Origin of the sequence: Synechocystis sp. FACHB-383 (assembly GCF_014698605.1) — a bacterium.
In the GTDB taxonomy this organism is placed as follows: Bacteria; Cyanobacteriota; Cyanobacteriia; order Cyanobacteriales; family Microcystaceae; genus Synechocystis; species Synechocystis salina.
This window is the reverse complement of sequence record NZ_JACJTJ010000032.1, coordinates 57,672-100,447: the sequence shown is the minus strand read 5'-3', so window position 1 is coordinate 100,447 and position 42,776 is coordinate 57,672. Positions and strand designations below refer to the sequence as shown.

Here is a 42,776-nt window from a genome sequence, read left to right as displayed (position 1 = left end):
CGGCACCCAGCGGGTCAGATTGATTTCGCCAGCTTGTATCAAGGCCACAATCATCAAGATGCAGGTCGTTAGGTGACCTTGATGAGCCCAGGGGCTGACTTGACTCAGCCAAGCCTTCAGGCCATGGTAGAGGGGGGTGATTATGCATAGCGTTCCAGGTTTTGAGTGGTATCTAATCCTAGAACGCCACCTCCCCTCTTTTCTACAATCCCCACCTAGACTGCTTTTCACTTCTTTTGTCAGTCAATCAGGCGCAGGATACATTCGGATGTCAGAGAGCAATAGCAATAAAGCTATCCCAGGGTAAGCGCAAGAAAATTGTATCTAAAGTGTGCATTAGCTTTCGGGCGATGCGGACGTGGGTAGAAGCTTCATTTACAAGTACAAACTGATAAAATTGACAGCATACAGGTAATAGACAATAACAATTTTGCTGAATGATCGGCTCCTGACTGAATTGAAAAATCTTTCTAAGGAGAGAATTATCGATCGCCAGCTTATGATCTAACACTTTTGTTGTTATCTTGGCTTCCGGACTGACAAGTGCTTTTCTGCATCATGGTTGACTTGGAAAAAGTCTAATTTTTGTAACTGCAAGAAATCGGTGAGAGCAAGCTCTATGGCCAGCAACCCGCTCAACTCGCTCGAACTCAGCCGCCAGTGGAATAAAACGCTGATGTTCTCCAGTCGCCAAATGAACTGGAATGGCATTTTGGTGGAGCAGTGTCAAAGCCCTGCTTCAGCGTTTGAAATGGAACTCCCTGCTTTAGCCGATCATTGGCTCTACTTTCACACGGGAGATCCTGCCCCTTTAGTTCAAAAACGCGACGATCGCCTGCACGAATCGACCCTCCATCAAAGGGACAGCATTTTGGTTCCAGCTGGACAACCGAGCTATTGGTGTCAAGCACCAGATATGAGTGATATCATTTGTGCTCCGCTGCACATCTGCCTAAAACCGGCATTGATTCAACAGGTTGCTGAAGTCTCTGACATTGATTCAACACGATTCGAGCTTGTGCATGGTTTCGGTCGGCAAGATGTGCAACTTCATCAGATTGGTATGCTGATATTTGCTGAGTTGAGATCGGGCGGGATGATGGGGCAGCTATATATCGAATCACTCACTCAGGCTTTAGTGATTTATTTACTACGACACTATTCGACCCTGGCGAAACCGATTGCATTACCAAACAACCGCTTAACTCATGCCCAGTTGCAGCAGGCAATCGATTACATCCACGCTCATTTAAATCGAGATTTATCCTTGGTTGAACTGGCAAACGTCGTTAATATCAGTCCGACTTACTTTGCGAGCTTGTTTAAGAAAGTAATGGGGATTTCGCCGCATCAGTATGTGATCAAACAGCGAGTGGAACGGGCAGAAGTTATGTTGAAGGGAACAGATTTGGCGATCGCCGACATCGCTCTACAAGTCGGCTTCTCCAGCCAAAGCCATCTGACGCAACAGTTTAAGCGACTCACCGGAGTAACACCGAAACAGGTTCGCTAACACCTTAAGAATCTGACAATTTGCCCTAAGAATCTGAAAGAAATCGAGCATTAGAACTCACTATACTTCGGTTAAATCAAATAAGAACATTTTGCGATGTTCATTAGGAGGTCAATATGCCTTATGTGACTGTTGGTCAGGAAAACTCTGCAACCATTGATATCTATTACGAAGACCTTGGGGCCGGTCAACCCATTGTTCTCATTCATGGATTTCCCCTCAATGGCCATTCCTGGGAAAAGCAGGTCTTGATGCTGCTAAATGCGGGGTATCGAGTAATTACCTACGATCGCCGAGGATTTGGTGCGTCTAGCCAACCCTCGCTGGGCTACGACTACGATACCTTTGCAGCCGATTTGAACACGCTGATGACTAAACTTGACTTGCATAATGCTGTGCTGGTTGGGTTCTCTATGGGAACCGGCGAAGTCACGCGCTATCTTGGCAACTATGGCTCAAAGCGGGTGCAGAAAGCCGTGCTGATGGCTCCAGTGCCGCCCTTCCTGCTGAAGACCGCTGATAATCCCGAAGGCGTTGACCAGAGCGTTTTCGATGGCATTATGAAAGCGATCGTTAAAGACCGTCCCGCTTACTTTTCTGAATTTTTCAGAGAATTTTTTAATGTGGATGTGCTGCTTGGCGAACGCATCAGCAACTATGCCATTCAAGCCTGCTGGAATGTAGCAGCCGGGGCTTCTGCTAAAGGAACTTTGGATTGTGTCCCGTCCTGGCTCACCGATTTCCGCGATGATCTGCCCCGGATTGATATACCTACTCTAATCATTCATGGCGATGCTGATCGCATTTTGCCACTTGAATCCACCGCCGCCAGACTCCCAAAACTGATTAAAAACAGTCAGCTTGAGATTATCCCTGGCGGGCCGCACGCTATCAACTGGACTCACGCTGATCAGATCAATCCCATATTGCTGGACTTTCTTCAGCAGAAATAGTCAGTGATCTGCCGCATTTCTGACTGGTGAAAAATTGTGAATTCAGCCTGTCCACGGTTCCGATCCTGGTGACTGGCTGGCGTAGGCTAAACGTTCAGCACCTGGATCAAAAGAATTAATTGCCACCAAAAAAAGGAACACTATGAATAAGCCCGAGTTTTTTGTCACCCCCGGCTATGGGGAATACATGCTGAGTGAATTGCATTACTCGCAAGCGTTAAAAATTGGCGATCGCGTGGAGACATCAGGTCAAGGTGGTTGGGATGATAATCTGAAAATTCCTGAGTCGCTCGCAGATGAGATTGCCCAGGCATTTCGGAACGTAGAGCGAACCCTAGCAATTGCTGGTGCGGGTTGGGAGCATGTTGTCCATGTCAATTCTTACCATGTTGGTGGTTTGCCCCCAGAGGTGAACGATGTGATGGGCAGGCTATATCGCCATTACATGCCCAACCATGCCCCAATTTGGACACAGGTAGGAGTTGCGGCTCTTGGACTACCAACGATGCGGATTGAAATCCGCGTGACTGCAATTGTTCCATGAGTTTTACAGTCCCGTGGCAGCTTCCCTGAAGACTATTTACCAATCTGCCACCGTCCCCCAGGCAGAACATGCCCTGACGGAGTTTGCCCAGAAATGGGACCAGCGTTACCCTGCCATCAGTCAGCTCTGGTTCCATACTTGGGAGTACATTATCCCGTTTTTTGATTATCCACCGGATATCAGGAGGGTAATTTATACCACTAACGCTATTGAGTCTCTCAATCATTCTTTTCGTAAGGTCATTAAAACCAAGGGAGTTTTCCCTTCCCAAGACTCTCTACTGAAACTTTTATACCTGGCTTTGCAACGTATTTGCCGTAAATGGACTATGCCCATCCAGCATTGGAAGGCGGCTCTTGCTTGTTTTGCTATTGAACACCCTAATTCTTTTCTTTTCTAATTTCCCCTTTACACAAATTTCTTGACACTCCCAGTCACGGTGGTTGCCTCGCGTTTTTTAGCGGCAGCTTGGGTGGCTTGTGCTTCTTGAGGGTCTCATCAAAGTTGCCGGAGGCAATATCCAGTTCGATCTGAGTCGATTTCTGCTGGGCCCCGATGCGATTGACTCGAGAATCAGGCAAGCCAACGGCTATGTAATGGCGTGTGCCTCCATAGGTAAAACATAATCTCAGCCTGCTTTTATCACTTTCTACCTTGACAAGGCTTCTATCTAGGTCGCGGCTCAGCGTCGGGCGTGCCGCTATGGGGAGTTGCATAGCAAGTCATCTTCCCACCAATTTCCTACCACTCAGACGTCCAAAAGTGGCCAACCTCACCCCCCTTATTGACAATATGCTAAGGTCGTCAAAAGGTTGATGCGTCGGCTACAAGGCGCTTCCACATTAGGTTTTAGAAGAATCGGGATGACAGGATTCGAACCTGCGGCCCCTTCGTCCCGAACGAAGTGCGCTACCAAGCTGCGCTACATCCCGCAATTCAGCCTTAAGATCCTAGCATAGGAGATATCCTTTCTGGGCGGTTATTGAACACTTCCCTGTTTAGCCATCCGCCCAATTCTGTTTTTCTTCTGTGGAACCATCCCCGTCGTTAGCGGTTTCTCCATCTCCATCTTCTGGATTTAAAGAATCAGTCGGTTGCTTCGGCAAATCTTCTGGTTCACCGGCGATCGCCTCAGTGACTTCTTCTGATGTGACTTCAGTCTCATCTCCCCCTTGTCCCTGCTGAATTTCAGTTTCGGGATCGGGAACTTCTTCCACCGTTTTCTCAACTACCATTGCCGTTGCTTCAGAAGTCGGAGGGAAAATATCTTCCGTCTCTTCCTCTGCTTCCTCCTGGATTATGTGGTCATCTTGCTCCACCACATCTAGGGGCTGTTCTTGTTCAGCGACATTTCCTGAGTCTGGCACCTCCACTAGGGTGATTTGTTGTTCAATTTGTACCGTTTCCACCACGGCAATTACCTGAGTTTCATCAGTTTCATTATTTTCTTCCTTGTCATCGGCAATCCCGTCGGAATTTTCCAACACGCCATCGGAATTAACCGACGATAAATCTTCTCCCCAATCTTCCCCATCATCCCAGTCATCGCTTTCAACATTGGTGCTCTCAGATTCAGGGTTTAGGGTCTGTTCCACCACTGTTGGGGTTGATTGCTCCGCTTTAGCAGGGGGGCTAGCGGGCTTTTTACGACCAAACAAACGCTGGAAGAGTTTTGATTTCGGTTTTTTCAGCAAAACTTCCTCTGACTGATCGGCGGAAGATTGAACCGTTATTTCTTCCGCCTGATCCGTTATTTCGACAATTTTTTCCACTGCTTCCTCGGCTTTTTCTACCACATCTTCCGCCACAGTCTCAGCAGTTTCATTCAATTCCTCCACTACGGTTTCCGCCGTTTCTATGACACCTTCCACTTCTTCGGAAATATCTGTACTCCCTTGAGCTATAGCTTCGGCAACTTCTTCGGTGATGGGAGACGGGACATTCACCGGGATAGAATCTTCTCCTAACTCTGATGGTTCACCGGTTGCTGGTAAGTCCTGTTTAACCGCTGCCGTCCCCGGTTCAATTTCGGTTTCAGTCTGTTTTCCGTCAGCATCTTTATCCTTTGCTGGAGTTTTGGCTTTGGGTTTACGTTGCAAGCCCCCGGCCAACCAATCCAACAGGGAAAAACTCGGAACTTCCACAATGGATTGTCTGGCGATCGCCGCCCGGAGTCGGAGAGTTTGCCAGGCAAAGGCCAACACCAACACCACCACGGCTGCCTGGCCGAGGAGAATGGCTCCAGTGAAACGTTGAGCACAGTTCCAGAGCACTAGGCCATAGAAAAAGCCTACGCCACTCCAAAGGAAATCGTCTTTGCGATGCAGTTTGGGGGCAAAAAATGCCGAAAAGAAAAAAGCTAGACTGGCCAAAGCCACTGCACCGGATAGCATCAACGCCAACATCGGAAGTTACTCCATCGAGAAGTTCACCTTTCCATTCTGCGTTATCTTGACCTTCCTGTTAAATTATCGTCTTCCCCTGCTCTGTGCCCCTATGTCCTTACCCCCCAATGGCAAGGAGCGGGAACCATAATCGAAGATTCCGCCCCTCTCTGGATTTGTCCATGGGCCGTGATCTGGGATACCAATAAAAACTACAACCCCTATGCCTAGAATTTATTGAGGTTGATGCCGGCTTCTTTGGCCATGGCGTTAATGCCTTTGGATTCTAGAGTTTTAATGGCGGTGGTGGAAAGGCGTAGACGCACAAACCGGTTACCTTCGGGCCACCAAACCCGTTTCCATTGTAAATTCGCCTGTTGTAATTTTTTGGTGCGGCGGTGGGAGTGGGATACAGCAAAACCGTTATTGGCTTTTTTTCCAGTCAGTTGACAGCGACGGGCCATGGCAAATCTCCTTATGATCAGATAAAGTCCGATCTAACACTATATCAGAGGATTATGGTTGGGCGATCGCCAGGGATTAAAGTTGCTAGAATTTGATGCCGCTGGGTTGGTCGGGAGTGGCCACAATGCGATGGCAACCGGAACTGGGTTTGGCCCATTGATATTGATACTCCACTGGATTGCCCCAGCAAATACCCAAAAATAACTCGGTTTGGGTGCAGTCCAACTCTGCCCATTCCCCCTGTTCCCATAGTTCTGTAAAAGATTCCCGTCGCAGGGGTCGGTGATGGTGAGCGATTAGCCAGTAATTTAACTTCTCCGTATGTCGTTGCCAAAATGCCAATATTTCCCTTTTAACAGCCATCAATTTTTCCTTGTCCCCTTCCACCGCTGTTAACTGGTTATGGATTTCGGGAAACTCGATAGATTCCCCCTGGAAATGGCATTGCCGCCATACCAACCCCGAAACGTTATTTTGCCGTTGATATTGGTGGATTTGCTGACGGAAATCTTGATAGGCAAATACTTTCCCCACCTGGTCCAGGTCTATGGCCTTGGCCACAATGGGATTATCCAGGCGATCGCCGGGGGAGAGCAGCAGTCGTTTCCCCTGACAAGTGGCCCGTAGCTCCTGCTCCAAAATTTCTAGCAACTGCTGGGTTGTGTAGGTCATGGGGGGAGAGGGGACGTTAAAAAAACTTAATGGTACGACTTAACGAATCCGTTTAGGCTAATAAACTAGGCATATTTTTATCTTCCTTAACAGCCAACTTTTCATTCAACCCAAGATATACAGGTATTTTTAGCATGAGTGTCAACTTAGCTTCCCAGTTGCGGGAAGGGACGAAAAAATCCCACTCCATGGCGGAGAACGTCGGCTTTGTCAAATGCTTCCTTAAGGGCGTTGTCGAGAAAAATTCCTACCGTAAGCTGGTTGGCAATCTCTACTTTGTCTACAGTGCCATGGAAGAGGAAATGGCAAAATTCAAGGATCACCCCATCCTGAGCCAGATCTACTTCCCTGAATTAAACCGTAAACAAAGTTTAGAACAGGATCTGCAATTCTATTACGGTCCCAATTGGCGGCAGGAAGTAAAAATTTCTTCCGCTGGCCAGGCCTACGTAGACCGAGTGCGGGAAGTAGCCGCCACCGCCCCCGAATTGTTAGTAGCCCATTCCTACACCCGTTATTTAGGCGATCTTTCCGGTGGTCAAATTCTCAAGAAAATTGCCCAAAATGCCATGAATCTCCATGATGGTGGCACTGCTTTCTATGAATTTGCCGACATTGATGACGAAAAGGCTTTTAAAAATACCTATCGTCAAGCCATGAATGATCTGCCCATTGACCAGGCCACAGCGGAACGAATTGTGGCTGAAGCCAATGACGCCTTTGCCATGAACATGAAAATGTTCAACGAACTTGAAGGTAATCTGATCAAGGCGATCGGTATTATGGTCTTCAACAGCCTGACCCGTCGTCGTAGCCAAGGCAGTACGGAAGTAGGGCTCGCCACCTCCGAAAGCTAGATTCTCCTAGCATGACAATTTATCCAGGGAAAACTGGTGATTTTAGGGAACCGAATCAACCTAGAGTTGCCAGTTTTTCTCCGTCTGTTTAGAACCTGTTTGAGAAATCCCCCTAGCCCCTTAATTCTAGGAAAAATCGGACTTGCCCAAAGTCTCCTAACGTTGCCGGGAGCTTCATTAGTTCGATGTCAGGGTCAGGTTCTAGATCTTTCAGACGTACCTTCAGGTATTCGTAAACAAGTTACCCAAGCTCTTCAGCAATTTTCACCATGACCGTTTCTCCCACAACCCAACCCCAAACAACCCATTCCTTGCCACCGGCCGACGCAAAGCAACGGGTCAGCCAATTTATGCAGTCTCTCCAAGACGAAATTTGCCAAGGGCTAGAGGTCTTAGATGGTAAAGGCAAATTTCAGGAAGATAGTTGGCAACGGGAAGAAGGGGGCGGCGGCCGTTCCCGGGTTTTAACGGACGGAGATTTTTTGGAACAGGGAGGAGTTAATTTTTCTGAAGTCTGGGGCAAATCCCTACCCCCTTCGATTTTAAAACAGCGCCCCGAAGCAGAAGGCCATGAATTCTACGCTACGGGAACTTCCATGGTGTTACATCCCAAAAATCCCTACGTTCCCACGGTGCATCTTAATTACCGCTACTTTGAAGCAGGCCCGGTGTGGTGGTTTGGTGGTGGAGCAGATTTGACTCCCTACTATCCCTTTGCGGAGGATGCGGCCCATTTCCATCGCACGCTGAAGAATGCCTGTGACCAGACCCACGGGGAATTTTATCCGGTGTTCAAACGATGGTGTGATGAGTATTTTTACCTGAAACATCGCCAGGAAATGCGGGGCATTGGGGGGATCTTTTTTGACTACCAAGATGGCAATGCTCCCCTCTACCGTGGTCCCGACACCAGTGGCCCAGCAGCCCAATATAGTGAGCAATTGGCCCCCATTGCTCCCCTCGGTTGGGAAGATTTATTTAGCTTTGCTCAACGCTGTGGTCGAGCATTTTTGCCAGCTTACAGCCCTATTGTGGAAAAACGTCACCATACTGAATACGGCGATCGCCAACGGCAGTTCCAGTTATATCGTCGGGGCCGGTATGTGGAATTTAACCTGGTTTATGACCGGGGTACCATTTTCGGTTTGCAAACTAATGGCCGCACGGAATCCATTTTGATGTCCCTGCCCCCCTTGGTACGGTGGCAATATTGCTATAGCCCGGAAGCCGGTAGCCCGGAAGCGGAATTAACGGAAAAATTCTTGGTTCCCCAGGACTGGGTTAATAGCTGAAATCTGCACTAGTTTTTACCGTTTACCTCTGCATTAGGCTGAGAATTAGTCTTGGTCTAATGGAGAGGGGTAATAATAGGAACTAACCATGCTTTCAGGAAGGAGGCTTGTACCATGTTGCTATCCCTAGACCGCATTAGTGTGCTTCCCGGCCAGACGTTGGTTTTAAAGGATGTGGACTGGGACGAATTTGAAGCTTTGCTGGAAGAACTGGGGGAACACCGTGGTTCTCGCATTGCCTACTGTCACAAGCGGTTGGAGGTCATAGCTCCCCTTGTCGAACATGAGATTGCTAAAGCATTAAGCGCCGATCTGATTAAGGTTTTATTGGAAGAATTAGACATTGAATTTTATCCCCTCGGTTCAACAACGTTTAAAAATAAATTTCTCGGCCTAGGTTTAGAGCCAGATAACTGTTTTTACATTGAAAATGAAGCGAAAGTGCGGGGTTTAAAGCGTTGGGATGCCGCCATTCATCCGCCACCGGATTTAGCTCTGGAAGTGGATCTCACCTCCCGCACCCATTTGGATATTTATGCCCAGTTAGGGGTGCCGGAAGTGTGGCGTTTTAAGCACCGACAATTGGAAATTCATTGCCTGGAACAGGGAAAATATCAAGAGCAACAATTTAGCCGAATTTTTCCTAGCTTTCCCCTCAAGGAAATTATTCCTGCCTATCTAAAACGTATTGACGATGAGGGCCGCAACAAAACCATCAAGGCTTTCCGGACTTGGGTAAGGTCCCAGATTGATGCTAAGAATTAGGGGTTGGCGATCGCCGTAAGGAAGTTAATGATTGAGCAAATGTTTTTAGGACAATTTCAGTCCCCCGGGCCGGTGATGTTCCAAGTGGGGAGTTTTGCCCTGCGCTGGTACGGATTTTTGATTGCCAGTGCTGTCATTATCGGCCTGAACCTATGCCAATGGTTGGGGCCAAAAAGGGGGATCAATCCTGATTTATTCAATGATTTAGTTATTTGGCTGGTGGTGGCGGCCATTCCTTCCGCTCGTTTGTATTATGTTTTGTTTGAGTGGCCCCGCTATGCTCAAGATTGGCTGAATATCTTTGCCATTTGGCAAGGAGGCATTGCCATCCATGGTGCCCTCATTGGTGGCAGTTTAGCTTTACTATTATTCAGTCGCCGACATCATCTGTCCTTTTGGAATCTACTCGATGTGCTCACCCCGGCAGTTATTCTTGGCCAGGCGATCGGGCGCTGGGGTAATTTTTTCAACTCGGAAGCGTTTGGTGCCCCCACTAATTTGCCGTGGAAGTTGTATATTCCCTTTGCTAATCGCCCCCCGAATTTAACTAACTATGCCTATTTTCACCCCACCTTCCTATACGAATCCCTCTGGAACTTAGGCGTTTTTGCCATGTTAATAACTTTATTTTTTTATGGTCTGCGACATCCTGAAAAAATCAAAACCGGTACGGTAGCCTGTGCTTATTTAATTGGTTATAGCCTTGGTCGAGTATGGATTGAAGGTCTAAGGCTAGACAGTTTAATGTTTGGTCCATTAAGGGTGGCCCAAGTAGTCAGTCTTGCGTTAGTTTTGCTAGGTTCCATCGGTCTTTTCTGGCTATATGGCCTGGGAAAAAATTTACCAGATTGGTCGGAGCAGAAGCTGGCAAAAAACTAATTTATCTCCCCTGGATAAATCAAATTAATCAAAAAAACTAGGATTAATTTTATGAAAAAAACAATTAATTACTGGGTAGAAAAATTAGCCCTACTGCCCCATCCTGAAGGAGGATTTTATAAGGAAACTTACCGATCGCCAGTCCAAGGCAATTTTCATGGTTTCGATGGGGATAGGAATGTAGTCACAGGCATTTATTTTTTATTGACTAAGGATAATTTCTCCGCTTTCCACAGAATTAAATCCGATGAAATGTGGCACTTCTATGCCGGTGATAGCTTGGAAATTTATTGGTTTTCGCCCCAAGGAGAATTGGCAGTGATCAACCTGGGCTTGGACTTGGAAAAAGGAGAAGCACCCCAAGCCGTAGTTCCCCGGGGTTGTTGGTTTGCCTCCAGGGTCAAACTGGGGGGAGATTATGCCCTGGTAGGTTGCACCGTTGCCCCCGGATTTGATTTTCAGGACTTTGAGTTGGCCAACAGGGAAGATTTGCTAAATACCTATCCCCGATCCGCTGAAATTATTAACCAGCTAACTAGGCAGTAGTTGGGGAGGCTGGGCTTAATTGTTGGCGGGCCCGCTGGAAAAATCCTTGCAATACAGCCCGACGCTGATTTTGCTCAAAGGTTTGTTTGACCACTGCGGTCAGCTTTTGCCAATCCCATTGGGGTTCACTCAGGTCAGGACTTTGACTTTCGAGGAAAGTGATCAAGCTCAAGCCAGCAATGCGGGTCAAGTAAGCGGCGCTCAGTCCTTGCAGGGCACCACCGGCCAAGTAAGTGAGGGGTTGACTTTTTAACAGTGCCCCCAGGGCTTGGGTGGATAGTTCCACCATACCTAGTTTGATCAGAATTGCCCCCATCTCTTTTGCTACAGTTTGGGCCTGGGACAGGGAAATTTTTTGATGATACAGTTCCCCCAGGTCCCAGACCAGTTGACCATTGATGGCGATCGCCGTCAGCAGATCTAGATTGGCCACCGGATTAACCAAGGCCGTGCCGGCGGTTAGCCATTGGGCCTGCTCTACCAAGGGCAGGGCTAGGGTGCGACGATTTTCCCGCCACCGTTCCTCCACTTCTTGGTTAATAGCCTGACATCGACGCCATTGTTGACCCAGAACCAGGGATTCCCATTGCTCTGCGGCCCGTTGTTGAAGTTGGGAGATTAAATTCCCCAGGTCGGGGGGAGGCGTTTCCTGATCATCCTCCCATTGGCCATCGGCTAAATAACGACGAATTTGGATCGCCTGGGGGGCAGCACTAATGGGGATAACCGGGTTGGGATTACCCAATTGATTAACTTGATGCTGCAGTTGGTCCCAGAGGGTTTGACGATCGCCGATCGGGTAAATATCCTGCTTATTAAATAACAATTGCCAATGGTGATGGTGGGTTTGTAAAAACTCCAACACCTGCCACTGGGCGCTGGTCAGATCTCCGGTGGTTAACACCAATATCCAATGGGCATCCGCCATGGACTGGGCTATGGTTTCCGGGGGCGTTTCCGCCGCCACCACCTGCCAATTGAGAATTAGGGGTTTTTCTTCCTCCCCTGGGGTGAGTTGGGAAGGCAATAGGTCCAATAAACTAGTTTTGCCACTGCGTTTTTCCCCCAGGACAATACCGTTCAATGCCTGGGGTTGGGAAGCTGATTGTTGTAGTGCTTGGAGTTCCTGGGCTAAATCTTCCAAGGCCAAATCCGGAGCTTGGGACTGACGACGGGCCAACAACTTTTCCCCATTGGCGATCGCCGTTTGCAAAACTTCTGGAGTTAACGCCGGCCTCTGCTCAGGGGAGACTTGATAACGCCGCCGCCAGCGCCAGATGACCAATCCCAAACCAGATAAAATCCATAATCCCCATTGATCCCACGGTTGTTCGGCACTGTGGGTAGCAGACCAAAGCCCCAGTAGGGCTGATAGGCCAATTCCTCCTACTACGAGAGGCTTTTTCAACACAGTCTTAAACCCCGTTTTTAAACCTGGTTGCCCCATGGCTTCCCTTCCCCTTCAAGCTAATCCAACTAGGCCGAATAACCCAGCAAACTAACCTGGATTTTGGCTGATCCCATCCTACCGGAATCAGGGGAAGAACGGTTGCTTTTGCCACAGACCTTCCCACTCCTCCACGGCGATCGGTGGACTAAATAAATAGCCTTGGCCGTAGTCACATCCTTCCAGGCGGAGAAAGTCCCATTGTGCAGGAGTTTCAATACCTTCCGCAATCACTTCTAGCTCCAAATGATGAGCCATGGCAATAATAGCCCTTACCAAACCGACGGTATTTTGATCGTCAGGCAGTAGTTCGACGAAGCAACGATCAATTTTGAGGGAACTGAAATCGAATTTACGCAGATAGTTTAAAGAGCTATAACCTGTACCAAAATCATCTAAAGAAAGACTGATATTTTCCTCTTTTAAATCACTTAAATTCTTCAATAGATCGCCATTTTCTTCCAGAATTAAATTTTCTGTAATTTCCAACTCTAGCCACTCCGGACGCACCTGATAGCGTTGTAAAAATTCTCGCAAAATACTGACAAAATAGCCATCTTTTAACTGCCGGGGTGAAACATTAACGGACAACCAAAAAAGCTTATCCCCCAGAGGTATATGCCAATGGGCCACCTGGCGACAGGCATTATCCAACAACCATTCCCCCAACTCCACAATTAAACCCAGCTCCTCCGCAATGGGAATGAATTGGTCCGGGGGCACGGCTCCCAGCCGTCCATTTTGCCAACGCATCAAGGCTTCAGCTCCAGCAATTTCCCCCGACTTGAGGTTAACAATGGGCTGATAAAAAATCTTAAACTCCTGACGGGCCAGGCCCTGCCGCAATTCGGACTCCATAACAATCCTCTTTTGGGCCGCCTGATTCATGTGGGGAGTGAAGAAGCGAAACATATTGCGCCCAGCCAATTTGGCCGCATACATGGCCGTGTCGGCATTGCGTAGTAACGTATCTGCCTGGAAGCCGTCGTCGGGAAACACCGTGATGCCAATGCTGCCATGGACAAAAAATTCCATTCCCTGCAAATTAACCGGTTGCCGCATTACCCCCAATAAACGTTGGGCGATCGCCGTTAATCTGCGGCTATGGGCAACTTGGTCGACAATAATTAAAAATTCATCTCCCCCCAAGCGAGCCACTGTATCGGTTTGGCGTAGGGCCCGCTGTAGTCTTTCTGATACCTCTACCAAGAGTTGGTCCCCTGCATTGTGGCCGAGGGTATCATTTACCTTTTTGAAATTGTCCAAATCCAAAAACATTAAGCCGACTAAATGCTTATGGCGCAGGGCAGATTCGATCGCCTGCTGGAGACGATCCTTAGCCAAAATACGGTTAGGCAGTCCAGTTAAATGGTCATAGTGGGCCTGGTGAAAGAGGGCCGCTGCCTGTTGTTTTTCCTTGGTGATATCTTCTTTAACCGCCGCGTAATGGGTAATAATGCCCTGCTGATTGCAAATGGGAGAAATGGAAGCCCTTTCCCAATACAATTCACCATTTTTTCTGCGGTTGTGAAACTCCCCATGCCAAGGGCGACCGGAAGCCAAAGTGCGCCACATTAGTTCATAATCATCTTTGGTTTTATCACCGGATTTTAAAATTCTGGGGTTGCATCCCACCACTTCTTCTGAGCTATAACCAGAAACTTCCTCAAATTTAGGATTTACATAGGTGATATTGCCTTCAACATCGGTAATCACAATGGAAGCTGGACTTTGTTCACAGGCTTGGGAAAGAATTTTTAACTGCTTTTCCGCCTTTCTGCGTTCAGTAATGTCTCGCATCACAAATAGCAAGCAATTTACCTGATTGAATTCTATGGGTTCCCCAGACAGCAACATTGTGCGGATTTGTTGCTGGTAATCACAAACTTCTACCTCCCAGTTATTAAACTTGACCTCACTATCCTGCTGCCACAACAATAAGTCCCGTAGAAATCGCTGCCGCTGTTGTTCATCCACCCAGAAATTAAATTGTTGATGAATCACTCCCACCAGTTCTTGTTTGACTAAACCAAAAAAATCACAAAACTGCTGATTAACATCCATGATGCAACCACTACTGCGACCATAGATAAAAATAGGGTCAGGATTTTGATTAAAAGCCACAGAAAAATTAATTTCTGATTGCATTAATGCGGTTTGAGTTCGTTCATTTTTTTGAATTTGTTCTTCTAGCTGCTGATTCTTTTCTGTCAGAGCTTGATTTGCTTGGTATAGCTTCAGCTGTAGTTGTAAACGAGTTAATATTTCTGCTTGCTGAAATGGTTTATGAATGTAATCCACTGCCCCCAATTCTAAACCTTTGACAATGCTTTCTTGGTCAGTCAAAGCGGAGAGAAAAATAACTGGAATTTTGGCAGTGGTGGGGGTTTCTTTGAGGCGACGACAAACCTCAAAGCCATCCATTCCGGGCATCATAATATCGAGAATAATGATGTCAGGCTGCACCTGAAAAATTTTCTGGATGGCCGTTGCGCCCTCTTCTGCGGTGAATACCCGCCAACCCAAGCTCTCGATAAAACGGCGGAGAACTTTAAGGTTCAAGGGGCTATCGTCAATGGCAAAAACAGTGGTAGTTTGGGGGGAGGACATTGACGTCTCGGGGATAGGCTAAAAATTAATTCTGTTCAATCTGGGGATAATGCCAGTGGAGTGTCCCCTAACCCTAAACAAATTCTAGCAACTACAGTGAAGCTCTATGCTATTCTCCGAGAATATGTAGCCCTAAATTTTCCATTGAATCGATAGTTAAACTGCGCTAGGATTGGCGCTGTAGCTAACTCTAATTAACCGTGTTGGGGTTACCATTTTCCTTTATTAAGTTCCATGGCCGTTGCTTCTCTGCCTTTTTTGCCCCAGCATTTCCCCCACAGCTCTAGCTGTTCCGTCAAAGATTTACCTCCCCAGCAACAAATGGCGATCGCCCAGGCTTTGGCCGAGCCGGAACATGCCCCTAGTCATTGGGTGGCTCCAGAGAGTCAGCAAGAGTTGCAATCCCTATTGGGTGAGTGCCATCAAAACAATTGGCCAATTATTCCCTGTGGCAACCAAAGTAAACTCGCTTGGGGCGGTTTGGCTAAGCCGGTGCAGTTACTGTTGAGCAGTGGTCGTTTGAATAGCATTGTTGACCATGCGGTGGCAGATTTGACCGTGACGGTGGAAGCGGGGGTAAAACTCAAGGATTTGCAGGCTATATTGCAACCCCATCAGCAATTTTTGCCTCTCAATCCCCTCTACCATGACCAAGCAACGGTGGGCGGCATTATGGCCACAGGTTGTGCCGGGCCTTGGCAACAGCGTTACGGTGGAGTGCGGGATTTGGTGCTGGGTTTCTCCTTTGTCCGGTGGGATGGACAACTCGCTAAGGCCGGCGGCAGGGTGGTTAAAAATGTGGCTGGTTATGACCTGATGAAACTTTTCATTGGTTCCTACGGCACGTTGGGCTTTATTTCCCAAATCACGTTTCGTCTTTATCCCCTACCTTCCCATTCCCAAACCGTTTTTTTGACTGGTAATGGGGCCCGGCTGACCGAACTCAGTCAAGCCCTCCGGCGATCGGGACTGGCCCCCACCGCGGCTCTGATCTGTTCCCAGGGTCTAGTGGGAGAATTAAACCTTGGGAAAGAATTGGGTTTACTCATCCGTTTCCAAAACCTCGAGTCGGTGGTGCAAGCCCAGGTCGGTGAGGTGGAAAAACTTGCCCAAGCCCTCACCCTAGAAAGCCAATCCTTTGCACATCAGGAGGAAATTGAACTCTGGCAACGGTGGGAAAATGCCATGGCAGGGCAAAACATTATGGGCCCCATACTCTGTAAGTTTGGCCTCTTGCCCGCTAAAGCGGTGGAGTTTCTGCAACAGTTGCCGGGATTGGGACACGTACAGTTGGGCAATGGCATTGGTTGGGTCCGTTTTAGCCAGCTTGACCGGGAAGAATTACGCCAGCACAGACAAATTTGTCAAAATTATGGGGGTTACCTAACGCTACTAGAAGCACCTCCCGCATACAAAAAACACTGTGACATTTGGGGCCAGAGTGGCCATGGTTTAGCTATGATGGGCCGCCTAAAAAATCAGTTTGACCCCCCCAATCTTTTTAGTCCTGGCCGCTTTGTTGGCGGTTTTTAGCCATTGAAAATTGCAGTTCGATAAAGTTTACTTCATACTTCATTCCCGCAGAAAGGATAGCTCAGACCTTAACTGGCACAACGAAAACCGACTAAAATTTGCCTAGTCCAGGGATGGTACCAATTGCGGAAACTAGCCCTCAAGCCCCAACTGCGGGTAGCCCAACTGCCGCCCCGCATCACCCGATGTTCCCCATCAAAATAGACCTGGGAGTAACCTCGATAGGGATAGGGTTGAAAATTTTCGTAGGGTTCAAAAGTAGAAGCAGTCCATTCCCAGACATTGCCCAACAGGTCATAACAGCCGCCTTGATTACGACCCTGGTCATAATAATTGACAGGGGTAGTTTGCCCATGGTGATTATTAAAGTTACAGCACTCCGAACGGGGCAAGGCTTCTCCCCAGGGATAGGTGCTGGAGTGATGCTCCCCAGACCAACGGGCGGCCCTTTCCCATTCCTGCTCTGTGGGTAAGCGTTTACCAATAAAGTGGGCATAGGCCTCTGCTTCGTAGGCACTGACTCCGTAGACGGGATGATCCTGGGTTTTACTTTCGGGTTGCCAATAAAGCGGTGCTGTAATGTTGGCCGTTGATCGCCATTGCCAACCGGCCTCTGTCCAGTATTTGCTTTGTTGATAACCACCGCCATCGATGAATTGTTTATATTGGGCTTGGGTAACAGGGTATTTATCTAGCCAGAATTGTTCTACTTCGACCCCATGGGCAGGGCGTTCGTTGTCTTGGGCCCAGATTTGTTCGCTACCTTGGCAAAAGGCTCCGGCGGGAATGGCCACCATGGCCGCTTCCAAAGGGGATTTTTGGGAGTCAGTGGAGTAATGAGGTTGATCAACCCCTAGGTCAATGCCGGCTAAATGGCTGAGAAAACTGATGGTTTCGCTATGTTGGACTTCGTGCTGTAGGAGCCACCACCATAACCTTGTTTTGCTCTGATCCCAAGGAGACGGGGCAGATTGCCATACCCGTTCCACAGCCGCTCTCACGTCCCCTAAATATTGCTTAATGGCGTCCCGGTCGGGCAGAGCGCAACGCTGGGCCTTGGGCAAACCATCCGCCCGGAATAGCTTTTGGTAGGCTGGGCCATGGAATCGTTCCCGTTCTGGCTCCGGCAATAGCCACAGGGCTTCAGTAAAAGCGATGTGACCAAAGTGCCAATCAATGGGGCTAAAATCTGGGTGCCATTGGCGATCGCCTAGGGCCGGGGGAATACGATGCAACAGGCGGAGGGTTTCCTGACGACACCGCTCCATTGCTTGCCCAATAGTTTCAATGTTTTCAACCACAGTGCTGAGGGAAAGCCGACTAATCGGCCATGGTTGATGGTTGGTTAATAATTTCTACCCGGGAAGTGAGGAAACGATCCATCCAACTTTCTAGGTAAGCCCGGTTAGCCTCCTGTTCCTGGGGATTATCGGTCTCCAGGGGGTGGGGGGCCAAACCACGGATGGCGGCGGTGGTGACACAAAACATGGATTTTTGGAAAGTTTCACAAATTTGCACCAGTAAATCCCCTTCCTGCCTTAGGGATGCCTGATAAATCTGCCGGAGATAGTCCGGCAAAAAGTGGCGCATATCCTGCATGAGCAAGGTGGGGGGGATGCCGGCTCCACCAACGGGGAGGGGATCGGCATAGAGGGCTCCATAGGTAAATAGGCTTTGGTCCGGGGGAATTTGTCCTGCCTGGGCGTTATAGGAAATGGTGCCAGGGAAGGGAGTACCCCGGAAAAACACTGCCTCCACATAGGGCACAGCGGTTTCCATCAAAAAAGCTAAATTGGCACTGGGGGGCAAAATATCATAACTAGTTCCCCCCAACTCCACCCGATAAACAATGGGACGGGCAGCATCGGCCACTAAACCGTCTTGGATATGTTGCACCACAGCGGGAATGGTTTTAATTTCTCCCCGGTCATAGCGGTCAGATAAATTCAAAAAGATATCCGCCATTACCCGCCAGAATTGACCCAGGGCGGAATAGTAGGCCATCATCCGCATTTGTTCAGGCAAAAATTCGGGAAAAATTTGATTAAGCAGTTGCACAAAGGGATTACCTTTGATTTTCGCTTTAATTAATTTTTTAACGTTGACTTTGAACTCCGCACTATCTAGGTATTCATCCAATTTCCCCCCCCCATGCCACATCATCGCTTTCATGCAATATTCTGCATATTCGTAGTTAATGCGATTGTGCCACCAATGTTTCAGTAGGCGATCGCCGTTGATATTGCCGTTGAAATATTTAAAAAAGGGAAATAACTTCAGATACTGGGTATGGGCAATGTGTTGCAGATTGATGGAATAGGCATCGAGAATAACGCCATAGCTTTTGAGAATGCCCACCACTTCCAGCGTGTTCTCCGGCGAATCCGCCAACAGGGCCTGCCCCGCCTCTAGGTTTTGAATATATTCTCTGAGGGGATGACGGGACGGAGCGAGGGTAGTTTGGGTCATAACTTCAGGACTATGGTTTCGATGCAGAAGCTCATAATAGCGCCCATTATCCCAGCAATCCAGGCCAGAATGTGAGGGGAGGAGGAAATTTCTTCACGCCTAATCCCGTCTCCTCCCGGAAAGCATAGGCAACCTCTCCAAATCCATGGAAATTGCTAACTAGCCACCAAATAAAAGGGTTTGAATTTCCTGCAACTGGGGCTTCATCACATCCAACTGGTCCTGCAGGGGCTGCAGAGCCGCCCTCAACAAACGAGCCTGGGCTTCCAGTGCCGCCGTCTGCTTTTGTAGATCCTCCACTTCCTGGCGATCGTGTTCAAAATTATTCTTTTTCCCCTGGTACTGCTGGTCGAGGTTGGCAATCATCGTTTCAATTTCCCCTAAACCCTGCTTAGTGGACTGCAAATCCTGTTCCAACTTGGTTTTTTCCCCCTGGAGTTTATGCTTGCGCTCCTCCAATTGTTGGATAACTGGATCCAAGTCAATGTTGGGAATACTGTCGTCAATTTCCACAATGCCCTGACGGCGACGGAGAATTTTTAAGTGTTGCAACAACACTTCCTGCCGTTCCTTGAGGTTGCGGCGCTGGCCAATTAGGGTTTCGTCCAGCATCCGCTTCCTTTCCTGTTCTTCGTTCAACTCCTCCTCAATGGTTAGGCGACTGTACTCATCGGCGGCATCTAGGCGGGCCTGGATGGCATCCACTTCTTCGCACTGTAGGGTCAACTCTTCTTCTTGGTCATTAACAAAGCGGGCCAGTTTTTGCATATCCGTTTGCAATGCTTTAACTGTTTCTTCCAGTTCCCCCAGGGGCAATTGCTCCAGGTGTTGCACGTCAATTTGATGATCTTTATTAACGCTCATGGCGCCGGTGGCCAGCCGATAGAGATTAGTTTGTAAACTTTCAGCGGCCGCAATTTCAGCTTTCAACTGGGTTAAGAGCTTTTGACCATTCACCACCCCCTGCTGCTCCACCGTCAATTGCACTTTGGCTTTGGTCAACTCTTGGGAAATGGCATCTAATTCCTGCCCATGGATGGACAATAATTCCTGTTTTTGCTGGATTAATGCCTGGTTCCTCCCCAATTCTTGTTCAGCATTAGTGACTACCTGCCAATGGTCATTGAAGACCTGTTGCTGTTGCTCGGCGCTTTGCTGGGCATTGGCAGCGGCCTTGAATAGGGCAGGGATGGCCTCGGGGTAAGCCCCCAAGCGCTGGAGTATACCCTGTAAAACTTCCCGATTTTCGGCGCTATTTTCGAGCAAACTGCCAAACTGTTGTTGGAGTTCGGCTAGTTGCTCCCTTTGCCCTTCCAATTTTTGCCGGGCCTGCTCCACCTCATATTTTTGCTGTTCTACCTGGGCAAGTTGATTGGCCCGGTCTTCAACTTCCGATTCCTTGGCTTCAATTTCCATTTCCCGCTGGCTCAGTTCCTGGAACTGAAAGGTGAGGGATTCTCGCCAACGTTCAATTTCGCTCTGTTGTTCTTTGAGTTTTTCCGAGAGGCGGGAGAGTTTTTGCAGTTGCCGCACTAACTCCGGCGCCGCCACTTCTGGAGTTCCTTGCAGGGCACGACTATTACTCAGGTTTAGAATCCAAAGGGTTCCCTCCCTGGCTTCTCCCATGTCGTCGGTTTGGAAGTTTTCTTCGTTAGGCAGGGCACTCCAGGTCTGGTCGCTGTGCTGACAGGCCAGAAGCTTGAACTCGGTTTTGTAACCGCCTAAAAAGTTTTTGGTTTGTTTCTTAATTTCAGCCAGATAGAGCACAAGTCGTTGTCCTGAGCAGTGGAGACGATTTTGTCGGGAAAGTTCTCGCTTTATTCTAATCTTAAGCTCGCCAGTGGGCAGGGCCACAGAAATTTTTTTAGCCTACCTCCGCAGTAATTGGGCGAAAATCTGACCGCACTGCTTCTATTCTGCCTCCAGCCAGGCAAAAATTGTCAAAAAAAAGGAGGTGAAGGAGATTTTCCCTCGCCTGCCGTTCGTGATAAGTGGTAAAAGACCAAGCGGATGGTCCGCTAGCGGGGAGTAATTACCGGTTCATAAATCAACCAGTGCCCTTAGCCAACGGACTTTTTTTGCCTAGTCCCTACAGTCATCGTCCCTGTCGCCGGGGCATTTGCCGTTATAAACAACGGTATGTTCCTCGAGACTAGAAAAAGCCGCCGTTGCCGCCGTTTCCAGGCCGATGATCATCACTAGGGCGATCGCCAAGGGGCCGGCCCAAGAGCGCATCGCCCGACGGACAGATTTGTGGGGTTTGGGATGCTGTAATTTCATCAGCTTCTCTCCTTGACACGTCCTAACACACCGAGACCAAATTAGAGCTTGACTGCTCTACTACCACCATAGGCGTCCCCCCCAAGACATGTCAGTCCCATCTTTAGGGGGATGAACATGGAAAAAAGTGGAATAGGGCAAAATCACTGACGATTCTTTTTGCTACTGTTAACCACTGATTAATGGAGTTAATTGCCCCGGTGCTTGGGTTGGGGTTAGGCAAGCTATGGCAGTTGTGGTGACGGAGCAAGCTGGTTTTTGAGCTATCCTTGGGAAGTGCAACCGCCTAGGCAGGGGAGTTGGATCTGGATGCTACGTCGCATAAGTCAATTGGCGATCGCCATGGTTTTAGCTTTGGGGTTAATATCCCTGGCGTTATTGACCATCCAAAATGTCACCCCGGTGGCCCTGAGCTTTTTAACATTGCAATCCATTGAGATGCCGGTGGGTTTGCTGTTGGTGTTTGCCGTAGCCGGGGGATTGGTGGTGGGCAGTTTGTTGGTCCCATTGTCCGGTGGTAGTCGGCGGCGGGGTATACCTTCCCAACAACAATTAGACCGGGAATTCGATTTTGACGATCTTGTATGAATCCCTTGTTGCAATGGTTGGGGGCCATGCCAGCTTCTTTACGATCGCCATTGGCAATTATTTTAGGCGCCATACCAGGGGCTTTGGCCCGCTACTATGCCACTATTTTTCTGGCTAGAATTTTTGGCAATGATTTACCCTATGCCACTTTTTTAATTAATTTTTCCGGTTGTGTGGGTATGGGGTTAGTGGTGACCTTGGCGACCCAGCCTGCTTTACTGTCCCCGGATTTAAGGTTACTTTTAGCGGTGGGATTTTTGGGCTCTTACACAACCTTTTCTACTTATGCCTTGGAGGTAACGTCCCTCTGGCGCACGGGACAGTTGGCCGAGGGCATACTCTACGGTTTAGGAAGTCTGGTGATCGGGGCGATCGGTGTATTGCTGGGCAGTTTAATTGCCCATCGCCTTAGCATCTAGGATTACTGACTTGTTCAACGTTGTCCTGTGGCTAGTTGGGGTCTGCGACCCAGCAAACCAGTCATCAAACGCAGGGCTAGCTTTTTCGCCGGGGGCACTAGGCGCAACACTTCTAAGCCCAATCTCCTCAAGGCGATCGCTGGTGGCCAATGACTAGAAAAGAAACGATCCAGTAGGTCAGTGAAGCCAAGAATGAGCCAATTTTCCGGTTTGCGCCAATGTTCATAACGTTTGAGCACGGCTAGAGAACCCCAATCCTCCCCTTGACCATAGGCAGTGGCAATGACCTGGGCCAACGCCGCCCCATCCCGAATACCTAAATTTAAACCCTGACCTCCGACGGGATGGCAACAGTGGGCCGCATCTCCTACCAGCGCTAAACGGGGTTGCACATAGCAATCGCTCTGCATTAGTTGCACTGGAAATAAACGACGGGCATTGACCAAACGAAATTCCCCTAGGCGATCGCCAATGCGTTGACGCAATTCCCCAATAAAATCTGCTTCCGGTAGGTTAATTAGGCTATGGGCTTTATGGTGGGGCATAGTCCAGACAACCTGGGCCCGATCGCCGGGTAGGGGCAAAATCCCCATGGGGCCAGTGTCACAAAAACGCTCAAAGGCGGTGGTATTGTCGGGGGCTTGGTGCTGAATGGTGAAAGCCACACAGGATTGCCAATATTTCCAACCCTTCGTTTTAATGCCGGCCAGGGAACGAATGCGGGAACGGGCCCCGTCCGCCGCTACCAACAATTTGGTTTGTAGGGTGATTTCCTTGTCTTCCTGTTGGAGGGTGACCTGTTTGTGCTTTTCTCCCTCCGTAAAACCGATCAGCTCAGCAGGACGAAACCAGGTAATGCGGGGACATTGCTCTACACAATTTTCCAACGCCTGCAGAATGACTGGATGTTCCGCCACATGCCCCAGGGCCAATTCATTGACATCTTCCTTAGTAAAAGGGACAGTGCCTTGATAGTCGTTATCGGAAATTTGGATGCGGTCGAAATGGCCGATGGAGTCCTTAATATTATCCCAGACCTCCAGCCCCGCTAAAATTTTGCCCGACAGCAGGGAAATGGCATAGGCTTGGGGCTTAGTAAGGGCCTGCTCCTTCGGTAACGCTTCGATAATGGCAATTTTTAGTCCCGTATGGCGCAAACCCGCCGCTAGTACCAGCCCCACAACACCTCCCCCGGCGATCGCCACATCGAATTGGTTATCAGTTATGGAAGGGGCTACGGAATTCATAGAGAAAGCAGTGGAACAATTTTTACGCCGTCGTCAGTGATGGTGAAACACTTCCAGGGCAAGGCATTCACCGCCATGGTTGACAACGATAATTGTATCTAATTGTAACGTTGTTTCCCTTCCCTGTCCGGGGGACGGGGTGTTGACAGAAAGTTGAACAATATTGTTACCGGGATTGAGCTGGAGATCGCCACCTTCCATCAACGCTTTAGCCGATATGGACAATAACTAACTACGACCAACCCCCAGGTAACGAAAGCCGGACTGTTGCAACTTGGCTTTGTCCAGGAAATTTCGACCATCAATGATCACCGCTTGGTGCATACGGCTGGCCAGGGCCGGAAAATCCAGCTTTAAAAACTCCTGCCATTCCGTCACCAAAATTAGGGCGTCACACTGGTCTGCCAACATAGCTGGGGTCGACTCAATTTGCACCCCCGACAGCCCATGGCTTACCCCGGACTGGGAAACAATCGGGTCGTAGGCTTTTACTTTGGCCCCCAAGCGATTCAGTTGCTGAATAATGTTCAGAGCCGGAGCATCCCGCATGTCATCCGTATCAGGCTTAAAGGTCAATCCCAACAGGCCAATCACCTTGCCTTTGAGGATTTTCAACTCCTGCTGTAATTTTTCCACCACAATCAGCCGTTGTACTTGGTTTACCTCCACCACAGCATTCAAAATGGAGGTGGTGTAGCCATAGTCCTTGGCGGTGTGGATCAAAGCAGACACATCCTTCGGAAAACAGGACCCCCCCCAACCAATGCCTGCGTTGAGAAATTTACTGCCGATGCGGGAATCTAGACCAATGCCCTGGGCCACTTGGGTCACATCCGCCCCCACCCGGTCACAGATATTAGCCACTTCATTGATGAAACTAATTTTGGTAGCTAAAAAAGCATTGGCCGCATACTTAATCATTTCAGCGGAACTGAGGTCCGTCATCACCACCGGCACCGGCGGCAGATCGGGATTTTCCCCCACCCGCCTTTCAATCAGGGGCGTGTAAAGTTCCCGCATCAAGGCCAACGCCTGGGGATTATTCCCTCCCAATACAATCCTGTCTGGGTTAAAGGTATCGTAAACCGCAGACCCCTCCCGCAAAAATTCTGGGTTACTCACCACGTCAAAGTTGACGGCGATCGCCTGACCCGTTTGTTGTTGATGGGCCTCATTGCCTTCGGTGACAATCATCCGCACCCAATCCCCGGAACCAATGGGCACCGTTGATTTATTGACAATTACCCGATACTTTTCATCCAAATGCTCACCAATACTGCGGGCCACCGCTTCCACATAACGGGTATCACTGGAGCCATCCTCCAGGGCTGGGGTTCCCACGGCGATAAAAAGAATTTCACTTTCCCGCACCCCTTTGCCCAAATCGGTGGTGAATAGCAATCGGTCGCTGTCCATATTAGCCACCATCAATTCCGATAGCCCAGGCTCATAAATGGGGGACTGCCCCGCGCGCATGAGCTTGACCTTTTCCTCGTTGTTATCAACACAGATTACTTGATGGCCAATGTGGGCCAGGCAAACCCCGGTGACTAAACCCACATATCCCGTTCCGATAACACAAACACGCATTGATTAGTTCTATTGAATGAATTAAATGAATTAAATGAATTATTGATCAATTGCTCAAGCTGACCCGGTGGACCGGAGGCCGGAAAATAAGCCTAAGCGTAGGGGATACCTCCCCCCCTGTCAATGGACTTTGCAGCGCTTTAGTCTGGTTATTCTCAACATTTCTCAATCAACTCGGCAGTGAATACATGATCTAACAAGCCAGTTAATTAAGACAAAAATTAAGGCTTAGATCAAATAAAATTATCTTTGCCGGAAAACCACGAAGTAACTGTGATAACCATCTAAGTCGGTATGCGCCGCTTGTAAAAGATGGATTGAGTAATAAAAAATCGTCGTTGATTATGGTTTAAAACATCACCCTAATTTGAAAATATATTAAGAAATCCTCATTTAACCTATTTTTCATTGGATAATTAAGGCAAGAGGAAAGCCAGGGGGCAGGAAAATAAGCTAATCGATAACCTAGTCCTGGTTCGTTAGTCCAGAGAGCCAGAACCTCCCCATTTTCTCAAACTTGCCCACAAGACAACTGTTGAGTTTCCCTGATAGGGACGGAGGTTATGATGAAATTAAATCAAATGTTACAAGATCTTGTGCAGTATTTTACCGAAGCATTCGCCAGGGTTTTTGGCCCTTCCGACGACGAATATCCCACCGTTGGTGTTCAACCTTTTGAAGGCGAAATTTTGGTTAAAAATGCCGAGGAATAATCCATTTTTTGGCTAACAAATATCCCCAATAATTAGCTCAGGCTATCCTTGGCCCCTGACGTTAGATCGTTGGGGGTCTGCCTTTGAATGACGACACAATTCTTCTCTGGCGACGAACTTGCCCAGAGTCTGTTTGCTGGGTTAGAGTTTATCCCCTAAAACTCCAGCAATGCCAGGGGATTTTTCTCTAGTTTCCTACCAAACTTGGCGGGGTACAGGGAGACTTTTAAAACACTCTCTGGAGCAGTGGCAAGGAAATTTTAGGTTTTGAAGACACTCCATGAATCTCAAAAGCTGATTGTGCTAGCATCTAGGGAAAAATTCAGCGATGGCAGACCATGGCTAAGGTTTTAGTCCTCAACGCTTCCTATGAACCTTTGAACATTACCCATTGGCAACGGGCAGTGGTGTTACTGCTGAAAGATAAGGCCGAAGCTCTGGAAAATAACGGCAAGCTGATCTATGCCAATTTCCCCCTGCCATCAGTGATCCGCCTGAGGCAATATATCAAGGTTCCCTACAAGGAAATTCCCCTCACCCGCCGCAATGTGCTAGAGCGTGATCGCCATACTTGCCAGTATTGCAACTACAAGGGAGAACAACTCACCCTAGACCATATCATTCCCCGTTCCCGGGGTGGGGGTGACAGTTGGGAAAACCTTGTCACTGCCTGTGTGCGCTGTAACATTAAAAAGGGCAATCGTACCCCCAGGGAAGCACAAATGTCCCTAAATTATACTCCCCGTCGCCCCTACAGCAGTTTGCTGTTTGAAATCATTAAACATACCCGCAACGACCGCAACCATGAATGGCGAAAATACGTGATTGGTATTTAATCGTCCCAGGGGTTAAACCAACCACAATCCTAATAAGTATAATTACTCAGTCAGTCCGGGGAAGATGGTCAGCAGTGCCCCAAGAATATACAATCTATTGTAATTAGCGCTGGTTTGACCTGCCAAAATCGGCGCAGTCGGCATAATTTTCTTAGATAGTAACAATTCATTGCCTTGGTTTATAGGAGACAATTCATGAAATTTATTTCCCGCCTACTGGTCGCGTGTAGCTTATTGATTGGACTAATGGGTTTTTTGGGGGCGGATTTGGCCCAGGCCCTTACCCCCAATCCTCTGTTAGCTGAACTGAATGCTGTGGATGCTAAATTAACCACGGATTTTGGCCAAAAAATTGATTTAAATAATAGTGATATTCGGGACTTTCGTAACCTGCGGGGTTTTTATCCCAACTTGGCCAGCAAAATCATCGAAAATGCTCCCTACGATACCGTAGAGGAAGTTTTGGACATGCCTGGTTTGAGCGAAACTCAAAAAGGCCGCTTGGAAGCCAATTTGGGTAGCTTCACCGTCACTGAACCCAGCATTGAACTGATCTCCGGCGATGACCGCATTAATCCTGGGGTTTACTAAACCTTCCACTGAATTAAGATCTAGCCATTGCCTAGATCTGTCCAAAATGGGGTGATTATTGACTCCCCCAACCTCCATAACTTACGACACCACCTCTGAACATTGCGCTGTTTGGGGTGGTTTTTATTGTTGCCCCCATGGTTCAACTGGGCTGACTTTTGAGTTTGATTTCCTGGGCCAGATCGGGGGAGTCGGTAAATCTGGCGATCGCCGAGTGGATGGTTTCCAGGCGTTGGTAAATTTGTTGGCATTCCTCCACCACCAGGTTAAAGTCATTTAAATAACGGCGGATGGGGGTATTGCCCTGTTGCTGACCAATTTCCGCAATTCTTTGGGCCTGGTAATGCTGATGATAATCTCGGATTTGCTTTAAGGTTTCCGCCATGGGAGGCAACGCTGCGGGCGAAGATTGATTTTCCAGGGAAAGGCGTAAATCGGTTAAACTTTGCTCGACTTGGGTTGTAAACAGTTCCATGGCAGGGGGAGGATTACTGCCGGAACTATTCTCCAAATGACTGATCAAGACCCGAAAACCCCGACTTAGACGGGCTAAATAGTTAGTGGTAGTCAGGGCTGGTTCCTTTTTCCCCAGGGGAGTACTGGGGTCATTAATAAAACGGTCTAGGGCAATTTGCATACCGGTGGCGGCCAATCGACTCTGATTGCGGACCCTTTCTGCTTCCTGCTGATTAATGGAGCCTTGCCCCAACAGGGCCGGGGTTAACTGTTGAAAATACGCTTCTAAATTGACGATCATTTTGACCCCAGCTTGGGTGAAACGAAAACGTTCCGACTGCCGTAAAAAACTAAACCCCAATACCAGGGCGATCGCACTGCCAATGAGGGTACAGACTAACCGGGATGCCAGGGCATACTCCGTCGGGACTTCGGGCACAATGGCCTTGAGAATTAAAGCAAAAGCTGTGATAAAAAAGACTGCCACACTGTAATGAAATCTCAGCAGGGAAGTACCTAGGGCGATCGCCAAAATACCGAGCAAGCTAAGGGTATGGGGATCTTGAACCAGTTTGAGGGCAATGGACATGACCAGCACCCCCAACAGAGTACCCACCAGACGGTTGGATAGGCGCTGGAAAGTCAAGCTAAAATCCGGCTTGAGCACAAAAATCAGGGTTAAAACAATCCAAAAACCATAGGGAATACCGGTAATTTGGGCAATTAATAGCCCCGCCATACCGCCGATCGCCAACCGTAAACCATGGCGAAACAGGGGAGAGTTGAGCTGAAAATTATTTTTCAGGGGCTCCCACCAAGGAGTAAAGGCTGGGGTGGAAAATCCCTCATCATCAGGTCCTTCCCCTGGGTGAAACAGCCGGGGATTTTCCAGTAGTTGGGCCATTTGAATAGTCTGGGATAACTGATTGGTCAGATTTTCTAAATGGGTAACCAATTGGGTGACAGTGGTCAAGCTATTATAGTCAGCAAAATCTTCCGTCAAGGCCTGTTTTTGTAAGGTTTGTTGTTGTTGTAAAGCTTGTAGTAATAGTTGCAGACGGTTCGTATTGGGAATACACCGTTTTCCCGTCACCATTTGGGCTAAATCCAAACAAATATCTCCCAATGCACTAATGGCATCCTCCATTAAAATTTGTACTGTTTGCAATTGGGGTAAATTGTGAAAGTTGATAATCTCACTCAGTAACATTAGGGGCTTATTCAAACGTTCCGTATGTTCAATCAGTACCAGTAATAACTCCCGTAATTTGCTCTGGCCCCACAGACCCCGTTGGCTCTCCACTAAAGCTTGGCGGGATTTGAGCAGATTTTGTCTTAGTTGCACCACCAGGGGCTGGACCATCGGATCGTCTTGGTCAAAACGTGATGCCGCCATGGCTTTGAGATAATTAGCCAAAATGGTGAAGTTATTAGCCACCATTTGCCTTAAAGGTTGATTGGGACGGAAGGGCCAGATAACGATGGCTAACACCAAACCCCATAGACCGCCGATCGCCAGGGAAATAAGTTCAAAAGAATCAGCACTAACATTTTGGGAGCCCAACAGAAAAGCAAAACTGCTGACTACTCCCACCATGCCCCCCTGCTCTCCGTACACCGTTAAATAACCAGAAACAAATAGCACTAACCCTGTGGCAATTAGACCGATGCCGCCATAATGCACCGCCACCATCCCCATCGCCATGGCGATCGCCGCTCCGATCCAAGCCCCCAAAATAGTTTTCAAGCGCACTGAATACAGCCCCCCCACGTCCGCCAGCAAAATTAACTGGGAGGCTAAACCAATGGCCAAACCAAGCTGGGGATCCCCAAAAACCAGGCCAGCCGAGTAGGGCACAGCCATGCCGCAAAAAGTCCGAATTCCCCTACCCCCATCAATGGTGCCATTGGTATGGATTAAAAAAGCAAGGCGTTGACGGAGCTTAGCTAGCATGGCTTTGTTGTGAATATCCCCCTCATTTTGCCCTAGGGATTAACGAAAAAGAGCATTGACCAGATTTGGAGCCCGTTTCTAAAATTATGGTTTGATTCTCCAATCTACCCACCAAAACTCCAGTAAGACTGAGGTAATTTTCCCTAGTTTCCCCCTAAACCTATGGAAACCGGGGGCTTTTAAATCATGGCCTCAGACCAGCCCCAAATTAGTAATTTGCTCGGTGTAAATAGTTTTAAAAGCTAATTTTTTTGCTTGTCAATAAACAGATTTAATCGGATTTAATTTTCATATTTAGACCATTTTTTCAAAATAAGAGTAATTCACAATGGTGAAAAAATCTTTGGCAATGCTCAGCAGACTAGTGTCAATTGATGACAAGTAATCAAACATCAGCATAAATCAGCCCCTATTGTTTAAAGGTCGGTTAAGAATTGAGGACAATTTTAAGAATTCTCACAATTTAGTTCCCCTGCTGGAATTTGCCTCTACAAATAAATCAGCAACCACTTTTCAGGGACAACCATGGGGGAAATTAAACGCATTGGTATTTTAACCAGTGGAGGAGACTGTGCCGGACTAAACGCCGTGATTCGCTCCGTGGTACACCATGCCATTGGCACCTACGGCTGGGAGGTTGTTGGCATTCAGGAAGCAACTCAGGGACTAATGGAAAATCCCCCCAAGGCGATCGCCCTGCACCGGGATAACATTGACCATTTGTTAATGATGGGAGGCACCTTTTTAGGCACCACCAATAAAGGTAATCCGTTCGCTTTTCCCATGGGGGACGGCACGGTAAAGGACCGCACAGAAGATATTATTGCCGGTTATCGCCAGTTGGGCCTTGACGCCCTAATCGGTATTGGCGGAGACGGCAGTTTGGCCATTTTGCGCCGCATTGCCCAACAGGGAGGTATTAACCTAGTGGGCATTCCCAAAACCATTGACAACGATGTGGGGGCCACCGAAATCTCCATTGGCTTCGACACCGCCACCAACATTGCCACCGAAGCCTTGGACCGCCTCCATTTCACCGCCGCCAGCCACAACCGGGTTATGGTGCTGGAAGTTATGGGGAGGGATGCGGGGCACATCGCTTTGGCCGCTGGTATCGGAGGGGGAGCAGACATTATCCTCATTCCCGAAATTCCCTACCGCATTGAAAGTGTGTGCAACAAAATTCGCCAACGCCAGGCCCAGGGGAAAAACTTTTGCCTGGTGATGGTCTCGGAGGCGGTACGCACGGAATTGGGGGATCAGGTCAAACAAATCCAGCAATTTGGCGAAGATCGTTACGGCGGCATTGGCAAATACATTGCTGAACAGATTGCCCAGCGCACCGGGGCAGAAACCAGAGTGACCGTGCTGGGGCATATCCAACGGGGAGGCATTCCCTCTCCCTTCGATCGCCTGTTGGGCAGTGTGTTTGGGGTGGCGGCGGTGGACCTAATTGCGGCGGGCAAATTTGACCACATGGTGGCCTGGCGTAACCGGCAAACCATTAGTGTGCCCATTGAAGAAGCGATCCAAACCTATCAAACAGTGAAGTTGGATGGGGCACTGGTCAAAACCGCCCGGGGATTGGGCATTTGCCTCGGCAATGATTAGCCTAACTAGGGGCAGTATGGGGGGATTTTTTCCGGTGAGGGGAAATAATTGTAAAGAAATATGGCGGATTTTAAAGCTTAGTTGCGAAAACCGTCGTTTTTCTCCCCTCTTCCCCAGGGGGGTGATACCTTGTAAGACGAAAATTTTTCGATAACTTTAACAAATTTAACCAATAAATAAGGGTGGGGGTTAGAGGTTATGTTTGATCGTCCCAACAAAGATTTGATTAGTGCTGGTTTGGTTTCTGCCCTGGGAGCTGGCATTGTGACTTCCTTTGCCGTTAATCAGGGGCAAGACCCTCTGGTTGCTTTGATGATCACGGCGATCGCCAGTGTTTGTGGTATGGTGTGTCACCAGTTTGATCTAATTTGATTGGCCCTCTGTGCAGTTTGACGTTCTCACCCTATTTCCCGATTTTTTCACTTCTCCCCTGCAATCCGGTCTCCTCGGTAAGGCCCTAGAAAGGGCGATCTCCAGCGTTAATTTGATTAACCCCAGAGATTTCACCACCGATAAACATCGCCGAGTGGACGACGAACCCTATGGGGGCGGGGTGGGCATGGTAATTAAGCCGGAGCCAATTTTTGCGGCGGTGGAATCGTTGCCGGTACTGCCCAAACGGGAAGTAATTTTGCTGACTCCCCAGGGGCAACCCATGGACCAGGCTTTGTTTCGGGAGTTGACGGATTATGACCAACTGGTGCTGATCTGTGGCCACTATGAAGGGGTGGATGAACGAGTCTGTCAACTGGTGACCAGAGAAGTTTCCCTCGGAGATTTTGTCCTCACCTGTGGGGAAATCCCCGCCCTCACCTTGATCAACGGTGTAATCAGGCTACTGCCCGGCACCGTGGGCAAAGAAGCCTCCCTAATTGCCGAAAGTTTTAGCACCGACCTGTTGGACTATCCCCACTACACCAGGCCACCAGTATTTCGAGGCTTGGCCGTACCGCCGGTGCTCTTATCTGGTAACCATCAGGCGATCGCCCAGTGGAGATTAGAGCAACAGGAGGAACGTACCCAGCAGAGAAGACCGGATCTTTGGGAAAAATGGCAAAATCACAATAGTTAAGGAGTTAAAGAACAGAGCAGATCCTTCCCTCAACCATTGCGACTAGATCCTAGAACACTACTTTACTTCCAGCCCGCTTCGTTCATGATTTTGGTGGCGGGAGCTAGGGCCGGGCCCAACTTATCCAAATTGGTGGTGTCGGACTTAAATTCCCCAAAGGAAGCGACGGACTTGTTCAGGGGAACTCCAGCCAAAACGGGATATTCGTAGTTATTTTGGGCTAAAAATGCCTGGGCCGGTTCACTGACTAAAAATTCAATGAATTTGACCGCCCCTTCCCGGTTGGGCGCTGTTTTGACTACCCCCACACCGCTGACATTGACGTGGGTACCCCGCCCTTCTTGGTTGGGAAAGAATACACCGACATTTTCGGCGATCGCCTTTTTGGCCGGCTCTTCACTTTCCAGCAATCGCCCCATGTAATAGGTGTTGGCCAAGGTCAAATCTGCTTCTCCAGAGGACACCGCTTCAATTTGGGCCGTATCATTGCCCTGGGGTTCCCTAGCAAAGTTACTGACAAAACCCTTGGCCCATTCCAAAGTGGACTGCTCCCCATCGGCTACTATCAATGAAGCCACCAAGGATTGATTATATTCATTGCTGGAGGAACGGATAATTATCCGGCCTTTCCATTTGGGATCCGCCAGCTCTTCGTAGGTGGACAGCTCCTCTGGTTTAACTTTGGCTTTGTTATACATAATCACCCGAGCCCGCTTGGTGAAGCCAAACCACATGCCATCTGGGGAGCGGAGATATTCCGGGATGCTGGTCTGTAAAATTTCGCTTTCCACCGGCTGAAAAATGCCATCCTCTTCCGCCCGCCATAGCCGAGCCAAATCTACGGTGAGCAGCACATCCGCTGGGCTATTGGCTCCTTCGGACTTGATCCGTTCCAGCAGTTCATCTGCCTTGCCTTCAATCAGGTTAACTTTGATGCCTGTTTCTTCGGTAAATTTGGCGTAGAGTTCGTTGTCGGTGTTGTAATGGCGGGATGAATATAGGTTAATCTCCTGTTGTTCCCCTGGCGTATCGGCGATCGGGGCATCGGGGGATTGGCCACAGCTACTGAGCAATTGGGAACCCACCACCACGCTAACGGCGGTTCCGATGGACAAAAATAGGCGACGGGATAATTTTGGGACCATGGCGGCTGAATTTTCTCACTCCTCTAACAAAAGTAATTCTCAATAATTTTATCAGCAGTGGAGATATATTCAATAATTTTTCTGATTATTTGATGGGGGCTCCGGCCAAGTGCGATAAATAAGTCCTATTATTTTGCTCATAAAATCTGAGGATAAAAATCCCTTTGGTTGGGGATGGAGAGACCAGAACTGTTATTTTGAAGCACTTTTGGAGACTGAGGAGAGAAATTCAACCAAGTCTAAACCATGGTGACACTGTCGAGCTGCTTTTGCTATCCTGAGATTGTGATAGCCTTAGCTGATAAGAAGCCCTATTCACTAACAGAATTTATTATTAATAGTAATTGGGGCAAATAAAATCCCCCTGGCGCAACAGAGGGAAAGGATGTGAACCGTAGTCGGTGGAACTGGACCCTGCGGACTCTAACCACCAATTAGATTTTTAGCCACCGGAATTATGTCGATTAAAAGCCAGCGTAGGGAACAGCCACACTGCTGAGGGCCTGTTGGAGAAACTGCAACGCAAAAATGGCCAGAATGGGGGAAAAATCAATGCCTCCCAAGGGCGGGATAAAAGAACGGAAAATATTCAAATAGGGATCGGTCACGGGGCTGAGAAAACCCATGATGTTGCCGGCCCACTCCGCAGTTTGAAACCATGACAGCAAAATACGGATAAATAACAACACTAGGTAGATGTTGATGAAGCTGACGAGGGTAGAAAGGAGTAGGTCCATAGTGGCAATGGTGATATCAATGGCAAAGAAGAATTGTTTCCTATCTTAACCTGGCCCTAGAAATTTGTTGCTCCACTGGCGCAAATTTGCCGGGCAATGGTGAGGGCGCTGTAACTTACCCCGGCGGTACCTTCCCCTGGATGGACGGAATCCCCCACTAACCACAAATTACGAATGGGGGTACGGGGGGCAAAGCCAAAGGGGCCAAAGGTGAATCGGCGTTGGCCTACTCCGCCCACAATGCCTTGTTCCCGAGCTGTGTAACGGGCAAAGGTGCGGGGAGTGGCACTTTCTTGATGCACAATGGTCGATTCGTTTAGGTTGAAATACTCTCCCAATTTGGCGATCGCCGTTTGGGTGTAACTTTGCTTGCGGGCTTGATATTCTTCTGGGGAAGCATCCCACCAGGGGGCCACATCGGTGAAGGAAGAAGCAATTAAGGTTCTACAATTCTTGGGAGCCCGGCCATCCCCTGGTTTACTGACACTGACAAAAAGAGAATTATTTTCCCCAATGGGACCACTGCCGTCGTACAAAAATTGTAGGTGGGGAGCACAGTCGGGCGGAATGGCCTCTTCCCTGGCGCCCAAATAAATGACAAAAGCGCCGGAGCTAGGGGGTAAATTAGTCACCCTTTGATGATAACCAGGCAATGGCTGGTCCACCGCTTTGAGTAAATTCTGCACGGTTAAATTGGCCACCACCTGCTGAGCTTGCTCCCGACGTACTGCGCCGCTTTTTACATCCCGCACCGTCACCCCCTGTACTTGCCCTTGGTCACAATGGATCTGCTCCACCCGCTGACCGCAAAATACCTCCCCTCCATAGTGTTTTAAAGCTTCCACCAGGCGATCGCCTAGGGTTTGCATACTGCCTTGGAGATGCCATAGACCCTGGGGCGCTTGGGAAACACTCAAGGCCGTAGCTGCATATAACAACGCTGTCTCATCGGCCCCGACCTGGGAATAGAGTTTCAACTGTAAATCAAGGAAAGTTTTTAAGCGGTGGTCTGCCCCTAAACCCAATAGCCGCAGAGTATCCCCCACTGTGAGGGTGACAAAAGGGGCCGTAAGCAGAGTATCCGGCCGCAACGCCTGCAACAATTGGACTAAATCCCAGGCATTACGGGGAGGTAAAACGGGATCCCGTGCCTGAAAACGCCAACTAAATTGGAACAGGGTTTGTAGTAATTGCCAAAATCTGCCACTTCCTGGAAATTGCCGCTCCCTTTCCCTTTGCCATTGATCGGGATTATGCCAAACGTTAATTGGTTGCTTTTCCCCAGGTAAAAAAACGGCACAGGCGGGATCACAAAGGGTTGCTTCCGGTAAATCCACCTGTAACTGCCGGAAAATGCGGTGGTGAATGCCTCCTGCTTCTAGGCCCGCCACCTGGGTGGCCCCCACATCAAAAATGAAACCCCGTCGTCGAAAAGTGGAAGCACAGCCCCCAACCATGGTCGCCTGTTCATAAACTTTGACTTGGTAACCCTGCTGGGCCAACAAGGCCGCCGTTGTCAAACCGCCAATGCCAGCACCAGCTACAACCACAGATTGAGATTCAGCATTGTTCGGGGCCATGGCAAAAGGGAAGTGGGGAAATTTTCTTTACATTTCTTAATGTAACTGTTTGTCAAGGTTCGTGGCTTTGGAAATAGTTAATTGATTTGGTGGGGCAAATGCGATAGGCTCAGCTCCAACGTTGGCGATTACTAGCTGGGAGCTTTCCCAACTGACGGCGGGCAGTTAAATTTCCCCTTGGATGGACAATAACCAATGATTCAGCATTCGGCGGTTCTGTGGCGGCGGGTTTGGGCCATTGCTTTGGTCCAGGGCTCGGTAACCTTGATGTGGATAACTTACCGTCTTTATCTGGGGGATTTGCTCAAGGGCTGGGGATTTTCGCCGGAGTTTGTGGTCGGATTGCTAACATTTGAGATGGTTTTAGGGGTGGTGATGGAACCTCTATTTGGTGCTCTGAGCGATCGCCAACAGCGGACGTTAGGCACCCGGTTGCCGCTAATTTCTTTGGGAGTGATTCTCGCCGCCGGTTTTTTCCTCCTAATTCCCCTGGTATTTTTCCTGCCCATTGCCAACGTAGCTCGGTTCTTACTACCGGCATTGGCGATCGCCTGGGCCTTGGCCATGACCCTATTCCGTAGTCCCACCATGGTGCTGATTGGTCAATGTGCCCCTGTTAATCAACTGCCTTTGGCCATGGGGATTTTGAGTCTGGTGGGTGGCCTATTTGCCGCCTTTCGGAAACCCATGGGTCAGTGGTTATTGAGTTTGGGTAGTTTACCGGCTTTTTTGCTTGGTTCAGTGGTGTTATTGGGGGCCAGTCTATTTTTAAGTCGAGTTGTGCCCCCAACGGAAGAAAAAGCCGCAGCAAGCCCTACCAAGGTTAAAGCTTTTCCTTGGATTGCCATGGTCAATATTGCTCTCTTCGCCATTGGCACTACCTGGGGCACTAGGGTCTTAATGGTGATTTTAACTAAACAATTGGAGGGGATTAATAATGGCTTCATGGGTTTGCAACTGCTGCTAGCATTAATGGCCCTGCCCATGGGCTGGTTGATCCGTAAAATAGGTCATCCAGTGGCATCCCTAACCACTGCTTTAGGGCTTCTGGTGCTGACTTTACTATGTTTGCTCAATGGCTTTTGGTTACCGGCGATCGCCTTCTCCTGGTTATTGGGGTCGAGCATTTTAAACAATGGACTAATCCCATTACTGCTACAAATCCTCCAGGGTAATCAGACCGGTGTGGGTATCGGTCTATATTTTGGTTGTGTCGGTCTGGCGGGGGATATTTTTACCCGTTATTGGTCAACTCAATCCAGCCAGATTCAAGAAGGTTTGGGACTGGCAATGCTAGTAATGGCTACCTTGCTTTGTGCCCGATATTGGCAGCGTTCAGATTTGTAAACAAAAAAAAGGGAGTAGGAGATTCATTGCCCCCACTCCTTTTTATTTAAGAAAATCACGCAGTAGTCTAATTAACTCAAAAGACTAGATCACTAGGGCTGAACTTTAACCGTGGCAAAGTCCGTGGTGGGAATGTGGGGCGCAGTTAATGCTTCCGCATAAACCCGGGGATTGGTTTCGGCAATTTGCACGTAGGATTGGCGCACTTGGCTGTTCACCGCTACCGTGGTGGCATCGTAAACCTGGGTAGCTAATTTGGGATAAAGACCCACTCCAATAATCGGCAAGAGGAAGCAAGCGGCGATGAAGACCTCCCGGGGACGAGCATCGTCATAGATGGCATTGCCGGGGAGTACACAACTGGTGCCAAAACAAACCGCTTCTTGGTCGGACTTGGGAGAAAGGCTATCCTGTTCCAGATTGCAGGAAGGGGGGATGTTGTTGCCATAGAATAGTTGGCGCAACATGGACAACAGGTAAATGGGGGTGAGCACCAAACCCACGGCAGCGAGGAAAACGGTCACTGTTTTGAAGGGGGTGCTGTAAATGTCGCTGGAGCTCACTCCGACAAAGACAGTTAATTCGCTGACAAAACCGCTCATGCCGGGGAGGGCGAGGGATGCCATGGCGCCCATGGTGAACAGGGCAAAAACCGTCGGCATTACTTTGCCAATATTCCCCATCTGGGCCAAGGAAAGGGTGTGAGTCCGGTCATAGGTAACCCCAGCCAGGAAGAAGAGGACGGCGGCGATTAAACCGTGGGAGAGCATTTGCAACATAGCTCCACTGATGCCCAAGTCGGTGAAGGAAGCAATACCGAGTAGAACAAATCCCATGTGGGAAACAGAGGAGTAGGCCAGGCGGCGTTTCATGTTGTCCTGGGCAAAGGAGGAGAAACCACCGTAGATGATGTTAACCACCCCAAGGATGACTAGGATCGGCGCAAAGTAAACGTGGGCATCTTCCAACAGACCAAGATTCAAGCGAATGAGACCGTAACCGCCCATTTTCAGCAGCACCCCAGCCAAAATCATGGACACAGGGGCAGAGGCCTCACCGTGGGCATCGGGTAACCAGGTATGGAAAGGGAAAATGGCTAATTTGACGCCAAAGGCAATCAGTAAACCGGCGTATAAAAACAGTTCTAAGGCGATCGGGTAATCTTTCAGACCCAATTCCGCAATGTCAAAGGTGGTTACATCACCGTAGAAAGCTAAGCCCAGGGCGGCAACCAAAATGAATACGGAGGCGGCGGCGGTGTAGAGCAAAAACTTCATGGCGGCATACTGCCGTTTTTGGCCACCCCAGATGCAAACTAGGAGGTAAACCGGCACCAATTCCAGTTCCCACATGATGAACAGTAGGAGCATGTCCTGGGCCACGAACACCCCAATCTGGGCCGCATAAAGCACCAACATTAGGAAGTAGAAGAGGCGGGGCTTATGGTCCACCTGCCAGGCGGCAAAGATGGAAAGGGTGGTAACCAGTCCGGCCAGTAACACTAGGGGCATGGAGATGCCATCCACGGAAACACTCCAACTGAGCCCAAATTGGGGAATCCAGCTAAATTTTTCCTGGAGCTGAAAACCGGTATTGCTGATGTCGTAGTTAGTCCAAAAAACGTAGCTCATCAAAACAAAATCCGCTAGACCCACACCAAGGGCATACCAGCGGACTTGTTTCCCGTCTTTGTCGGGAATTAACGGAATGAAGAGGGCGGCGACTAACGGCAGGGCAATCATCGTTGTCAGCCAGGGGAAGTGTTCCAACATGGTAATGAGAATAAATACCTAGTGATCTTCCTCCGATTATATTAAACTTTGTAAACTTTTGAGAATTTTTTTTGAGATTTTCGTTATGGCAGTCAGAGATTGAGCTCTATCAATGGGAATAATTTCTTTAACTTCAGCTTTTCCCCACCTAAATTCCTTAAATTTTTGCCAATTATCTGGCGATCGCCTGGCGGATCTCTAGGAGATTACCAATAGAACTTGGATATGTTTGACAATCTCTGCAAATTCCTCGCTGAATCCTTTTCCGAAGACTACGCCGCCTGGTTACTGGGACGACCAATCAAATTGACCAAGCTCAGTCCGACGGAACTTTCTCTAGAGCCAATTCGGGCTGACTCCCTGATTTTGGAGCAATCGGAAGACTTGGTGTTGCATCTGGAATTCCAAACGGAGCCTGACCTAACCATGGGCTTTCGGATGTTGGACTATCGGGTAAGGGTTTACCGCCGTTTCCCCCAGAAGACGATGCACCAATTTGTCATCTACCTGAAACGTAGTAATAATGACTTGGTTTATCAGGAAAGTTTTCAGTTGGGAGAGACCGTGCACCGTTACCAAGCGATTCGGCTCTGGGAGCAACCCTCGGAGACATTTCTCCAAAGCCCAGGGCTATTGCCCCTAGCGGTATTGACGCAGACCTCTGACCCTACATTAAAATTAAGGGAAGTAGCGACTGCGTTGGAGCAAATTGAGGATAATCGAGTTAAAGCAAATCTCATGGCAGCAACCTCGGTTTTTGGAGGAATTCTGCTGGCCCCTGAGCTTATCAAGACAATTTTAAGGAGTGAAATTATGAAGGAATCCGCTGTCTATCAAGAAATTTTAGAAGAAGGTAAAATTGCCGGAAAACTTGAGGGCAAACTAGAAGGTAGGCTGGAAGCAAAACTAGAAACCATACCTCTGTTGAAAAAATTGGGGTTGACAATTGCCGAAATTGCCAAGGAGTTAGATATTGATGTTGCTTTAGTCAATCGGTTTGTCGCTAATCAGAATAATTAAGGGTTGAAATAGCCATTGGCCGGAATATGGCTTGACGGCATAGATCTGCCCATCAAAATATTCGTGCTTCTCCCTCTGCCGTTCCTCCCATTGCAAATATTCCTCTGGGCTGAGTTGTGGGAATGGGGCAGATGGGGAGTGAGCAATCATGGCGGGTTATTTATTGAAAATTAATCATCAAAATGACTGACGATCGCCTGGGCAAACTCGGAACATTTCAATGGCTGATCCACCTTCGGTTCCATTAATCGGGCCAGGTCATAGGTCACTTCCCGATTGGCGATCGCCGCCCCAATACCTTTTTTAATGAGGTCAGCGGCCTCCTGCCAGCCCATAAATTCCAGCATCATGACGCCGGAAAGAATCACCGAGCCGGGGTTAATGCGGTCTAGCCCAGCGTGTTTGGGGGCAGTGCCGTGGGTTGCTTCAAAAATGGCTGCACTATCACCAATGTTAGCTCCAGGGCCCATGCCCAAACCTCCCACCACAGCGGCGGCGGCATCAGAAAGATAATCCCCGTTCAAATTCATCGTCGCCAGAATGGAATACTCATCGGGGCGGGTTTGGATTTGTTGGAAAATGCTATCGGCAATGCGGTCGTTGACCATTACTTTATCTTTCCACTGGCCATTACCGTGGGATGCCCAAATGGAGTCCAAAACCTGCTCCACTTCTTCCTTAATCACCGCTTTTTTCTCTTCAGTGAGGGTATCGTAACCGGGGTCAATCATGTGGGCGTTGGCCTCAATGGTCAAATCAGGATTACTTTCCTTATTGCCCAAAATCCAAGATTCCCGCTCCGTAACGCATTCCGCCCGAAATTCCGTGGTGGCCAATTCATAGCCCCAATCCCGAAAGGCTCCTTCGGTGAATTTCATGATGTTACCCTTATGGACCAGAGTCACCATCTGTTTGGCTTTCGGTAACCGCAATGCATGGAGAATGGCCCGCCGCACTAACCGTTGGGAACCGGTTTTACTAATTGGTTTAATGCCAATGCCAGAATCAAGGCGAATTTGCTTTTTGCCTAAAGCCGGAGTCGCGGGAATCAGATCATCGTTGAGATAAGCGATTAATTTTTTTGCTCCTTCGGTGCCTTCGGCCCATTCAATGCCCAGGTAAATATCCTCTGTATTTTCCCGATAAACAATGATGTCCAATTTTTCGGGGGTTTTATGGGGGGAGGGGGTGCCTGGGTAATAACGACAGGGGCGCACACAAGTATAGAGATCAAAAATTTGCCTCAGGGCCACGTTTAAAGACCGGATGCCACCGCCCACAGGAGTAGTCAAAGGCCCTTTAATTGCCACACCGTATTCCTTAATCGCCGTTAGGGTATCTTCCGGTAAATATTGGTAGGTACCGTATAGTTCACAGGCTTCGTCCCCCGCATAGACCTTAAACCAGTTAATTTTCTTCTCGCCGCCATAGGCCTTGGCGATCGCCGCATCGATGACTAATTCGGTGGCGGGCCAAATATCAACCCCAGTACCGTCCCCCCGGATGTAGGGAATAATCGGATCGTTGGGCACTACGGGCTTACCTGCAACAAAGGTGATTTTTGACCCAACGCTGGGGGGCTGAAGTTTTTCGTACATAGCAAGTTGTCATTGAAAAAACGGCACGGAGCAGATCATAATCCTTTCTGGAAGCTCTGATTGCATTGGCCGTTACGAAATTTTTTCCCTAGAGACAAGGTAATCAATGGGCGGTTTTCTTATTACTGAAACCAATCTATGGCTAGATAGAATGTGATCATTGCTTTTACCAAAAATTTTCACAAAAGACGGCGATCACCAAAATAAACTTGACCAGTCCTGATTTTTCCATGAATTCTTCCCGATTACCCCAGCCCGCGGCCCAGGATGTACAGAAAATTTTTGCCCGCATTGCTCCTCAATACGATGACCTCAACACATTTTTGAGCTTTGGTCAGCACCATATTTGGAAGGCCATGGCCGTTAAATGGAGTGGCGTATTACCCGGCGATCTTCTGTTGGATGTGTGTTGCGGCAGTGGGGATTTAGCTTTCCAGGGGGCCAAGGTGGTGGGCACAGGGGGAAAAGTCATTGGGTTGGATTTCTGTGCTGAACTATTGGCGATCGCCGCTGGCAAACATCAAAGTAAATATGCCCGGTTGCCGATGCAATGGCTGCAAGGAGATGCCCTCGCCTTACCCTTCGGCGATCGTGAATTTGATGGGGCTACCATGGGGTACGGCCTCCGTAACGTGGGCAATATTCCCCAAGCCCTGAAGGAGTTGCACCGGGTACTCAAACCGGGCAAAAAAGTGGCTATTCTCGATTTTCATCAACCAAGTAATGCCCTGGTGGCCAGCTTTCAGCGTTGGTACCTGGCCAATGTGGTGGTGCCCATGGCCAAGCAATGGCGTTTAACTGAAGAGTACGCCTATCTGCAACCGAGTTTAGACCGCTTTCCCACCGGCCCTGCCCAAGTCAAACTCGCCCTAGAAGCCGGATTTGCCAAAGCTATACACTATCCCATTGCCGCTGGTTTAATGGGGGTTTTGGTAGCGCAGAAAGGGCCTATTTCCTAGGCAAAGGTTGCTGGGATTCTGCAAAATTTGGCGAGCCGATCAGCCAGTGCCTGTAAAATTTGATGTCGATTAATTGCTGGCGATCGCCTAATCGCGCTATTGGTAGGAGATAGCGGAGGTGTCATTATGTTCAAAACCATTCTATTTCCCCTGGACCGGAGCCGAGAAGCAAGGGATGCGGCCCAAATGGTCGCGGATTTGGTCAAAATCCACCAAAGTCATTTAGTTTTGTTGTCGGTGGTGGAAAAAACTCCCCCCGGCCAAGACCACGAAGCCCACGGCATGGATTCCCCGGAAGCGGTGGCCAAATTACTGGAGGCAGCCCAGGCTGT

39 protein-coding genes, 1 tRNA gene and 2 pseudogenes (1 of these 42 only partly in view) are annotated in these 42,776 nt (G+C 48.8%); 22 read left to right on the top strand and 20 right to left on the bottom strand.

Annotated features, from left to right (window positions below):
• Positions 1 to 619 precede the first annotated feature (619 nt).
• The 4 genes and pseudogenes from H6G45_RS09645 to H6G45_RS09630 form a co-directional block, all read left to right on the top strand.
• A complete protein-coding gene (locus H6G45_RS09645) occupies positions 620 to 1,513 on the top strand; it encodes an AraC family transcriptional regulator (RefSeq protein ID WP_190598237.1) in 894 nt (297 codons plus the stop codon).
• 116 nt (positions 1,514 to 1,629) lie between these two features.
• On the top strand, positions 1,630 to 2,466 hold the full coding sequence (locus H6G45_RS09640) for an alpha/beta hydrolase (RefSeq protein ID WP_190598236.1): 837 nt from the start codon (positions 1,630 to 1,632) through the stop codon (positions 2,464 to 2,466).
• A gap of 142 nt (positions 2,467 to 2,608) precedes the next feature.
• Entirely contained in the window at positions 2,609 to 3,010 is a 402-nt protein-coding gene (locus tag H6G45_RS09635) for a RidA family protein (protein WP_190598235.1), read from the top strand.
• Between the two features lie 7 nt (positions 3,011 to 3,017).
• Positions 3,018 to 3,410 (top strand): annotated as a pseudogene (locus tag H6G45_RS09630) (transposase); the annotation flags it as partial.
• Positions 3,411 to 3,868: 458 nt separating this feature from the next.
• Here the strand turns inward: H6G45_RS09630 and H6G45_RS09620 are convergent.
• The 4 genes from H6G45_RS09620 to H6G45_RS09605 form a co-directional block, all read right to left on the bottom strand.
• A tRNA-Pro gene (locus tag H6G45_RS09620) sits at positions 3,869 to 3,942 on the bottom strand.
• 66 nt (positions 3,943 to 4,008) lie between these two features.
• A complete protein-coding gene (locus H6G45_RS09615) occupies positions 4,009 to 5,415 on the bottom strand; it encodes a Ycf66 family protein (RefSeq protein ID WP_190598232.1) in 1,407 nt (468 codons plus the stop codon).
• Positions 5,416 to 5,621: 206 nt separating this feature from the next.
• Complete coding sequence (rpmB, locus tag H6G45_RS09610; RefSeq protein WP_010871496.1) at positions 5,622 to 5,858, bottom strand: 50S ribosomal protein L28; 237 nt, start codon at positions 5,856 to 5,858, stop codon at positions 5,622 to 5,624.
• Between the two features lie 85 nt (positions 5,859 to 5,943).
• Positions 5,944 to 6,531 carry a hypothetical protein gene (locus H6G45_RS09605; protein WP_190598231.1) on the bottom strand — a complete coding sequence of 196 codons (588 nt, stop codon included), beginning with the start codon at positions 6,529 to 6,531 and terminating at the stop codon, positions 5,944 to 5,946.
• Between the two features lie 134 nt (positions 6,532 to 6,665).
• Between H6G45_RS09605 and H6G45_RS09600 the strand changes: the two genes are divergently transcribed.
• The 5 genes from H6G45_RS09600 to H6G45_RS09580 all read left to right on the top strand — a co-directional run bounded on the left by H6G45_RS09600 (position 6,666) and on the right by H6G45_RS09580 (position 10,870).
• Positions 6,666 to 7,388 carry a heme oxygenase (biliverdin-producing) gene (locus H6G45_RS09600; protein ID WP_190598230.1) on the top strand — a complete coding sequence of 241 codons (723 nt, stop codon included), beginning with the start codon at positions 6,666 to 6,668 and terminating at the stop codon, positions 7,386 to 7,388.
• Positions 7,389 to 7,657: 269 nt separating this feature from the next.
• Positions 7,658 to 8,680: an oxygen-dependent coproporphyrinogen oxidase gene (hemF, locus tag H6G45_RS09595; protein WP_190598229.1), complete on the top strand. Its 1,023-nt coding sequence runs from the start codon at positions 7,658 to 7,660 to the stop codon at positions 8,678 to 8,680.
• Positions 8,681 to 8,794: 114 nt separating this feature from the next.
• Entirely contained in the window at positions 8,795 to 9,445 is a 651-nt protein-coding gene (locus H6G45_RS09590; RefSeq protein WP_190598228.1) for a Uma2 family endonuclease, read from the top strand.
• A gap of 27 nt (positions 9,446 to 9,472) precedes the next feature.
• Positions 9,473 to 10,324 (top strand): prolipoprotein diacylglyceryl transferase, encoded by an 852-nt coding sequence (lgt, locus tag H6G45_RS09585; protein WP_190598227.1) that lies wholly within the window; start codon positions 9,473 to 9,475, stop codon positions 10,322 to 10,324.
• A 51-nt stretch (positions 10,325 to 10,375) separates the two neighbouring features.
• Positions 10,376 to 10,870 carry a cupin domain-containing protein gene (locus tag H6G45_RS09580; protein ID WP_190598226.1) on the top strand — a complete coding sequence of 165 codons (495 nt, stop codon included), beginning with the start codon at positions 10,376 to 10,378 and terminating at the stop codon, positions 10,868 to 10,870.
• Here H6G45_RS09580 and H6G45_RS09575 read toward each other — a convergent pair.
• On the bottom strand, positions 10,860 to 12,317 hold the full coding sequence (locus tag H6G45_RS09575; RefSeq protein WP_190598225.1) for a DUF697 domain-containing protein: 1,458 nt from the start codon (positions 12,315 to 12,317) through the stop codon (positions 10,860 to 10,862). The two genes, H6G45_RS09580 and H6G45_RS09575, sit on opposite strands and share 11 nt — an antisense overlap.
• An 87-nt stretch (positions 12,318 to 12,404) precedes the next feature.
• The gene (locus H6G45_RS09570) at positions 12,405 to 14,927 is read right to left on the bottom strand and encodes an EAL domain-containing protein (protein WP_190598224.1); all 2,523 of its coding nucleotides are present in this window, start codon (positions 14,925 to 14,927) and stop codon (positions 12,405 to 12,407) included.
• Between the two features lie 234 nt (positions 14,928 to 15,161).
• On the opposite strand from H6G45_RS09570, the gene H6G45_RS09565 reads away from it, so the two are divergent.
• The gene (locus H6G45_RS09565; protein WP_190598223.1) at positions 15,162 to 16,460 is read left to right on the top strand and encodes an FAD-binding oxidoreductase; all 1,299 of its coding nucleotides are present in this window, start codon (positions 15,162 to 15,164) and stop codon (positions 16,458 to 16,460) included.
• A gap of 68 nt (positions 16,461 to 16,528) precedes the next feature.
• Here H6G45_RS09565 and H6G45_RS09560 read toward each other — a convergent pair whose 3' ends face one another.
• The 4 genes from H6G45_RS09560 to H6G45_RS09545 all read right to left on the bottom strand — a co-directional run bounded on the left by H6G45_RS09560 (position 16,529) and on the right by H6G45_RS09545 (position 21,209).
• Entirely contained in the window at positions 16,529 to 17,761 is a 1,233-nt protein-coding gene (locus H6G45_RS09560) for an SUMF1/EgtB/PvdO family nonheme iron enzyme (protein WP_190598222.1), read from the bottom strand.
• Between the two features lie 19 nt (positions 17,762 to 17,780).
• Positions 17,781 to 18,929: a CO2 hydration protein gene (locus H6G45_RS09555; RefSeq protein WP_190598221.1), complete on the bottom strand. Its 1,149-nt coding sequence runs from the start codon at positions 18,927 to 18,929 to the stop codon at positions 17,781 to 17,783.
• Between the two features lie 159 nt (positions 18,930 to 19,088).
• Positions 19,089 to 20,696, bottom strand: coding sequence for a pilus motility taxis protein HmpF (gene hmpF, locus H6G45_RS09550; RefSeq protein WP_190598220.1), 1,608 nt, complete (start codon positions 20,694 to 20,696; stop codon positions 19,089 to 19,091).
• Between the two features lie 315 nt (positions 20,697 to 21,011).
• Positions 21,012 to 21,209 (bottom strand): hypothetical protein, encoded by a 198-nt coding sequence (locus tag H6G45_RS09545; protein WP_190598219.1) that lies wholly within the window; start codon positions 21,207 to 21,209, stop codon positions 21,012 to 21,014.
• Positions 21,210 to 21,518: 309 nt separating this feature from the next.
• Here H6G45_RS09545 and H6G45_RS09540 point away from each other — a divergent pair, with 309 nt between their 5' ends.
• Together H6G45_RS09540 and crcB are read left to right on the top strand one after the other, a co-directional pair.
• A complete protein-coding gene (locus tag H6G45_RS09540; RefSeq protein ID WP_194019554.1) occupies positions 21,519 to 21,797 on the top strand; it encodes a lipopolysaccharide assembly protein LapA domain-containing protein in 279 nt (92 codons plus the stop codon).
• Positions 21,794 to 22,216 (top strand): fluoride efflux transporter CrcB, encoded by a 423-nt coding sequence (gene crcB, locus H6G45_RS09535; RefSeq protein WP_190598217.1) that lies wholly within the window; start codon positions 21,794 to 21,796, stop codon positions 22,214 to 22,216. The genes H6G45_RS09540 and crcB overlap by 4 nt, the downstream gene beginning before the upstream one ends.
• A gap of 14 nt (positions 22,217 to 22,230) precedes the next feature.
• On the opposite strand, the gene H6G45_RS09530 is transcribed toward crcB, so the two are convergent.
• The 3 genes from H6G45_RS09530 to H6G45_RS09520 are packed head-to-tail and all read right to left on the bottom strand — an operon-like array spanning position 22,231 to position 25,053.
• Positions 22,231 to 23,463 carry an FAD-dependent hydroxylase gene (locus H6G45_RS09530; RefSeq protein ID WP_190598216.1) on the bottom strand — a complete coding sequence of 411 codons (1,233 nt, stop codon included), beginning with the start codon at positions 23,461 to 23,463 and terminating at the stop codon, positions 22,231 to 22,233.
• 33 nt (positions 23,464 to 23,496) lie between these two features.
• Positions 23,497 to 23,688: a hypothetical protein gene (locus tag H6G45_RS09525; protein ID WP_190598215.1), complete on the bottom strand. Its 192-nt coding sequence runs from the start codon at positions 23,686 to 23,688 to the stop codon at positions 23,497 to 23,499.
• A 3-nt stretch (positions 23,689 to 23,691) separates the two neighbouring features.
• Positions 23,692 to 25,053, bottom strand: a complete 1,362-nt coding sequence (locus tag H6G45_RS09520; RefSeq protein ID WP_190598214.1) for a UDP-glucose/GDP-mannose dehydrogenase family protein — start codon at positions 25,051 to 25,053, stop codon at positions 23,692 to 23,694.
• 581 nt (positions 25,054 to 25,634) lie between these two features.
• Between H6G45_RS09520 and H6G45_RS19835 the strand changes: the two genes are divergently transcribed.
• From H6G45_RS19835 to psbU, 3 genes are all read left to right on the top strand, one after another.
• On the top strand, positions 25,635 to 25,766 hold the full coding sequence (locus H6G45_RS19835) for a hypothetical protein (RefSeq protein WP_255512810.1): 132 nt from the start codon (positions 25,635 to 25,637) through the stop codon (positions 25,764 to 25,766).
• 338 nt (positions 25,767 to 26,104) lie between these two features.
• Positions 26,105 to 26,602 carry an HNH endonuclease gene (locus H6G45_RS09515; RefSeq protein WP_190598213.1) on the top strand — a complete coding sequence of 166 codons (498 nt, stop codon included), beginning with the start codon at positions 26,105 to 26,107 and terminating at the stop codon, positions 26,600 to 26,602.
• Between the two features lie 195 nt (positions 26,603 to 26,797).
• Entirely contained in the window at positions 26,798 to 27,193 is a 396-nt protein-coding gene (gene psbU / locus H6G45_RS09510) for a photosystem II complex extrinsic protein PsbU (protein ID WP_190598212.1), read from the top strand.
• Positions 27,194 to 27,335: 142 nt separating this feature from the next.
• Here the strand turns inward: psbU and H6G45_RS09505 are convergent, their stop codons facing one another.
• The gene (locus H6G45_RS09505; RefSeq protein ID WP_190598211.1) at positions 27,336 to 29,603 is read right to left on the bottom strand and encodes an FUSC family protein; all 2,268 of its coding nucleotides are present in this window, start codon (positions 29,601 to 29,603) and stop codon (positions 27,336 to 27,338) included.
• Between the two features lie 525 nt (positions 29,604 to 30,128).
• Here H6G45_RS09505 and H6G45_RS09500 point away from each other — a divergent pair.
• The 3 genes from H6G45_RS09500 to trmD all read left to right on the top strand — a co-directional run bounded on the left by H6G45_RS09500 (position 30,129) and on the right by trmD (position 32,286).
• Entirely contained in the window at positions 30,129 to 31,214 is a 1,086-nt protein-coding gene (locus tag H6G45_RS09500) for an ATP-dependent 6-phosphofructokinase (RefSeq protein ID WP_190598210.1), read from the top strand.
• Between the two features lie 198 nt (positions 31,215 to 31,412).
• On the top strand, positions 31,413 to 31,586 hold the full coding sequence (locus H6G45_RS09495) for a hypothetical protein (RefSeq protein ID WP_190598209.1): 174 nt from the start codon (positions 31,413 to 31,415) through the stop codon (positions 31,584 to 31,586).
• A 10-nt stretch (positions 31,587 to 31,596) separates the two neighbouring features.
• Entirely contained in the window at positions 31,597 to 32,286 is a 690-nt protein-coding gene (gene trmD / locus H6G45_RS09490; RefSeq protein ID WP_190598208.1) for a tRNA (guanosine(37)-N1)-methyltransferase TrmD, read from the top strand.
• 62 nt (positions 32,287 to 32,348) lie between these two features.
• On the opposite strand, the gene H6G45_RS09485 is transcribed toward trmD, so the two are convergent.
• The 3 genes from H6G45_RS09485 to crtD form a co-directional block, all read right to left on the bottom strand.
• Positions 32,349 to 33,431: a Fe(3+) ABC transporter substrate-binding protein gene (locus H6G45_RS09485; protein ID WP_190598207.1), complete on the bottom strand. Its 1,083-nt coding sequence runs from the start codon at positions 33,429 to 33,431 to the stop codon at positions 32,349 to 32,351.
• Positions 33,432 to 33,895: 464 nt separating this feature from the next.
• The gene (locus tag H6G45_RS09480; RefSeq protein WP_190598206.1) at positions 33,896 to 34,168 is read right to left on the bottom strand and encodes a YggT family protein; all 273 of its coding nucleotides are present in this window, start codon (positions 34,166 to 34,168) and stop codon (positions 33,896 to 33,898) included.
• 56 nt (positions 34,169 to 34,224) lie between these two features.
• Positions 34,225 to 35,748 (bottom strand): C-3',4' desaturase CrtD, encoded by a 1,524-nt coding sequence (gene crtD, locus H6G45_RS09475; RefSeq protein WP_190598205.1) that lies wholly within the window; start codon positions 35,746 to 35,748, stop codon positions 34,225 to 34,227.
• 195 nt (positions 35,749 to 35,943) lie between these two features.
• Here crtD and H6G45_RS09470 point away from each other — a divergent pair, with 195 nt between their 5' ends.
• Entirely contained in the window at positions 35,944 to 37,095 is a 1,152-nt protein-coding gene (locus H6G45_RS09470; RefSeq protein WP_242018118.1) for an MFS transporter, read from the top strand.
• A gap of 92 nt (positions 37,096 to 37,187) precedes the next feature.
• Here the strand turns inward: H6G45_RS09470 and H6G45_RS09465 are convergent, their stop codons facing one another.
• Entirely contained in the window at positions 37,188 to 38,867 is a 1,680-nt protein-coding gene (locus H6G45_RS09465) for an NAD(P)H-quinone oxidoreductase subunit 4 (RefSeq protein ID WP_190598204.1), read from the bottom strand.
• Between the two features lie 225 nt (positions 38,868 to 39,092).
• On the opposite strand from H6G45_RS09465, the gene H6G45_RS09460 reads away from it, so the two are divergent.
• The gene (locus tag H6G45_RS09460) at positions 39,093 to 39,887 is read left to right on the top strand and encodes an Rpn family recombination-promoting nuclease/putative transposase (RefSeq protein ID WP_190598203.1); all 795 of its coding nucleotides are present in this window, start codon (positions 39,093 to 39,095) and stop codon (positions 39,885 to 39,887) included.
• 33 nt (positions 39,888 to 39,920) lie between these two features.
• On the opposite strand, the pseudogene H6G45_RS09455 reads toward H6G45_RS09460, so the two are convergent.
• Together H6G45_RS09455 and H6G45_RS09450 are read right to left on the bottom strand one after the other, a co-directional pair.
• A pseudogene (locus H6G45_RS09455) lies at positions 39,921 to 40,037 on the bottom strand (Uma2 family endonuclease); the annotation flags it as partial.
• Between the two features lie 20 nt (positions 40,038 to 40,057).
• Entirely contained in the window at positions 40,058 to 41,485 is a 1,428-nt protein-coding gene (locus H6G45_RS09450; RefSeq protein ID WP_190598202.1) for an NADP-dependent isocitrate dehydrogenase, read from the bottom strand.
• 230 nt (positions 41,486 to 41,715) lie between these two features.
• Between H6G45_RS09450 and ubiE the strand changes: the two genes are divergently transcribed.
• Positions 41,716 to 42,444 (top strand): bifunctional demethylmenaquinone methyltransferase/2-methoxy-6-polyprenyl-1,4-benzoquinol methylase UbiE, encoded by a 729-nt coding sequence (gene ubiE / locus H6G45_RS09445; protein WP_190598201.1) that lies wholly within the window; start codon positions 41,716 to 41,718, stop codon positions 42,442 to 42,444.
• A gap of 126 nt (positions 42,445 to 42,570) precedes the next feature.
• Positions 42,571 to 42,776, top strand: partial view of a universal stress protein gene (locus H6G45_RS09440; protein WP_190598200.1) — the 5' portion only. The gene runs 205 nt beyond the window's last position; the window shows 206 of its 411 coding nt (coding positions 1–206); its start codon is at positions 42,571 to 42,573; its stop codon lies off the right edge, out of view.

Coding starts and splice junctions, on each gene's coding strand:
- H6G45_RS09645 (WP_190598237.1), top strand. CDS start 620: ATGGCCAGCAACCCGCTCAACTCGCTCGAACTCAGCCGCCAGTGGAAT.
- H6G45_RS09640 (WP_190598236.1), top strand. CDS start 1,630: ATGCCTTATGTGACTGTTGGTCAGGAAAACTCTGCAACCATTGATATC.
- H6G45_RS09635 (WP_190598235.1), top strand. CDS start 2,609: ATGAATAAGCCCGAGTTTTTTGTCACCCCCGGCTATGGGGAATACATG.
- H6G45_RS09615 (WP_190598232.1), bottom strand. CDS start 5,415: ATGTTGGCGTTGATGCTATCCGGTGCAGTGGCTTTGGCCAGTCTAGCT.
- rpmB (WP_010871496.1), bottom strand. CDS start 5,858: ATGGCCCGTCGCTGTCAACTGACTGGAAAAAAAGCCAATAACGGTTTT.
- H6G45_RS09605 (WP_190598231.1), bottom strand. CDS start 6,531: ATGACCTACACAACCCAGCAGTTGCTAGAAATTTTGGAGCAGGAGCTA.
- H6G45_RS09600 (WP_190598230.1), top strand. CDS start 6,666: ATGAGTGTCAACTTAGCTTCCCAGTTGCGGGAAGGGACGAAAAAATCC.
- hemF (WP_190598229.1), top strand. CDS start 7,658: ATGACCGTTTCTCCCACAACCCAACCCCAAACAACCCATTCCTTGCCA.
- H6G45_RS09590 (WP_190598228.1), top strand. CDS start 8,795: ATGTTGCTATCCCTAGACCGCATTAGTGTGCTTCCCGGCCAGACGTTG.
- lgt (WP_190598227.1), top strand. CDS start 9,473: ATGATTGAGCAAATGTTTTTAGGACAATTTCAGTCCCCCGGGCCGGTG.
- H6G45_RS09580 (WP_190598226.1), top strand. CDS start 10,376: ATGAAAAAAACAATTAATTACTGGGTAGAAAAATTAGCCCTACTGCCC.
- H6G45_RS09575 (WP_190598225.1), bottom strand. CDS start 12,317: ATGGGGCAACCAGGTTTAAAAACGGGGTTTAAGACTGTGTTGAAAAAG.
- H6G45_RS09570 (WP_190598224.1), bottom strand. CDS start 14,927: ATGTCCTCCCCCCAAACTACCACTGTTTTTGCCATTGACGATAGCCCC.
- H6G45_RS09565 (WP_190598223.1), top strand. CDS start 15,162: ATGGCCGTTGCTTCTCTGCCTTTTTTGCCCCAGCATTTCCCCCACAGC.
- H6G45_RS09555 (WP_190598221.1), bottom strand. CDS start 18,929: ATGACCCAAACTACCCTCGCTCCGTCCCGTCATCCCCTCAGAGAATAT.
- H6G45_RS09545 (WP_190598219.1), bottom strand. CDS start 21,209: ATGAAATTACAGCATCCCAAACCCCACAAATCTGTCCGTCGGGCGATG.
- H6G45_RS09540 (WP_194019554.1), top strand. CDS start 21,519: ATGCTACGTCGCATAAGTCAATTGGCGATCGCCATGGTTTTAGCTTTG.
- crcB (WP_190598217.1), top strand. CDS start 21,794: ATGAATCCCTTGTTGCAATGGTTGGGGGCCATGCCAGCTTCTTTACGA.
- H6G45_RS09530 (WP_190598216.1), bottom strand. CDS start 23,463: ATGAATTCCGTAGCCCCTTCCATAACTGATAACCAATTCGATGTGGCG.
- H6G45_RS09520 (WP_190598214.1), bottom strand. CDS start 25,053: ATGCGTGTTTGTGTTATCGGAACGGGATATGTGGGTTTAGTCACCGGG.
- H6G45_RS19835 (WP_255512810.1), top strand. CDS start 25,635: ATGTTACAAGATCTTGTGCAGTATTTTACCGAAGCATTCGCCAGGGTT.
- H6G45_RS09515 (WP_190598213.1), top strand. CDS start 26,105: ATGGCTAAGGTTTTAGTCCTCAACGCTTCCTATGAACCTTTGAACATT.
- psbU (WP_190598212.1), top strand. CDS start 26,798: ATGAAATTTATTTCCCGCCTACTGGTCGCGTGTAGCTTATTGATTGGA.
- H6G45_RS09505 (WP_190598211.1), bottom strand. CDS start 29,603: ATGCTAGCTAAGCTCCGTCAACGCCTTGCTTTTTTAATCCATACCAAT.
- H6G45_RS09500 (WP_190598210.1), top strand. CDS start 30,129: ATGGGGGAAATTAAACGCATTGGTATTTTAACCAGTGGAGGAGACTGT.
- H6G45_RS09495 (WP_190598209.1), top strand. CDS start 31,413: ATGTTTGATCGTCCCAACAAAGATTTGATTAGTGCTGGTTTGGTTTCT.
- H6G45_RS09485 (WP_190598207.1), bottom strand. CDS start 33,431: ATGGTCCCAAAATTATCCCGTCGCCTATTTTTGTCCATCGGAACCGCC.
- H6G45_RS09480 (WP_190598206.1), bottom strand. CDS start 34,168: ATGGACCTACTCCTTTCTACCCTCGTCAGCTTCATCAACATCTACCTA.
- crtD (WP_190598205.1), bottom strand. CDS start 35,748: ATGGCCCCGAACAATGCTGAATCTCAATCTGTGGTTGTAGCTGGTGCT.
- H6G45_RS09470 (WP_242018118.1), top strand. CDS start 35,944: ATGATTCAGCATTCGGCGGTTCTGTGGCGGCGGGTTTGGGCCATTGCT.
- H6G45_RS09465 (WP_190598204.1), bottom strand. CDS start 38,867: ATGTTGGAACACTTCCCCTGGCTGACAACGATGATTGCCCTGCCGTTA.
- H6G45_RS09460 (WP_190598203.1), top strand. CDS start 39,093: ATGTTTGACAATCTCTGCAAATTCCTCGCTGAATCCTTTTCCGAAGAC.
- H6G45_RS09450 (WP_190598202.1), bottom strand. CDS start 41,485: ATGTACGAAAAACTTCAGCCCCCCAGCGTTGGGTCAAAAATCACCTTT.
- ubiE (WP_190598201.1), top strand. CDS start 41,716: ATGAATTCTTCCCGATTACCCCAGCCCGCGGCCCAGGATGTACAGAAA.